The organism is Marinobacter sp. DUT-3 (assembly GCF_050379435.1).
Taxonomy (GTDB): domain Bacteria; phylum Pseudomonadota; class Gammaproteobacteria; order Pseudomonadales; family Oleiphilaceae; genus Marinobacter.
The window spans coordinates 460507-518177 of the sequence record NZ_JBNRMG010000001.1 but is presented as its reverse complement, the minus strand read 5'-3'; the positions used below and the strand labels follow the sequence as shown (position 1 = coordinate 518177).

The 57671-nt window shown below is 59.3% G+C and carries 46 protein-coding genes (2 of these 46 only partly in view); 17 read left to right on the top strand and 29 right to left on the bottom strand.

Annotated features, from left to right (window positions below):
• Positions 1-512 carry the 5' portion of a YebC/PmpR family DNA-binding transcriptional regulator gene (locus tag ACQUWM_RS02335; RefSeq protein WP_407000322.1) on the bottom strand. 232 nt of this gene lie to the left of the window's left edge, so 512 of the gene's 744 nt are visible here — the first part of the coding sequence; it begins with the start codon at positions 510-512; its stop codon lies off the left edge, out of view.
• A gap of 64 nt (positions 513-576) precedes the next feature.
• Positions 577-2382: an aspartate--tRNA ligase gene (gene aspS, locus ACQUWM_RS02330; protein ID WP_428921048.1), complete on the bottom strand. Its 1806-nt coding sequence runs from the start codon at positions 2380-2382 to the stop codon at positions 577-579.
• A 186-nt stretch (positions 2383-2568) separates the two neighbouring features.
• Here aspS and fabR point away from each other — a divergent pair, with 186 nt between their 5' ends.
• A complete protein-coding gene (gene fabR, locus ACQUWM_RS02325; protein WP_406985073.1) occupies positions 2569-3198 on the top strand; it encodes an HTH-type transcriptional repressor FabR in 630 nt (209 codons plus the stop codon).
• Positions 3199-3343: 145 nt separating this feature from the next.
• On the opposite strand, the gene ACQUWM_RS02320 is transcribed toward fabR, so the two are convergent.
• The 10 genes from ACQUWM_RS02320 to ACQUWM_RS02275 all read right to left on the bottom strand — a co-directional run bounded on the left by ACQUWM_RS02320 (position 3344) and on the right by ACQUWM_RS02275 (position 23110).
• Positions 3344-3847, bottom strand: a complete 504-nt coding sequence (locus ACQUWM_RS02320; RefSeq protein WP_407000320.1) for a hypothetical protein — start codon at positions 3845-3847, stop codon at positions 3344-3346.
• A gap of 203 nt (positions 3848-4050) precedes the next feature.
• Positions 4051-4476, bottom strand: coding sequence for an HIT domain-containing protein (locus ACQUWM_RS02315; RefSeq protein WP_428921047.1), 426 nt, complete (start codon positions 4474-4476; stop codon positions 4051-4053).
• Position 4477: 1 nt separating this feature from the next.
• On the bottom strand, positions 4478-5821 hold the full coding sequence (locus tag ACQUWM_RS02310; RefSeq protein WP_428921046.1) for a UDP-glucose dehydrogenase family protein: 1344 nt from the start codon (positions 5819-5821) through the stop codon (positions 4478-4480).
• 41 nt (positions 5822-5862) lie between these two features.
• Positions 5863-6849: a UDP-glucose 4-epimerase GalE gene (gene galE, locus ACQUWM_RS02305; protein WP_428921045.1), complete on the bottom strand. Its 987-nt coding sequence runs from the start codon at positions 6847-6849 to the stop codon at positions 5863-5865.
• A complete protein-coding gene (gene tadA, locus ACQUWM_RS02300) occupies positions 6846-7370 on the bottom strand; it encodes a tRNA adenosine(34) deaminase TadA (protein ID WP_428921044.1) in 525 nt (174 codons plus the stop codon). Before tadA ends, galE begins: the two co-directional genes overlap by 4 nt.
• Positions 7371-7653: 283 nt before the next feature.
• Positions 7654-9003, bottom strand: coding sequence for a TolC family protein (locus ACQUWM_RS02295; protein WP_428921043.1), 1350 nt, complete (start codon positions 9001-9003; stop codon positions 7654-7656).
• Positions 9000-9392, bottom strand: a complete 393-nt coding sequence (locus ACQUWM_RS02290) for a hypothetical protein (RefSeq protein ID WP_428921042.1) — start codon at positions 9390-9392, stop codon at positions 9000-9002. Before ACQUWM_RS02290 ends, ACQUWM_RS02295 begins: the two co-directional genes overlap by 4 nt.
• A 110-nt stretch (positions 9393-9502) precedes the next feature.
• Positions 9503-10678 (bottom strand): HlyD family efflux transporter periplasmic adaptor subunit, encoded by a 1176-nt coding sequence (locus ACQUWM_RS02285; RefSeq protein ID WP_428921041.1) that lies wholly within the window; start codon positions 10676-10678, stop codon positions 9503-9505.
• Positions 10675-12819 carry a type I secretion system permease/ATPase gene (locus tag ACQUWM_RS02280; RefSeq protein WP_428921040.1) on the bottom strand — a complete coding sequence of 715 codons (2145 nt, stop codon included), beginning with the start codon at positions 12817-12819 and terminating at the stop codon, positions 10675-10677. The genes ACQUWM_RS02285 and ACQUWM_RS02280 overlap by 4 nt, the downstream gene beginning before the upstream one ends.
• Positions 12812-23110, bottom strand: a complete 10299-nt coding sequence (locus ACQUWM_RS02275; protein ID WP_428921039.1) for a VCBS domain-containing protein — start codon at positions 23108-23110, stop codon at positions 12812-12814. The genes ACQUWM_RS02280 and ACQUWM_RS02275 overlap by 8 nt, the downstream gene beginning before the upstream one ends.
• Before the next feature lie 371 nt (positions 23111-23481).
• Between ACQUWM_RS02275 and ACQUWM_RS02270 the strand changes: the two genes are divergently transcribed.
• A complete protein-coding gene (locus ACQUWM_RS02270) occupies positions 23482-25206 on the top strand; it encodes a tetratricopeptide repeat protein (protein ID WP_428921038.1) in 1725 nt (574 codons plus the stop codon).
• A gap of 138 nt (positions 25207-25344) precedes the next feature.
• On the opposite strand, the gene guaA is transcribed toward ACQUWM_RS02270, so the two are convergent.
• Both guaA and guaB read right to left on the bottom strand, forming a co-directional pair.
• Positions 25345-26922, bottom strand: a complete 1578-nt coding sequence (gene guaA, locus ACQUWM_RS02265; protein ID WP_407000309.1) for a glutamine-hydrolyzing GMP synthase — start codon at positions 26920-26922, stop codon at positions 25345-25347.
• Between the two features lie 64 nt (positions 26923-26986).
• Complete coding sequence (gene guaB / locus ACQUWM_RS02260; RefSeq protein ID WP_407000308.1) at positions 26987-28450, bottom strand: IMP dehydrogenase; 1464 nt, start codon at positions 28448-28450, stop codon at positions 26987-26989.
• A 214-nt stretch (positions 28451-28664) separates the two neighbouring features.
• On the opposite strand from guaB, the gene xseA reads away from it, so the two are divergent.
• The 3 genes from xseA to ACQUWM_RS02245 all read left to right on the top strand — a co-directional run bounded on the left by xseA (position 28665) and on the right by ACQUWM_RS02245 (position 32520).
• Positions 28665-30032 (top strand): exodeoxyribonuclease VII large subunit, encoded by a 1368-nt coding sequence (xseA, locus tag ACQUWM_RS02255; RefSeq protein ID WP_407000307.1) that lies wholly within the window; start codon positions 28665-28667, stop codon positions 30030-30032.
• 42 nt (positions 30033-30074) lie between these two features.
• Positions 30075-31994: a propionyl-CoA synthetase gene (locus ACQUWM_RS02250; protein ID WP_407000306.1), complete on the top strand. Its 1920-nt coding sequence runs from the start codon at positions 30075-30077 to the stop codon at positions 31992-31994.
• Positions 31995-32310: 316 nt separating this feature from the next.
• The gene (locus ACQUWM_RS02245; RefSeq protein ID WP_008169155.1) at positions 32311-32520 is read left to right on the top strand and encodes a cold-shock protein; all 210 of its coding nucleotides are present in this window, start codon (positions 32311-32313) and stop codon (positions 32518-32520) included.
• Positions 32521-32622: 102 nt separating this feature from the next.
• Here the strand turns inward: ACQUWM_RS02245 and leuA are convergent, their stop codons facing one another.
• A complete protein-coding gene (leuA, locus tag ACQUWM_RS02240; protein WP_428921037.1) occupies positions 32623-34320 on the bottom strand; it encodes a 2-isopropylmalate synthase in 1698 nt (565 codons plus the stop codon).
• 146 nt (positions 34321-34466) lie between these two features.
• On the opposite strand from leuA, the gene ACQUWM_RS02235 reads away from it, so the two are divergent.
• Positions 34467-34964 carry an Lrp/AsnC family transcriptional regulator gene (locus ACQUWM_RS02235; RefSeq protein ID WP_407000304.1) on the top strand — a complete coding sequence of 166 codons (498 nt, stop codon included), beginning with the start codon at positions 34467-34469 and terminating at the stop codon, positions 34962-34964.
• 13 nt (positions 34965-34977) lie between these two features.
• Here the strand turns inward: ACQUWM_RS02235 and ACQUWM_RS02230 are convergent, their stop codons facing one another.
• Positions 34978-35604 carry a TetR/AcrR family transcriptional regulator gene (locus tag ACQUWM_RS02230; protein WP_407000303.1) on the bottom strand — a complete coding sequence of 209 codons (627 nt, stop codon included), beginning with the start codon at positions 35602-35604 and terminating at the stop codon, positions 34978-34980.
• 136 nt (positions 35605-35740) lie between these two features.
• Here ACQUWM_RS02230 and ACQUWM_RS02225 point away from each other — a divergent pair, with 136 nt between their 5' ends.
• Positions 35741-37474, top strand: coding sequence for a proline--tRNA ligase (locus ACQUWM_RS02225; protein ID WP_428921036.1), 1734 nt, complete (start codon positions 35741-35743; stop codon positions 37472-37474).
• A 27-nt stretch (positions 37475-37501) separates the two neighbouring features.
• On the opposite strand, the gene murB is transcribed toward ACQUWM_RS02225, so the two are convergent.
• The 9 genes from murB to ACQUWM_RS02180 form a co-directional block, all read right to left on the bottom strand.
• Positions 37502-38548, bottom strand: a complete 1047-nt coding sequence (gene murB, locus ACQUWM_RS02220; protein ID WP_407000301.1) for a UDP-N-acetylmuramate dehydrogenase — start codon at positions 38546-38548, stop codon at positions 37502-37504.
• Entirely contained in the window at positions 38545-39030 is a 486-nt protein-coding gene (locus tag ACQUWM_RS02215; RefSeq protein ID WP_428921035.1) for a low molecular weight protein-tyrosine-phosphatase, read from the bottom strand. Before ACQUWM_RS02215 ends, murB begins: the two co-directional genes overlap by 4 nt.
• Complete coding sequence (gene kdsB, locus ACQUWM_RS02210; RefSeq protein WP_407000299.1) at positions 39027-39815, bottom strand: 3-deoxy-manno-octulosonate cytidylyltransferase; 789 nt, start codon at positions 39813-39815, stop codon at positions 39027-39029. The genes ACQUWM_RS02215 and kdsB overlap by 4 nt, the downstream gene beginning before the upstream one ends.
• Positions 39816-39827: 12 nt before the next feature.
• On the bottom strand, positions 39828-40016 hold the full coding sequence (locus ACQUWM_RS02205; RefSeq protein WP_406985052.1) for a Trm112 family protein: 189 nt from the start codon (positions 40014-40016) through the stop codon (positions 39828-39830).
• A gap of 1 nt (position 40017) precedes the next feature.
• Entirely contained in the window at positions 40018-41037 is a 1020-nt protein-coding gene (lpxK, locus tag ACQUWM_RS02200) for a tetraacyldisaccharide 4'-kinase (RefSeq protein ID WP_428921034.1), read from the bottom strand.
• Positions 41034-42809: a lipid A export permease/ATP-binding protein MsbA gene (gene msbA, locus ACQUWM_RS02195; protein WP_428921033.1), complete on the bottom strand. Its 1776-nt coding sequence runs from the start codon at positions 42807-42809 to the stop codon at positions 41034-41036. Before msbA ends, lpxK begins: the two co-directional genes overlap by 4 nt.
• Positions 42806-43231, bottom strand: coding sequence for an ExbD/TolR family protein (locus ACQUWM_RS02190; RefSeq protein ID WP_407000295.1), 426 nt, complete (start codon positions 43229-43231; stop codon positions 42806-42808). Before ACQUWM_RS02190 ends, msbA begins: the two co-directional genes overlap by 4 nt.
• Positions 43232-43236: 5 nt before the next feature.
• Positions 43237-43863 carry a MotA/TolQ/ExbB proton channel family protein gene (locus ACQUWM_RS02185; protein ID WP_127332786.1) on the bottom strand — a complete coding sequence of 209 codons (627 nt, stop codon included), beginning with the start codon at positions 43861-43863 and terminating at the stop codon, positions 43237-43239.
• 82 nt (positions 43864-43945) lie between these two features.
• Positions 43946-46339: a DNA internalization-related competence protein ComEC/Rec2 gene (locus ACQUWM_RS02180; protein WP_428921032.1), complete on the bottom strand. Its 2394-nt coding sequence runs from the start codon at positions 46337-46339 to the stop codon at positions 43946-43948.
• 80 nt (positions 46340-46419) lie between these two features.
• Here ACQUWM_RS02180 and ACQUWM_RS02175 point away from each other — a divergent pair, with 80 nt between their 5' ends.
• Positions 46420-46944, top strand: a complete 525-nt coding sequence (locus tag ACQUWM_RS02175) for a DUF2062 domain-containing protein (protein ID WP_406985046.1) — start codon at positions 46420-46422, stop codon at positions 46942-46944.
• A 1-nt stretch (position 46945) separates the two neighbouring features.
• On the opposite strand, the gene ACQUWM_RS02170 is transcribed toward ACQUWM_RS02175, so the two are convergent.
• Both ACQUWM_RS02170 and ACQUWM_RS02165 read right to left on the bottom strand, forming a co-directional pair.
• Positions 46946-47665, bottom strand: coding sequence for an ABC transporter ATP-binding protein (locus ACQUWM_RS02170; protein WP_407000289.1), 720 nt, complete (start codon positions 47663-47665; stop codon positions 46946-46948).
• A complete protein-coding gene (locus ACQUWM_RS02165; protein ID WP_428921031.1) occupies positions 47658-48899 on the bottom strand; it encodes a lipoprotein-releasing ABC transporter permease subunit in 1242 nt (413 codons plus the stop codon). The genes ACQUWM_RS02170 and ACQUWM_RS02165 overlap by 8 nt, the downstream gene beginning before the upstream one ends.
• A 111-nt stretch (positions 48900-49010) precedes the next feature.
• Here ACQUWM_RS02165 and ACQUWM_RS02160 point away from each other — a divergent pair, with 111 nt between their 5' ends.
• From ACQUWM_RS02160 to infA, 9 genes are all read left to right on the top strand, one after another.
• Positions 49011-49610, top strand: coding sequence for a PilZ domain-containing protein (locus tag ACQUWM_RS02160; protein WP_428921030.1), 600 nt, complete (start codon positions 49011-49013; stop codon positions 49608-49610).
• Between the two features lie 113 nt (positions 49611-49723).
• Entirely contained in the window at positions 49724-50029 is a 306-nt protein-coding gene (locus ACQUWM_RS02155; RefSeq protein WP_407000283.1) for a hypothetical protein, read from the top strand.
• Between the two features lie 66 nt (positions 50030-50095).
• A complete protein-coding gene (locus tag ACQUWM_RS02150) occupies positions 50096-51148 on the top strand; it encodes an agmatine deiminase family protein (RefSeq protein WP_407000281.1) in 1053 nt (350 codons plus the stop codon).
• Complete coding sequence (locus ACQUWM_RS02145) at positions 51145-52065, top strand: carbon-nitrogen hydrolase (protein ID WP_428921029.1); 921 nt, start codon at positions 51145-51147, stop codon at positions 52063-52065. The genes ACQUWM_RS02150 and ACQUWM_RS02145 overlap by 4 nt, the downstream gene beginning before the upstream one ends.
• 7 nt (positions 52066-52072) lie before the next feature.
• Complete coding sequence (locus ACQUWM_RS02140; RefSeq protein WP_407000277.1) at positions 52073-52984, top strand: AAA family ATPase; 912 nt, start codon at positions 52073-52075, stop codon at positions 52982-52984.
• Positions 52985-53126: 142 nt separating this feature from the next.
• Positions 53127-54077 (top strand): thioredoxin-disulfide reductase, encoded by a 951-nt coding sequence (trxB, locus tag ACQUWM_RS02135; protein ID WP_428921028.1) that lies wholly within the window; start codon positions 53127-53129, stop codon positions 54075-54077.
• A 191-nt stretch (positions 54078-54268) separates the two neighbouring features.
• Positions 54269-54994: a leucyl/phenylalanyl-tRNA--protein transferase gene (gene aat, locus ACQUWM_RS02130; protein ID WP_406985027.1), complete on the top strand. Its 726-nt coding sequence runs from the start codon at positions 54269-54271 to the stop codon at positions 54992-54994.
• Positions 54987-55700 (top strand): arginyltransferase, encoded by a 714-nt coding sequence (locus ACQUWM_RS02125; RefSeq protein WP_407000272.1) that lies wholly within the window; start codon positions 54987-54989, stop codon positions 55698-55700. The genes aat and ACQUWM_RS02125 overlap by 8 nt, the downstream gene beginning before the upstream one ends.
• A gap of 80 nt (positions 55701-55780) precedes the next feature.
• A complete protein-coding gene (infA, locus tag ACQUWM_RS02120) occupies positions 55781-55999 on the top strand; it encodes a translation initiation factor IF-1 (protein ID WP_008938619.1) in 219 nt (72 codons plus the stop codon).
• Positions 56000-56063: 64 nt separating this feature from the next.
• Here infA and ACQUWM_RS02115 read toward each other — a convergent pair whose 3' ends face one another.
• Together ACQUWM_RS02115 and clpA are read right to left on the bottom strand one after the other, a co-directional pair.
• On the bottom strand, positions 56064-57095 hold the full coding sequence (locus ACQUWM_RS02115; protein WP_428921027.1) for a putative solute-binding protein: 1032 nt from the start codon (positions 57093-57095) through the stop codon (positions 56064-56066).
• Positions 57096-57309: 214 nt separating this feature from the next.
• Positions 57310-57671, bottom strand: the final stretch of a protein-coding gene (gene clpA / locus ACQUWM_RS02110; RefSeq protein WP_428921026.1) for an ATP-dependent Clp protease ATP-binding subunit ClpA. 1909 nt of this gene lie beyond the right edge of the window; 362 of the gene's 2271 nt are visible here — the last part of the coding sequence; its start codon lies off the right edge, out of view; the stop codon is at positions 57310-57312.

Below are 57671 nucleotides of genomic sequence, written 5' to 3'. Positions count from 1 at the left end.
TAGGAGTCGTCGTCCTGCTCGGCAAGGTCGTCCGCGCCTGCCACCAGGGCCGCCTCCATCAGTTTGTCCTCTTCCACCTCGGGACTGTAACTGATGATGCCCTGCTTGCTGAAAAGGTAGGCCACGGAACCGTCAGTTCCGAGATTGCCGCCCATCTTGTTGAAGGCGTGCCGGATTTCCGCCACCGTGCGGTTCCGGTTGTCGGTCATGGCCTCTATGAAAATAGCGACGCCACCCGGACCATAGCCTTCGTAGGTCAGCTCTTCATAATTGTTGTCGTCGCCACCACCGGCGCCGCGCTCTACCGCGCGCTCAATGGTGTCTTTCTTCATATTGGCAGTGAGCGCCTTGTCGATCACCGCCCGCAAGCGGGGATTGTCGTCCGGGTTGCCGCCACCCTGACGGGCAGCGACGGTCAGCTCACGGATGATTTTGGTGAAGATCTTGCCCCGCCTGGCATCCTGAGCCGCCTTGCGATGCTTGATGTTGGCCCATTTACTATGACCAGCCATACTCTACTCCATCAATCTTCCGGGCTTCCCGATCCGCAACCGGGAAGCCCAACCAGGGTGTTGCTTACTCGTTATTGGCTTCTGCCTTGTTGCCTTCAGCTGCCTTGGCCGCTGGCTTGCGCAGGCGGATGTGCAGCTCACGCAGCTGTTTTTCGTCCACTTCGCCCGGCGCCTGGGTCATCAGACAGGTAGCGCTCTGGGTTTTCGGGAAGGCAATTACGTCACGGATGGACGAGGCGCCGGTCATCAGCATCACCAGGCGATCCAGACCAAAGGCCAGGCCACCGTGGGGAGGACAACCGAACTTCAACGCATCCAGCAGGAAGCCGAACTTGGCGCGGGCTTCTTCCTCGCCGATACCCAGGATACGGAACACCGCTTCCTGCATATCCTCGTTGTGGATACGGATGGAACCGCCGCCCAGCTCGGTACCGTTAAGCACCATGTCGTAGGCCCGTGACAGAGCCGTTGCCGGGTTGGCCGCCAGTTCTTCAGCCGAACAGGAAGGCGCGGTGAACGGGTGGTGAATAGCCGTCAGGCTGCCGTCCGGAGTTTCCTCAAACATCGGGAAATCCACAACCCACAGCGGCGCCCACTCGGAGGTGAGCATATCGAGGTCATGGCCGACCTTGATGCGCAGCGCGCCCAGGGCTTCGTTCACCACGTTGGCTTTGTCCGAACCAAAGAAAACGATGTCGCCGTCTTCCGCGCCAACACGCTCAATGATCGCCATGGCCACGTCATCGCCGAGGAACTTGATGATCGGTGACTGCAGGCCTTCAACACCCTTGGCCAACTCGTTCACCTTGATGTAGGCCAGACCCTTGGCGCCATAGATACCGACGAACTTGGTGTATTCATCAATCTGCTTACGGGTCAGTTCACCGCCCTTGGGCACACGCAGTGCGGCAACGCGACCTTTCGGATCCTTCGCCGGGCCGGCAAAGACCTTGAAGTCCACGCCTTCAACCAGGTCGCCTACGTCCAGTAGCTCCAGCGGAATCCGCAGGTCCGGCTTGTCACTGCCATAACGCTGCATCGCCTCTGCGTAAGGCATGCGCGGGAATTCCGGCAGCTCGACGCTCAGAACATCCTTGAACAGGGAGCGAATCATGCCCTCGTTCAGGGACATCAGGCTTTCTTCATCAACAAACGACGCCTCGACATCCACCTGGGTAAATTCCGGCTGACGATCGGCCCGCAGGTCTTCATCGCGGAAACACTTGGCAATCTGGTAATAACGGTCAACGCCGGACACCATCAGCAACTGCTTGAACAGCTGCGGCGATTGCGGCAAGGCGAAGAACGAACCGTCATGGGTCCGGCTCGGCACCAGGTAGTCCCGCGCACCTTCCGGTGTGGCACGGGTCAGGATTGGGGTTTCCACGTCCATGAAACCGTTGCCGTCGAGGTAATTACGGATATAGCTGGTCACGCGGGAGCGGAAACGCAGCCGGTTCAGCATTTCCGGGCGACGCAGGTCGACAAAACGGTACTTGAGGCGGACATCCTCGCCCACGTCGACGTGCTCATCCAGCGGGAACGGCGGCGTGGCAGCGGCGTTCAGGATACTCACTTCCTTGCCCAGCAACTCAACCTGGCCGGTCGGCATATTGTTGTTCTCGGTGCCGGCCGGACGGCGACGAACGCGCCCGGTCACCTTGACGACAAATTCACTGCGTACCTTTTCCGCCAGGGCAAAACTCTCAGGGGTATCCGGATCAACCACGACCTGGGATATGCCATCCCGGTCCCGCAGGTCGAGGAAGATAACCCCGCCGTGGTCGCGGCGACGGTGGACCCAACCGCAGAGTGTTACTTCCTGATCAATGTGAGATTCGTTGATACCACCGCAATAATGACTGCGCATACCGGTTCCCGTTGTTTCAGATGTGTGCATAAATGTGTGCGAAATATGGATTCGGCGGACACTACTGGAAAAGCCGCCCATTATAAACACAATGCGCGTGAAAATCAGGCTTCAATCACGGTGGGTGACGCCCTCTGCGCAGACCGATAGAATGTAGCGCCCTATTCAGCAATCGGAGCCCTTGTATTGTCGTCCCGAGCCGAACAAAAACTTAAAACACGCCGCGCCCTGATGGACGCTGCCCTCGCCCAGCTCAGCGCGGATCGCGGCTTTGGCAGTCTCAGCCTGAGGGAAGTCGCCCGGGAAGCCGGCATTGCGCCGACCTCGTTTTACCGACACTTTGCTGAACTGGACGAACTGGGACTGGCGCTGGTGGACGAAGGCGGGGTGGCCCTGCGTCAGCTTATGCGCCACGCACGCAAACGGATCGCAAGGGACGGCAGTGCCATCAGCACGTCCATTGAGACGTTCATGGAGTACCTGGGTAACAACGCCAACCTGTTCCGGCTCATGCTGCGGGAACGCACTGGCGTCTCAAAACCTTTCCGTACCGCCATCAAGGCGGAGATCGACCACTTTGTTACGGAACTGGCAGACGATCTCCGGCGCTTTGCGGATGAACAGAACAAGCCCCTGTCTGACGCCCGGCTCGTCGCCGAATCCATGGTGACCCTGGTATTCAATCAGGGTGCGGAAGCACTGGATGCCACGCCGAAGCAGAGAGAGGAACTGAAACTGAAGCTGAAAACGGAACTGCGGATGATTCTGATGGGTTCCCAGGCCCTGGCGAAACACGCCCGAAGGGCGCGAACCTGAATACCTGAGATAAATTCTATTTTTTTGGGAACCTTAACGGCTCAACGTTCGTCAGCTAATTGGGATAGAGCCTATCCTATTGTTGAGTCGTTGCCTCCACGAGGCGACTTGAGCCCGCCACTTGGCGGGCTTTTTTCTGCCTTCTTCAAACGGCGTACTTCATTCTGCCGCCGACCTGATATCCCTCCGGAACCTCGTAAGCAGAGGAGGCCATGCGTGCAGCATCAGCATGGTGCCGGTCCAGGTAATTTTCTATCTCGATGGCCCGACGGCGAAAAGTATCTTCGATGTCGTGGTGGCCGGCGTACTCCAACTTGATTCCAACCCTGACCCCATTGCCAATATCGCTGACATAGCGAACATTACCGGGCACAAAACTGATGGCAAGCTCTTCCCTGGCATTCCGGGCCACATGCTTGCGCGCCAGGGAAAGACGCACTCTCTGGTCCGGCCTGACCTGCTCTTCGGGAAGAATCAACGCCACGCCGTCACGGTCAAAATCGAGCACTGCACATTCACTGATAAGTTCGGCGGTGTCTTCCGAATACACCCTCGCAGATAGCAACCCGAGGGCGAGGTATCGATAGTTAACGACCTCATCGTGGGACGCTTGTGGCAGATTTACATGAGCAAAGGAATGACTCTCCATGGGTACGCTCTCTTTTTTTCATTCGTTTTTGAGATCTACGTCACATTCTTATTATTCACACGCATATATAGCATCCCTGGTTCACAGAGATTCCCGGATAGGCTCATGGAGAAGGCCTTTGGCCCAATAAGTCAGACGCCCATGGCAGAACGGGCCACAGTAAAAGCCGGTGACGACCCCTGAAAGGTCGGCCGCCACTCGGGTCAGGCGAGAGAGGAAATAACGGGGTTAAGCTTTTTACGAACCGATTCCAGTTCGGGCTCGCTATAGGGTACCGGGGCCTGCTTACCCCACACCGGGCCTGGCCATGCCGGATCACCCTCGAAGCGCACAATGTGGTGCAAGTGCAACTGCGGCACCATATTTCCCAGCGCAGCGACATTCATCTTGTCACCGCCAAACAGGGTCATCATGTCTTTACTCAGGGCCGAGGACTCTGTCAGCAGTCGTTGCTGATCGCTCACCTCGAGCTGATAGATTTCGCGGACCCCGGGCACGGCCGGCACCAGGATAACCCAGGGCCAGGTGCGGTCATTCATCAACCGCACCTGGCACAACCGGGTTCGTCCCAGGCTGACGGTATCAGCGGCGAGGCGCTGGTGGAGCTGAAAGTCGCTGGTTGCCGGCATATCAGTCAAACTGGAACTGGTTACGGCCACGACCGATGGCGTAATAAATGAGGCCGTTGCGGTCCAGCATCTCCGGCTCATAAAGGTTTCGGCCATCAAACACCGCCGGCTCCCTCAGCGCCGCAGCTATGGCTGCGAAATCCGGAGAACGGAATTCCTTCCACTCGGTGCAGATAGCCAGAACGTCAGCACCTTTCAGGGCCTGCTCCTTGGTTCCGCACAGGGTGAGCCCGGCATGATCTCCATAAATGCGTTGTGTTTCCTCCATGGCTTCCGGATCAAAGGCCTGCACCTTGGCACCAGACTTCCACAGATCTTCCATCAGGGTGCGTGCTGACGCTTCGCGCATATCGTCGGTATTGGGCTTGAATGCCAGCCCCCACAGCGCCACAACCTTGCCCTGAAGGTCGCCGTTAAAGTAATGGCTGATCTTATCGAACAGCACATGCTTCTGAGCAGAGTTCACCGCTTCCACCGCATTGAGCAAGCGCGCATCATAGTCACAGTCCCGCGCTGTCCGGGCCAGAGCCTGGACATCTTTCGGGAAGCAGGAGCCACCGTAACCACAACCCGGGTAGATAAAGTGATAACCGATACGCGGATCGGAACCGATGCCACGGCGCACTGCTTCGATATCAGCGCCCAAACGCTCAGCAAGATTGGACATCTCGTTCATGAAGCTGATCTTGGTGGCAAGCATCGAGTTGGCTGCGTACTTGGTCAGTTCCGCTGAACGGATATCCATAAAGATCATCCGGTCGTGACTGCGATTGAAGGGATAATAAACCTCCTTCAGCAGGTCAGCGGCCTTGTCGCTGTCGGTGCCGACCACAATACGGTCAGGCTTCATGAAGTCATTGATGGCGGCCCCTTCCTTGAGGAATTCCGGGTTGGAAACCACGTCAAATTCCAGTTCCAGCCCGCGGCGATCAAGCTCGGCACGCACCGCTGCCCTGACCTTGTCGCCGGTACCCACTGGCACGGTGGACTTGTCGACGACCACCTTGTAATCATCCATGTGCTCACCGATGGAGCGGGCAACCGCTGTCACGTATTGCAGGTCCGCGGAGCCGTCTTCATCCGGCGGCGTACCAACAGCGATGAACTGGAGCACACCGTGCTTTACGGCCTTCGCGGTATCCGTGGTGAACGACAACCGGCCTGCGTCAACTGTGTGCCTGACGATGCTGTCCAGACCCGGCTCGTATATCGGGATCTGGCCATTTTCCAGCTTTTCGATCTTGCCGCGATCCACATCCATGCACAGCACGTCGTGCCCTACGTCCGCCAGGCAGGCACCTGTCACCAGCCCCACGTATCCGGTACCAAAAATGGTGATTTTCATCCGTCAATCCTGATAGTTATAAGGTTGCAAATTGAGTTGGGTCAGGCGATCTGCCGGTCTTGCCAGATTTTTTCCCAGGCCAGAGCGGTGCCCACGATGGTTTCCAGGTCATCGTAATCCGGCTGCCAGCCCAGAACCTCCCGAATGCGCGTATTGTCCGCCATCAGGGCGGCAGGATCCCCTGCCCGGCGGGCGGTTTCCTGTACCGGGAAATCCGCGCCGGATTGGCGTTTGACCACATCGATCACTTCCCGCACGGTAAACCCGCGCCCGTACCCACAATTCAGTACCCGCGATTCTCCACCATCCGCCATGTAGTCCAGGGCCATCACGTGGGCCTTGGCCAGATCCTCCACATGGATGTAATCGCGGATGCAGGTGCCGTCACGGGTATCGTAATCCGTACCAAAGACGCTCATGCCCTCGCGCTTTCCCGTCACACATTCGCTGGCAACCTTGATCAGGTGCGTGGCCTCCGGAGTCGCCTGACCCAGCAATCCGTCAGGGTTGGCGCCGGCCACATTGAAGTAACGGAGTATGACGTAATTCAGCGAACAGGATGCTGCCAGATCCATGATCATGCGTTCGCTCATCATCTTTGAGGCGCCGTAAGGGTTGATCGGCGCCAGCGGCAGGTCTTCGGTCAGCACGGTCTGTTCCGGCATGCCATAGACGGCAGCGGTAGAAGAAAACACCATGTAGGGGACGCGATGCTGCTCAACGGCCCGCAGCAGGTTCAGCGTATTGCGGGTGTTATTGCTGTAATACTTGAGGGGATTCTCAACCGATTCAGGCACCACAATGTTGGCGGCGAAATGCAGGACGGCATCAAACCGGTGCTGCGCAAACACATCGGCAATGGCCGCTTCGTCTGCCAGGTCTCCCACCACCAGTTCACCGCAGGTCACTGCCCAGCGGTAGCCGGTGGAGAGATTATCGAAAACCACTATGTCATGACCTGCCGCGCCAAGCTGACGGACCACATGACTGCCAATATACCCGGCTCCGCCGGTCACCAGTACTTTCATGGTTTGCCCTGCTCCTTCCCTGAATCCTGTTTTTGTTGCTGGCGCTGGCGACGGATCTCCGCTCGCCGGCGACTGAAAAACTGACTGATCACTGCACCGCAACGCTCGGCAAGCACGCCACCACTGGCTTCTACCTGCCAGTTGAAGTGTTCGTCTTCCAGCGTGTTGCGCGCCGATTCCACCGCGCCCGCCTTGGGTTCAGCGGCTCCGTAGACCAGCCGGCTGATGCGACTGTGAACAATCGCCCCTACACACATAGTACAGGGCTCAAGCGTGACATACAGGGTAGCGCCGGATAACCGGTAATTACCAACCCGCCGCGCCGCATCCCTCAGCGCCCTGATCTCGGCATGGGCAGTGGGATCACAACCGCTGATCGGTGCGTTAAAACCCGCCCCGATTTCCCGGCCGTCGAGAACGACCACCGCCCCTACCGGCACCTCTCCCCTGGCACCGGCTTGTTCCGCCAACGCCAGGGCGCGGGTCATCCACTGCTCATCCGCCTCAGCGCCAGTATTCATGAACGGTTTTGCCCCGTTTTCCACACAATCATCGACGAGGATTCTAGCCCATTGAAGTTAAGGGGGGTATAAACAGGCTGATTTTGGCTTTTACCGTCAGAATTGCCAATTTTTTGCTTCCGCTGGTAATGCAGCGGTTTTTCTGGCGACGGTATCTTAGACACCATAATCAACCGCTTGCATATTACCAGAGTTGATCATGCCGGCGCGACTGCTTGACTCTCCGTTCACCAACGAACCTGGCCCACCATCACGTACAAAGCTTACCGCGTGAAAAACGCACTCAGATCCGTTCCGATGTCAGGGGGAATCCGTAAATCTTACTGTTTTCCAGCTTCAATTTGTGCCGCAGCACACGGTGTCTCACCGCACAATCGAGTCGGTCTGCCGCAAGCTCAGAGCGTAGCTCAGCAAGTTCGGCCTGGCGGCCATAATATTCCTCTTCGTTATCGAGCAGTTCCGAGAGCTGTCGCGTTCCCAAATCAAAATATTGGCTCCGATAGAGTTCGCGCGTTCTCGACAGAAGATCGATCTGCTGCCGCAACAGCCCGGCCTTTCGATTCCCGGAGGCGAGTGAACGAAGCAATCCACGCTCTTCAAGGCTGTCCTCAAGCCTGACATTCTCCAACTCGGCCTTTGCTGCCGCAAACCTGTTGCGCTCCGCATTCGCCCTGGCGCTGAGAGCGCCGCCTTGCAGAAAATCGGATTGAATACCCAGATTGAGCCCGACCGGCAGCTCGCCGGTTCCCAGTTCGCCCCGCACCACCGGATTAAGCTCTACCCGGGGAATACGTGCGTTCTCAGCTTGTTCCAGCACAAGCTTCGCACGCGCTATTTCCAGCCGCGCTATAAGTAGTTCATCGGTTTCGCCGCGCACTTTGCAGCTCGAAGGGGATATCCGGACAGTCCCGCCATGCGACTGACCACTCAACAGGATCAACCGGTCCCGGGCCTCGGCCAGCGCCAATTTCGTATCATTGACCAGGAACGCCGCAGACTGCAGACGTTTTCGGGCTTCCAGAGCGTCGGTGGTTGATACTGCCCCCCTTTCGACACGCGCCGTTACGAGCGCCTCCAGCTCGCTCAACGCGTTGAGCTGTCGCCTGTAAATATGGAGCAGCTCACGTTGCCTCTGCACGTCGTCATAGGCTTTGAGAAGCTCAAGTAAAGCATCATCCACCGCTTTCTGGAAGTCGATATAACTAATCTGCAGGTCAAAATCCGCCACCTTGATCGCGCGCTGACTGTTACCGCCATCAAACAGCAACTGCGACCCCGTCAACTCAACGGCGGGATCGCCGCTTCCGGCGTCCCCCCTACCGGCTCCCAGGAAAAGGCTCAGTTCGGGAAACAACGCCGCGCGCTGCACCCGAACTTCATCAGCGCTGGCCGATATCTGGCTGGCGGCTTCACGCACGGAGGGGCTGCGCAGCAGGCCGTTTCGGGCCACACTCTTCACATCACCCTCACCGGACGGGGTTAATGTGGTGAGGCCCTCGGCACTCTCGATTACCGCTGCCTCGAACCCATCCGGCTCGGGCAGCCCGGCGCAACCCGCAAGCAGGATACAGGTGATCAGCGCGACGCTTCCGGGCCAACGGCATCTGTCCAGGGGTAATTGGCCGCGGATCATTGCGGCTGTTCGAGGACCAGATCAGCGCATTGCGGGCGACGCCAGACCGCGCTCGCCACCTTGTCCCGGTCGTCGAAGAACACGCGATACTGGCAAATCAGCCGATCCTGCCGGGTCAGCGGCAGGGACAGGTGATACTCATAAGAACCGTCATCATGCTCAACCGCAGAGCTGCCAAGCGCGGCCTGAAGCTCGTCCTGCGACTGTCCAACGGCGATACGGCGTACCTGGGTGATCTCGCGCAGGACGCCCTCCCGGGCATAGCGAGCATCCATATCGGCATAATTCCGCTCAGCGGATGAGAACTCCACCTCGGGGGCTACCCGGTTGAGCCTGTCGTCATTTTGCGCCTCGGCGGCACCAAAGGGCACGAGAACGAAAAGGAGCATTACCAAAGGGACGCCGCGCCCGCTAAACCATCGTGTCATATCAGGAACCTCTTTTCGGTATGAAAAATCGTATAAAAGACTGCTGGTCATTAGCATCATGCGCCATGGCGTCATCGTTCACGCAGCGCCTCCTGCGCCCGGTTGAACGGTTTGACCAGATATTGCCAGACGGTTTTTTCGCCGGTCCGGATGTCGACCGTCGAGATCATGCCCGGAACAATCGGAAATCGGGTTCCGGCCTTATTGACGAGGTACTCCTCGCGAGTCCGGATATACACCCGGTAATAGACCTGTTCCGGGTCCACTTCATCGCGCACGGTATTGGGCGAAATCGTCACCACCTCGCCGGACAGGCCGCCGAAAATCGCATAGTCGTAGGCCGAGACCTTGACCAGCGCCTCCTGCCCCGGATGAATGTAAGCGATATCCCGGGGCGAAATACGCGCCTCGATCAGCAACTGGTCATCCATCGGAACAATGGTCATGAGTTGTCCGCCGGGTGGAACAACACCACCGATGGTCGTCACGGCAATGTCCTTGACGATACCGCGCATTGGTGCCCGGAAAACCAGGCGTTCGAGCTGTTCAGAACGCCCGCGCATAATCGACGCCTGCACCTCCGCCTCCGCGTTGACCTTCTGCAGCTCCTCCCTGGCCTGAACCTGTGAATCCGCACGTAAGCGGGCAATCTCCAGCCTTGTCTGAGCCGCTTCCCGACGTAGACGGATGACCTCAACCCGGCTCGCCGCGCCACTGCTTTGCAGCCTTTCGGCAATGTCCAGCTCCTGCCGGGCTAGCTCCAGACCCTCAGTCAGTCCCGCCAGCGCATCGCGCTGGCTGGTGCGGCGCGATTGGAACAGTGCCTGTTCATTGGTCCGCAACTGGGCGAATTCAGCACCGGACAACTCATCGGGGAAGGTGACCGTCTCACGGTCCGCCAGCTCGGCCCGCAGCCGTGCCGCCGCGGCAATGGCGGCATGATATTTTGCCGCCGCCTCTCCAACGCTGGAGGCGGTGCGGGTGGGATCGAGCCGCGCGATGACCTCGCCCTGCTCCACCAGATCGCCTTCCCTGACGGAAATCGAGGCGACGATGCCGCCTTCCAGTGACTGGATCACCTGTTCCCGGGAACTGGGCACCACTGTGCCCTGCCCGCTGGATACCTCCACCAGGGGAAAAAACCACGCCCAGCCGAGGAACAGCGCCAGCATCACAACTACCAGCCAGACCAGGCGACGCTCAGGCTTCGCGGTCGCGCGCTCTTCCATCACCAGCAAGACGCTCATGCCGCCGCCTTCGCGGAGCGCAGCTGCGCCAGTACCTGATCTTTCGGCCCGTCCATGGCAATTGCGCCGTTGTTGACCACAATCAGTCGGTCCACGAGCTTAAGCACTTCCGGGCGGTGGGTCGCGACGATGACGGACACACTGCGTCCGAGACGCCCAAGCACGTCAATCACTGCGGCTTCGGACACCTCGTCCAGGGAAGCGGTGGGTTCGTCGAGCAGCAATACATTCGGGTTACGTAGCAGCAGCCGGGCCAGAAGCAACCCCTGTTTCTGACCACCCGACAGCCCCAGCCCGCCTTCCAGCACCATGTGGTCCAGGCCCTCGGGCAGCCGGTGGACAAAGTCCACCAGCCCCATCTGGCCAAGCGTTTCCAGGATGGCCTCGTCCGTTGCCCTGGGCGCACCAAGGGTCAGGTTCTCACGCAGGGTACCGTGGAACAGCCGCGCATCCTGCCCCATCAGGCCGATATCGCGCCGGAGGTCGGTCGGGTCGATCAGCCCCATCACCACGTCGTCAACGCGAACCTCTCCCGCCAACGGCTCCAGCAGACCGGCCAAACCGGACAACAACGTGGACTTGCCCGCCCCGTTGCGCCCGATAATGGCGATACGCTCGCCCCGGTTGATGGTCATCTGCCCGACCTTCAGCACCGGGGCCTGGGAATCATGACCGAATACGGCACCTTTAAGCCGAAGGTCGCCGTGAATCAATGGCTTGTGAATGCGTTGCTCTTGCGCCGCTGTATCCACCGGCAGGGCCATCAGACCATCCAGCGCCTCCCGTGCGACCTGCGCCTGCTGCCAGCGATTCAGAATCTGAGTCACCGAGGCCAGCGGCGCCAGCATCCGCGAAGACAGTATCGAGGCGGCGACGAGCACGCCTGTACTCATGTCCCCCGCCATTACCATGGGCGCACCAAAGAAGACTACCAGGGCAAAGACTCCACCTTGCACCGTCTGGGCCCAGGAGGAGAGCCGGTTCATCAGGTCGCGCAGTTCCATCGACGATCCGGCGGTGGTTTCGTTGTAATGGTTCCAAAGGTTCTGGAACCGTGTCTCGGCCTGCAGGGATTTAATATCGTCCAGGCCCTGGATCGCCTCAACCAGCATCGCGCTACGCAACGCGCTTTCACGGGTGTTCGCCTCGGCCAGGCGGCGCAGGCGCTTCTGCGCCAGCAGGCCGGGCACAATCAACAGGACCACTGCCGCCAGAGGAATCCAGACCAGCGAGCCGGCGATGTAGAAGAACAGCGCACAGAACAACAGGAAGAACGGCAGATCGGCAATCGCCGCGACCGTACTGGAAGTCAGCATCTCGCGCACATGTTCCAGCTCGCGAATCTGCGAGATGAAGGTACCGGTTGAACGCGGGCGGGCAGTGTTACGGACCCGGAGTGCGTGGCCGAACACCCGGTCGGAAATCCGCAGGTCCGCCGCCTTGCCCGCCGCGTCGGCAATCCGGCCACGCGCGACGCGCATCATCAAGCCAAAGAAGGTGGCTACCAGGACGCCTATAAACAGTACCCAGAGCGTGTTCATCGACTGCGCCGGTATCACCCGGTCATAGACCTGCATGGAAAAGATCACGCCCGCCAGTGCCAACACGTTGGTCACCAGTGATGCGACGGTAACGGCGCGATAGGGCGCCATGTCGGCCAGGGCGATGCTGCGCAGCCAGTCCGGTCGCCAGGGCGCAATATATTCATCCACCCGGCGGTCGGCCCGGTTGGCCAGTGGACGCAATACAAACAGGCGGCGAATCCGTCCGGTCAGTTCCTCCCGCGTGAAGGGGGTTTCCAGCCCCTCATCACCCGTCAGGACGATGCCGAAGCCATCGGTGGTTTCGCGCTCGATAATCCCGATCTCACCGCCATCGAACTCGGCCACGAGTGGCAGGCGAAGGCCCGTTAAATCATTCGGCATCACACCGGTTTCGCGGATGGAAAGCCCTGCGGAGCGCGCCAGCGTGGCGAGCTGATCCCCCTCGGCAATCCAGGCCAGGTCGAGCCGAACCCGTTCGGGCGAAACGGCGATGCGGTAATGCGAAGCAACCCGCAATACCACATCCTGCCAGTCCCGGTGGTCGGTTGCGGCACCCGTGCCGAACGCGCCTGTCTCTGTTGTCACCGCTCTAGACATCGTAGAGCACACCGGACTGGAGCTCGTCTTCCAGCGTCGACCCAGGCATCGGCCTGCCCGGATCGGAGGTGCTGGCATCATCGGTCGGAGCCGCATCACCGGTATCCTCTTCCGGCAGCCCCGCAGTCAGATCCTCACCGCCCGACTCGGCGGACAATACCTCGTCCATTGTAATAACCATCTCGGCTTCGGGTTCGTCCGCCTCCGGCGCCTCTTGTGTGTTGAGCGAGGCAAGACCGAAGCTTTCCGTATCACCGGAGGACATCACCATGGACGATGCGGCGAACCCACTGACCGGCGGCGTAACCGTCACATCCTCGACCGTCAGGGTGACATCGCCCCCGCCGGAGGACGTGGTGCCGGTGTAGCTGCCGTCGCCGTTGTCGCTCCAGTCCCCGGAAAGGGACACCTCGTCCTCTCCCGATCCACGGATCGTCAGGAGGCTGTCGCCATCGGTCATGGCCTCGACCTGCTCCGGGGTCAGATCATCGATCGAGTTGCTGCCGTCGATCCCCAGCTCGAGCGTCTCAATGTTACTCAGTTGCGTGGCCAGCTCGGCGCCTGTCAGGCTTTCACCCTCGCGAAACTCAATGGTATCCGAACCGCCAAGGCCGTCGATGGATTCTCCGGTCCAGATCAGGCTGTCGTCACTGGTCGAGGGCAATTGCTCGCTGAGGTCGATCGTCGCGGTGCCTGCGACATCGTCCGACACGTCGGTTCCGTCCGACGTTCGCGCCGTTACGTTGATCTGCAGACCCGATGTACCGCCGTCCATGTCGGTCAGGGCACTGGTCGCCTGGCGAAAGCCCAGGCCGTCCAGATCGGTCTGGCTCAGCCCGGTCAGGGTATAGGTATCGGTTCCCGCCTCGTAGCTCACTCCGGAGGTCACGATCTCCTCTCCTATATAGAACGAGGCGTGCTCGCCCAGCCCCTGAAGTTCCAGTGTCGTCGTTTCGACACTGTCATCCGGCGCCGCCGTCACCGAGGCGTCTTCAGAATCGGCCATGGACGCATTCAGGTTCAGCGATACGATACCGCCTTCAGCGCCGAAGGATTTGGTGGGTGTCAGTTCGATGCCGTTGGCGACCGGGTTCACCGTCACATTGCCAACCTCGAAGCTCTCGACAAGCGATTCCGACAGGGCGGTTTCCCCCGAGGTCACGGTCAGGGACAGATCCTCCAGCGTCCCGCTCCAGTTCTTCGGCGGCAGGATACCAATGTAGTTCGGCAGGCTCCCTTCGGACAGCACCCAGGTGTTGGTGCCGTCGAGACCACCTGCGTTGGTCGTCATCTCGGCCAGGGTGGCATCACTTTCGCTGGGCCCGGTATAGAGCAGGAAGCCTTCCGGCAGGTTCGAGAGCAGTACCGTGGCGATCTCCTCGGAGCCGTCAGCGTCGTTCAGGGCCAGGTCCAGATCCAACTCGGTCAGGGATTCCTTGTCCGAATTCGCCGCTTCGCTCCCGGTGGTGGGATCGGACGACAGGGAGACGCCCTCGTTGACGATGGCGACCGGCAAGGTGGCCGAGCCCTCCGACGTTGTCGCCGTGGCGCCGGTTTCCCGGTTCCGCACCCAGGCATCCACTGTAATCTCGCCCTCAGACATGGTATCGGGGGTGAAAACCAGTCCCTCCAGCGGCGCGCCCATGGTGACACCGTCAATGACGTAGTAGTCCCCATCGGCGATACCGTCGACGCCGGTGACCGACTCGGCCGTGTAGGTCACGCCATCCAGTGTCAGCGTGCCCTCGCCCAGCCCGTTGGTACCGTCAATCTGCAGATAGAGTTCTCCGCCCTCAACGGTTCCGTGCTCGCCGTCCTCCGAATTGGTTACCGTCACCGTGAGCGGGATGTCACTGTCGGCTTCCGTTCGTTCACCGTCGGTGGTGATCGAGATTCCCGCCTCGTCGGTCACCGGGTCCACCGGAATCGTCGGCGCGACCGTTTGTTCCTCCGAACGCCCACCGGCAACTGCCGAGGTCAGCGTGGCGTTGAACGAGAGCTCGTCCGCAGCATTGTTCTCGTTCGCGTTATCCGCAGGGTCAATGACGATGCTGCTCATCAGGCCGTCAAGCTTGGCCTGCACAGCGGCGGGATCGTCGCCCGGATCGGTCGTCACCGAGGCCGTCCAGACCTCCTGCCCATCCACCGTGGTACGCACCATTCCGGTTACCTCGGTGCCAGCAGGCAGATCGGTGAGCGTGACCGTCAGGAGGTTGGATTCCGTACTCTGTGCCGTGACCTGTGCATCGAGCATGTCCGACAACAGGAAGCTCGTGTCCTCCGTGGCGGTGGCCTCGTTGTACTCCCAGGTATCAATGGTGGGCGGGGCAGTGGAGTCGCCAGAACCTTCGAAATCCGCCGTCAGGTTCCAACCAAGACTGTCGGCCAGGACCTCGGTCCCGGCCCCCGGCTCATTGCCGCGATCCTGGGTCTGCACGGTCACAGTGATCGGCGCATCGGCAATGCCCGCCGCCTCATCGCCCACGGTGAAGGTCACGGGCACTACCAGGCCGCCCGCGTCATTCACCGACAATGCATCGGCCTCGTCGTAGATCAGGAGCCAGCTTCCGCCAGAGGTCATCTCGCCGCCCTCGACGGTCACGCCATCAGGCACGTCGTCGATGAGCACGCGAATCAGGTGCTCGCTGCCGTCGCTGTCGGGCGTGGAGACATTCAGGTCGAGGGTCACCGGCTCTCCCGCGCTGGTCACGGTGACATCGTTGCCGGACACGGATCCTGAGCCGCTTCCAAGCGTGGTACTGTCAATCGCCAGATTCGGCTGATCGGTCACTGCTGCTGCGCCCAGGTCGAAATGGCCGTTCTGCCAATCGCTGGTCACGTCCGCAAGGCCGTCATTCCCCGGATCGGTGATCCGATAGATCAGATCAAATCCATCCAGGTCCCCGTCGAGGTGCTCGCTGCCCTGGGCCGTCAGATTGCCCGCCTGTGCAGCGGTCAGCTCGTAATAGTCAACGCCGCCCACATTGATGATATCCAGGCCGGCATCCGCCAGGGCATCGCTCCCGAGATAGAGCGTGAAATCCGCACCCACGGTATCGGACACCTTGATGCCGACAGCCTCGAGCGCCTCATCGGTGTCGCCGCCCTGATGAACGATGCCCAGATTGATCGGTTGCCGCGCATCCTCATTCAGCCCTGCCCCGGTGGTGATATCCGCTTCGGGCGAAGGCGTCACCGTGAAGTTGACCGTCTGCTCGGTACCGGTCAGCGAGTCACCGTCACTCTCCGTGGTCACCGGAACCGCACTGAACGACACCTCGCCGTTGAAGTTATCCGGCACCGTGATCTCGGCGGTGGCAAGCTGTGCTTCGCTCAGGACCCAGACCCGGTCCTCGCCAACCGCGGTGCCCAGCGAGGTGCCCTGAGTCAGGCCGAACCCTTCTGGCAGATCCGAGATCCGAACCGTGAGGGTTTCAGAACCGTCGCTATCCTGCTTATCCACAGACAGCAGGTCTGCCAACGTTACGCTGTCGACGCCGCTGTCCAGGTTGGTTTCAGCGTATTCCTGCGGGGTCACGGAAACATCGGCCTGATCGGCGACACCCTGGATCTCAACATCCATATCCAGGCTGATCGGGTCCGAACTGTCTGAGTAGGTTGTCCCGTCAACTTCCAACTCGTCGACGGACTGGGCCGTGACGTTCAGCGTGAGGTCGTCATTGCTGTGTTCCGGCGGCCGCAGAGTGAGCGGAGCCGAAGAATCAAAGTTTTCGATGGTGACACTGCCCCCCGCCACGGTCAGCGGGTTGCCATCATAGGTCAGCACCGCACCATCAGGAATATCGGCAATGGTGACGGTGAAAACCTCGGACGGGTCGGAGCTGGTGGGACGGATATTCAGCGGGATGTCCTCGTCCTCACTGCCCTGCGTTCGCGAAGCGAGCGACAGGGTCACATCGTCGGCGACGGGGGTAATCAGAACGTTGGTCAGGGTCGCCTCGCCGCTGACCGCCTCTGAACTGTTCGTACCACCGTCATCGTCGGCATCGACGGTAAAGGCCTGCACCTTGATATCGAACTGACCCGAGAAATCGTCGGCGGCACGGAATTCCAGTGTGTCCAGCGCGCTTGCGGGCACATCGATCGGCGTGCCGTTGTATACGGCCTCCTTCTGAACTCCATCTTCCATCCACCGGAACTGTGATCCGGTGGCATCGGACAGGCCACCATCACCGGCAATCAGCTCGGGCGTCAGTCGCGCGAAGGTTTCTTCGCCACTGTCCTGGTTGAGCCAGCCTGCGCTCAGGTCAAAACCGTCACTGTTCAGGTCGAACCACTGGTCTTCCTGCGCCGAGCTGGAGTAGGAAAAATCCGGTGCCATGGTCAGATCATCGTTGGTGTCGCCGTCGGTATCGGTCCCGACTTCCTCGGCCACCGGGTTCACCGTTATGGTCAGGTCGTGTTCCCTTTCCAGGGCGGTATCCGTCTCGGTCGAGCCGTTGACAGAACTTTCATCCTCGCTCGACACCCGGAGCGTGATGTTCGCGTCGCTGCTGTCATGGGCAGGCGGGGTGATGGTGAAGCCGTCCAGATATTCTTCACGCTCCGCTTCAGTCCCGCCCGTAAAGGTGATCGTATAGGTGCCCCCCGAAAGCCCGGCGGACGCACCCGCCGAGGCCCCGTTTGACACCGTTGAGTCCGCCACTTCCCAGCCTGCGGGAACCTCGAAGGACACTTCGGTGATTACTTCACTGCCGCCAGCGCTGACATCGGTACTGCCATCAGTCAGCCGGACCCCCGAGAGGAAGGCAATGGCGCTGTCCTCATCGCCTTCAGCACCATCGACCTGCACGTCGTCGGCCACTGGTGTGACGTGCAGGTTCAGCGTGACGCTGTTGTCACTCTCATCCGCCTCGGCGACGCCGTCGGCCGGGCCCGGCACCTCCGCGCCGTCCCAGTAGCCGTCAGCATCCCGGTCCTGGGCATTGAGCGTTACCGTAATGCCTTCAAGGTCGCCACTGAAATCGTCCGCGCCGCCGATGTTGATGGCGGGCAGACCTTCGGTATCGCCGCTCAGGCCAGGGGCGGCCACGGTCACGTCATCGCCGCTCGCAATCGTTTCCCCGTTGACAACGATATCGGCCCCGGTGTTGTTGCTGATGGTGATCGAACGCAGTTCGCTGCCGTCCAGGTCGTCGAAGCTGGTCGAGAGGATTTCGGACAGGTCGACCGTGGTGTCTTCTTTGAGGGTTACATCGGCCTGGGTGTTACCACCATCGCCCCCATAGCTGATGGCATCGGCGTTATCCACGGTGCTGTCATCAACCGAGCTGTCGAAGACCAGCGCCGCCGGGTCGGTCACCGCCTGGACATGGACCGTGACACTGTCGCTGCTGGTGGTCCCATCCACACCGGCCAGGACCGTGCCGCTACCGTCGACCTCATAGCTGGTGACCGTGTAATTCACCTCGAAATTCTCTGAGGCGTGCTCCGGCGGCAGCACCTCAAGCGCCTCGAGCTCAGCACTGGTCATGGTCAGGTCCGCGCTGGTGCCCGTTACCGTCAGCCCCGGATCACTCAGCGTAATGGTCACGCTGCCACTGGCGTCGACCGTTGTGGTGCCAAACGGCCCTTGAAGCACCGCCCCTTCGGGAAGACCCGAGAGGGTGATCTCGCCAATTCGTTCGGGGGTGGTGTTGTTGCCGGTACCCCCGCCGTCATCGGTGATGGTCGGCGCCACCAGCCCCAGGGCCACCGCCGTGTCTTCAAGCGTGTTGATATCGCTGGTATCGACAGACACCCCCGGGGCATCCGCCACCGGGGCAACATTTGCCGTGACGGTCGTGGTGGCATTCGTGCCGTCATCACTCGTGGTGACCTCGAACGTCTCCGTACCGCTGTAGTTCGTGTCGGGCACGTAGGTCACCTCGCCATCCGCGCTGATGGTCACGGTGCCATGCCCGATCTTGTATTCCATGCCGCCGCCCGGCGTCGACGTGCCGGTCAGGGAGGTACCGTCCTGCGTCAGGCTGGTGTTGTCCGACGTCGCGTCCGCCGAAATGTTGAAGGAAAAACCGCTGCTGTCTTCGTCGATGTCTCGCTCGATTTCCGCCAGCGGCGCGTTATCCACCACTTCGACGATGAAACCGGCCGTATCAGTGTCGCCATCGCTGTCGGTGACCTCGACACCGAAGGCCAGATCCTGACTCTCCGCACCGTTATGGTCGATCGCCTGCAGCAACTCGAAGGTATACCCGGCCGAGGCCGATGTCGGATCGGTCAGTGTGACAACGAAGACGGCCTCAGTCCCCGCGCCCTTGTAGGCGGTCAGGCTGTGCCCGTCGGCGGACAGCTCATAGCGCAGATCCTCGCCGCTGGACTGGAGCCCCGCGGGCGCGCTGTCGGTGGTCAGCGTCACATTGACGCTGTCCTGCCCCGGCGTCAGATCGAGCGATCCGCTTACCTCACGCTGAGCAGGGTCGGGATTACTCCCGGTCGGCAGATGTTCTTCGTCGATGATGGCATGGTCCGGCGTGCCGAGCTCGGGAACCGAATCGGTCACTGTGACTGGTTGCATTGCCGCTTCCGCGGACACATCACCATCGCCGTCGATGGTGGTGTAGCTGAAGTCGTCGCTCAGTTCGGTATCGTTGTCCGGCTTGGCGTGATCCGCGCTTGCCAGTGGCGTATAGGACCAGGAGCCATCGCTGCCAACGGTCAACTCACCATACTGGGTCTCGACCGTCTCGGAACCACCATCGGGGATAACCGCTGAAGCGCTTGTACCTGACCTGTCGGTATAGGTGATCTCATGGACCCGACCACCATCGGCCCCGAGTGTGTCGTTGGCCAGCAGGTTCGCCCCGCCAACGGTCGAGCCTCCCTCGGCAACCGACATCGGGGTGTCATCCACCGGCGCCGCCACATCATCAACAACGGCGGCAGTGAGTTCGCCTACCCGGATATCGCCATCGTTTTCAACAGCGGCCACCTGGATCGTCTCGCGGACAATGTCATTGAGCGCGCCGGCGCTGTGGTCTTCCGTATTACCGTCCAGCGTGTAGGTGTAGCTGACAGCGCCGGTCCCGGCATCAAAGCCGGTAATGGTAAGCGTGCCGTATTGGGTTGATACGTCCACCGGCGTGGTGGCGGCATCTTGCAGCTGGGCAAGCGTCACCGTGTCGCCACCGCTCAGTGTGCCGCCCGCCACCGTGCCACCGATCACGATTTCGGAAAGCTCGGAGACATCGGCGGCCAGCGCGAAGGTGGAACTGACCGCGTCCGCCCCGCTTCCCTCTTGCGAACCGCCCGTCAAGGCAGACTCCGAGACCACGATATCCTCGGGTTCGCCCGCCACCTCGTCGGTGACAGTAAGCCCGGTCACGGTACGGTCGGCACTGTTGGTGTTGCCGTAGTCATCCACCGCCTGGGCCGAAATTTCGGTATTTTCAGTCCCCAATGGGTCAGGCAGTGTCACGCTCCAGGCGCCGTCGGACTGGACCGTTGCAGAGTAGGTCTCGCCATCGACGTCGAGCGTGATGGCCGCACCGGGTTCGCCGGTGCCGGTGATGGTTGGCGCTTCGCCTTCCACCACCAGCACCGGGTCGATGGCCACCGGGGTGGCGGTATCCTTGAGAATCGTGTCAGTGCTCGTGGCCGGGTTGCCCTCCGCGTCCTCCACGTCGGCGGTTACGGTCAGTGTGCCATCATCCAGCCCACTGAGGTCGGCCGTCACCGAATAGGAACCGTCAGGCTGCACGGTTATACCCGCCGCCGGGACGTCCACACTGTTGGTGCCGTCGGAGATAGTCAGTGACGTCACGGTTCCGCCCACCGCCGCCTGGCCGGTGATGGACACCTGGCCCAGGTCATCCACCGAGGAGAGCACGTCGTCCGGTACATCGGCGCCAGCCGGGCTGGCGTCGTCGCTGATGGTCACACCAGCGATATCGATAACCCAATTCGCCGTCGCGGTAGCATCGCCCGCGCCACTGCCGTCGTCGACCGTATAGGGCAGCACAAGTTGCTCCGGCGCATTGGGCCCGGGCACAAAGGTCAGTTCCCCATTGCCATTGAGCGAGACCGTCCCGCGGTCACCACTCAAGGTGATGCTGCCGCCCGGGGCGATGGCCTGGCCGTCCACCTGGGTCACCGTCAACGTGGCGGTTTCACCCGCGTCGACGTCTGTGTCGTTGGCCAGAACGTCCAGCACTGCACTATCGCCCGGAGCAATCAGTGTGGTGTCGTCTTCCGGTTCGGGCCGGTCGTTGGCTCCATTGATCGTGACCTCTACGGTTACTGTGTCGCTCGCACCCTGCGAGTCCTCCACCGTCACCTGATACTCCTGGGTCAGCACTTCACCTGCGCTCAGTACATCCAGATCGGCGTCATCGACGGTAAAGGTCCAATCGAGCTCCCCTGTTTCGGGGTCGATCGTACCGGGGGTAAAGGTACCGAGATAGCCTGTGCCCTGAGGGACCGAATCAACCGAGTGAGTATCGGTAGTATCGAGGTCGGACACCTCAATCGTTCCTGTCTGGCTATGTTCGAGCGTGTTCTCGTCGGTATCGCCATCGGTCAGTTCCGTGACCATGGCCGTGGTGTCCGAACCGGCCGAGATGTCCGGGGTGTCGTTGCTGCCGGTGATGGTGACAGTCACCACCTGCTCGTCGTAGCCACCGTCGTTGTCTGTGACGCGTACGGTGATTTCGTCGGTCAGGGTCTCGCCTTCGGCCAGGGCCTGGACGCGAGCGTCATCGTTGTCCAGGGTGTAGGTCCACTCGCCGGTGCTGGTATCGACCGTCAGCTCGCCATACTCACCCGTGCTGCCTTCGACGCTCCAGCCGTGGGTGTTGCTGGTGTCGATATCGTCCACCGCCAACTGGCCGCTGGTGGACAGCACACCGTCTTCGGCCACATCTCCCGTGGCCTCGCCGGAAATGTCAGGCAGGTCGTTGGTACCGGTGATGGTCACCGTGATCGTGCCGGTGTCAGTGCCGTCGGCGGATATCACGGTCCAGCTTTCGGTCATCGTCTCGCCCAGGACAAGCGACTGTACCTCGGCCAGGGTATTGTCGACACGGTAGGTCCAACTGCCATCGCTCTCGACGCTCAGATTGCCCAGAGCCGGGCCTCCGTGACTGGCGCTTTCAAAGGCGAGGCTGGGAGCGTCTAACCGGTTTTCCCCGGCATCGACATCGTCAATCGCAACCTGACCGCTCGTGCTCAGCAGGCCAGCCTCCACATCGGAGTCCTCGGTCACCTGGCCACTGTCATCCGTGACCACCGCCACATCATTGGTGCCAGTGATGGTCACAGCGATGGTTTCGTTCGCCGTGCCGTCCAGGCTGGACACCGCCAGTTTGTCAGTCACGATTTCGCCATCGGTCAGGGCCTGGGTCGCCGCGCGTCCATCCTCCAGCGTATAGGTCCACGCCCCGGTCGCCGAGTCGAAGGTGAACGTGCCGTAGGTGCCCTCAAGACTCGCAGGGGTTTCGAAGACGGCCTCGCCCTCGTCGGCGTCCGACACGGTAAGCGAGCCACTGGCACTCAGGCTTCCCGGAGTACCGTTATCAACACCACCAGCCTCGACCGCTGCTCCCTCCGTTTCTCCGGAGATCGTCGCCGGTTCGTTCCCCGGGGTTACCATGACCGGCACCGTCACGATATCGGTGCCGCCGTTACCGTCGTCTACGGTCACCTCGAAGCTGTCAGGGCCATCGTAATCTTCGTCGGGGGTGTATTCGTAGTTGCCGTCCGGGTTAACCGTCACCGTGCCGTGCTCGGGATCGCCACTCAGCTCGAACGTCAGTTGATCACCATCAGGGTCTGTGCCCCTCACTAACCCCCTGACCGGTGTATCGCCCGGCGTTGTCACCGGATCGGCAGAGGCCGCGGGCGCAACGTTGGACGGCGCATCGGATGAAGAGCCGGAACCGTGCTCCGCCAGGGCCGCACCGCCGGCCAAAAGCCCCAGACCCGCCAGCGGCGCCGCCCAGGGGAACGGTGTGGCAGCGACATTGTCGTTGATCTCGGCGATATCAAATCCGTTCCAGACGTCACCGTACTGCGCCCACCAGGTGATACCGTTCCCGTCCTCGAATACGAGGTCACTTCGTTCGTCTGCGGTCTCAACGAAAAAATTCTCGATAACAAAAACCGTGCCGTCCTCGAGGACCAGTACCAGGTCGCTTCCATCCCGCTCGAATCGGGCAACTTGTTCCGGCCCAATCTGTAACTGAACCACACCCGGGGCCTCCAGGGTGACGCGATCTCCGTCAAACGTTCGGGAGGACCCATTCCGGGACTTGGGAAACACCGCTGACTTCATATTTGACTCCTGTTTAGCATCCTGGCCTTATCGCCCCTGGCTCCAATAAATGCATTCTCTCGCCAGCCCAAGCATAAAGCTCTTGACCGGCTATAGAAGTCACAGTGGACGCAGTAACCGTCACACCCTTGGAAACAGTGGGCTGGAAACCACCGATACACCTTGATGTGACACCTGTCGTCACAATAAGATTGGGTAGTTTTTCGCACAAATGGACGACATCAAGCGTAAGGAGACGGTAATGAAGCGTTTTTGCGGTGAGCGATTTTGGGCGTACAGCCCTACTCTTAAACGGTTGTGCCAAGCCAAAAAGAAAGCATGGCGATGCCACACAGAATCAATGTGGCTGACACTCAACCTGATTAACGACCATGAATAATAGCTTATCTCGCGAAGACCACATCCTGATAAAGGATGAACTGGATAACATCCTTAACTCAAAATCATTCGCTCATGCTCCTGCCGTTCGAGCCTTTCTGGAATTTGTCATCAACGAAGTCATTGCCGGACGCGGTGACCGAATCAATGCTTACGCCATCGCATCGGAGGTTTTTGACAGGGGTGCTCAGTTTGACCCGTCGAACGATACCATTGTGCGCACAACAGCAGGTCGGATCAGAAAAGCGCTTCAGGCTTACTATAGCGACTGCGAGCAGAACGTCCGGGTTGTAATCAGCTTACCGAAGGGAAGGTATGTGCCCTCATTCGAGTTCCGGGATGCGCCTGCACCGCCGCAACCGGACTCATCCATAGAGGATTCCGTTAGCCGATCACCACTTTCACGCCCAGCCCTGTTAATGGCCACCTGCCTGTTGGCAGTGTTCGCTTTGGGCTTGTCAGCGTATTTTTGGTGGCAGAGCGAGCCAGAATCCTTACCTACCCATATCGTTATTGATCTGCACCCGGTTCAGCATCCCGGCCAGGAGACAAAATCGCTGGCAAGAGCCATTGATATCCGTCTCGCTCCCGCTCTGTCACACATCGGGCTGGCCAGGATCACCCCGCCAGGCATAGTGCCAATTGCGACAAAAGAAAAACCGACAAAAAAGGCTTCCGGTTTTAATAACATCGCGTTTACCTTGCGGCCAACGCTCACCAATGATGCGAACCCCGAGCTGCTCTGGCAGTTGATCGATAACGAAACCGGCTATTTGTTGTGGGCCGCCAAGGAACAATTATCAGGAACAGATTCCGCCTCAATCAACAGAGCCGTTAACAAGGTTTCGTTCCAGATCCTAGGCGAAGGCGGCGCGATACCTCTGATCCTCGACAGATACTACAGCGAAGTCTTCTCAAAGCAGGCCTGCCTCTCACGAGCACAACTCATCCGAGCGGTCGAAAACGCCAGCGTGTATCCCGAAATGCGCGAATGCCTCGAACGCGTTGTCGCCAGATTCCCCAACGATGCGTCGGCGTGGGCCACCCTGAGCATTTTCAACACAGTACGATCCCGCTACTACACATCCGGCGGTCCGGAGGAGTTGTCCAAACTCATCGAAATCGCCAGACACGCCGGGCAGAAAGCAGAGAACCTTGCTCCAGAGGCCTATCTCACCAAGGTCGCTCTCATGCATCTGGCGCTTCGCCAGCGGAATATCGGGGAATTCGACACATTTCAAAGGCAAATCCGGGCGAGCTATCCGGGAGACATCTATCTCAAACTGCGTATTGCGTCCCGCATCGCTCGACTGGGACGTGGCCGGGAGGCACTGGAAATTTACCGGGAGGCCCGGGAGAGCTGGGGATTGAACCTTAGTTCGAGATCGGCCGAGTTAGCGCTGGCCTATTTCGTCGAGGGTGAGTACGAGCGCGCATATCATCACATCGCGCGAAACACATCCGGCCAGCGCTACGTACTGACTCTCAAGGCCGCCGTTCTGGGCAAACTGGGCCTGGTAGAAAAAGCGCAACCAGTGATTGATGAACTTGTGGCGAGCAACCCCGACATCAGAGAGACCTTTTATCCCTGGCTCGCCGAACTGAGCTGGACACATCCATTGCTGACCGACATCGCCGACGGTCTCGCCAAAGCGGGGCTAACTGTCAGCATCACTGACAGTAATCGCGTCACAGGAATATCGGATCAATTCCAGTGAAATCAATCCGTTAACATCACATGAAGCTACCCATCGCTCAACTATGCTCACTCCTGTAGCACAGTTGAATAACCCAAGCCTATAGTTCTGTCCCGCCTTGCCGCTGACAGGCGCCGATCGTCCCTGAAAGGCGTATTTTCACTCCCACTCAATGGTGGCCGGCGGCTTGGACGACACATCGTAGGTCACCCGGGACACACCGGTGATTTCATTGATGATCCGGTTGGAGACCGTCTCCAACAGATCATAAGGCAGGTGTGCCCAGCGCGCTGTCATGAAGTCGATGGTTTCTACCGCACGTAACGCAATCACGTACTCGTAGCGGCGCGCATCCCCGACCACGCCCACGGACTTCACCGGCAGGAAGACCGCAAACGCCTGGCTGGTTTTGTGGTAGAAATCCGCCCGGTGCAGTTCTTCCAGGAAGATAGCGTCGGCGCGACGGAGGATGTCGGCGTACTCTTTCTTTACTTCGCCCAGAATACGAACACCCAGCCCCGGCCCCGGGAACGGGTGGCGATACACCATGTCATAGGGCAGCCCCAGCTCCAGGCCGATGCGACGAACCTCGTCCTTGAAGAGCTCACGCAGTGGCTCTACCAGCTTCAGCTTCATGGTCTCCGGCAGGCCACCCACATTGTGGTGGGACTTGATGACATGGGCTTTACCGGTCTTGGATGCCGCGGACTCAATGACGTCCGGGTAAATGGTGCCCTGGGCCAGCCAGTTCACATCGCGGATACTGGTGGCTTCTTCGTCGAACACATCGATAAATGTGTTACCGATAATCTTGCGCTTCTTCTCCGGGTCCGCCTCGCCCTTGAGCTTGGACAGGAACAGTTCCTCTGCGTCCACACGGATCACTTTCACGCCCATGTTGCTGGCGAACATGTCCATAACCTGATCGCCTTCATTCAGGCGCAGCAGGCCGTTGTCCACGAACACGCAGGTCAGCTGATCACCGATGGCCTTATGCAGCAGCGCGGCGGTTACGGACGAGTCCACGCCCCCGGAAAGGCCGAGCAATACTTTGTCGTTGCCGACCTGATCACGGATCTGCTGTACGGCGTCATCAACAATCTTGGCGGGGGTCCACAGCGCCTCACAGCCAGAGATGTTCAGCACGAAATGTTCAAGGATGCGTTTGCCCTGGAGCGTGTGAGTGACCTCCGGGTGGAACTGAACGCCGTACAGGTTGCGACTCAGGTCCTGCATGGCGGAAATCGGGGCGCTCTCGGTGGAGGCCAGCAGCTCAAAGCCGTCCGGCATGACCACAACTTTGTCACCGTGACTCATCCACACGTCCAGCAGGGACTCACCGGTGGCTGTCAGGTGATCGGTAATGTCCTGCAACAGCGGCCCGGCGGCCCGAACCTTGACCTGCGAATACCCGAATTCACGTTTCTCGGAACTGGCGACACGGCCACCAAGCTGCTCGGCCATGGTCTGCATGCCATAGCAGATACCAAGAATCGGGATACCACGATCAAACAGGCCATCCGGAGCACGGGGACCACCAAGCTGGGTGACAGATTCAGGACCGCCGGCAAGGATGATGCCTTTGGGATTAAACGCTTCAAGCTCGTCGTCGGTGATGTCGAACGCCTTGATTTCACAGTAAACCCCGATTTCCCGCACGCGACGCGCGATGAGCTGGGTGTACTGGGAACCAAAATCGAGAATCAGAATGCGGTGGTCGTGGATGTTCTGGGCCATGGAGTCCTCGGATCAGAAATAATAAGCGCGGCTCAGCCCCTGAGCCGCGCCCGGAACGGCATGATTAGCCGACACGGTAGTTGGGTGCTTCCTTGGTGATGGTCACGTCATGAACGTGGCTCTCACGCATACCCGCGTTGGTGATACGTACGAATTGTGGCCGGGTACGCATCTCTTCCATGGTGGCGCTACCGGTGTAGCCCATGGAGGCCCGCAAACCACCCATCAACTGATGCACGATGTTGCGCATTGGCCCCTTGCAGGCGACCCGGCCCTCAATGCCTTCCGGTACCAGTTTTTCAATACCCTTGGTGGCATCCTGGAAATAACGGTCACTGGACCCCTGCCCCATGGCGCCAATAGAGCCCATGCCCCGGTAGGCCTTGTAGCTGCGCCCCTGGAACAGCTCAACCTCACCCGGAGCCTCATCGGTACCCGCAAGCAGGCTGCCGATCATGACGCTGTGAGCGCCAGCAGCAATCGCCTTGGCAATGTCACCGGAGAAACGCACACCGCCATCAGCAATCAGCGGCACACCGCGTTCCTTCAGGGCAGCGGCAACGTTGGAAACCGCGGAAATCTGTGGAACGCCGATGCCAGCAACAATACGCGTGGTGCAGATGGAGCCGGGGCCGATGCCTACTTTCACGGCATCCGCGCCAGCATCCGCCAGCGCAATAGCCGCGTCGGCGGTGGCGATGTTACCACCGACAACCTGAACCTCGGGGAACTTCTCCTTGACCCAGCGCACGCGATCAATCACGCCCTTGGAGTGACCGTGGGCAGTATCAACCACAATCACATCCACGCCCGCTTCCGCCAGCGCCGTGATACGTGCCTCGGTATCACCACCAGTGCTCACGGCAGCCCCGACACGCAGACGTCCCTGCTCATCCTTGCACGCCAACGGGTAATCCTTGGCTTTCTGGATATCCTTGACGGTAATCAGACCCTTGAGCTGGAAGTCATCATTCACCACCAGTACCTTCTCAATGCGATGGCGATGCAGCAATTCCTTGACGTCATCAAGGCTTGCCCCTTCCTTGACGGTCACCAGCTTCTCCTTCGGCGTCATGATGTCTGACACCGGCGTGTCCATGCGGCTCTCAAACCGGATATCCCGGCCGGTGACAATGCCGACCAGGTCACGACCGTCAACCACCGGCAGACCGGAAATGTTATTGGCCGTGGTGATATCCACCAACTCACGCACGGTGGTTCCCGGAGTCACGGTGATAGGGTCTTTCACCACACCACTTTCAAATTTCTTGACCTTGCGAACGGCGGCCGCCTGTTGCTCGACGGTCATGTTTTTGTGCATGATGCCGATGCCGCCTTCCTGAGCCATGGCGATGGCCAGCTCGGCCTCGGTCACCGTATCCATTGCTGACGACACCAATGGAACATTCAGGGTAATGCCTTTGGTCAGCTGGGTCTTCAGGCTGACCTCGTGGGGAAGAACTTCCGAAAATCCTGGGATCAGCAGAACATCGTCAAATGTGAGGGCTTCTTCGGCAATTCGCAGCATTGGGATCCGCCTTTTGAACATGCTAAGTTGGGAATTCACCTGCCGCGCCCGGCATGGCGTGACAAAGCAAATACCTTAATCGGACTATTATAAATGGGCGTGGGTGGACAGTAAACCAGCGCAGTTTGAACCTTCGATTGCATCTTTTTGAAATTCCGCTATTTTTGCCCTTCACTTTTCGGCTATTGCGTATATTGAAGCAGGGAGTCACACATTGAACAGCCCCTTTCAGGATTCCCGTCCCCGGGCATTGAGTGTCAGCGAACTGAACCACCAGGCCAAACACCTGCTGGAAACCAGCTTTATGCAGGTCTGGGTGGAAGGCGAATTGTCGGGATTTTCACGCCCGTCGTCCGGGCACTGGTATTTTTCCCTGAAGGATCGCAAATGCCAGGTCCGCTGCGCCATGTTCAGAGGCTCCAACCAGCGTATCCGCGAGTTACCGAAAGAAGGTGACCAGATACGAATCCGCGGCAAGGTGACCCTGTACGAAAACCGGGGCGACTTCCAGATCATCGTCGAACATCTTGAGCCAGCCGGCCTCGGAGCACTGCAGCAGGCCTTCGAGGAACTGAAGAGAAAGCTGCAACTGGAAGGGCTGTTTGATGCCACCCGCAAGAAACCCATACCTGCGGTCCCGCGTCACATTGGCGTTGTCACCTCGCCCACCGGCGCGGCTATTCATGACATTCTGACGGTTCTGGCGCGGCGATGCCCGGCTATCCCCGTCACGCTCTACCCCACAGCCGTTCAGGGCAAGGCGGCCACAGCCGATATTGTCCGCGCCATCCAACAGGCCCAGGCCCATGGCGTGGCCGATGTGCTGGTCATCGGTCGCGGCGGCGGGTCGCTTGAGGACCTGTGGTGCTTCAATGAAGAATCCGTTGCCCGGGCAATCGCGGACTGCAGCATCCCGACGGTCAGCGCGGTCGGCCATGAGGTCGACGTCACCATTGCGGATTTCGTGGCGGATCTCAGGGCGCCCACGCCCTCCGCCGCCGCAGAGAAAATCTCGCCGGACCAGCGGGAGTGGAGCCGGCGGGTGGATGAGACACAGGCCCGACTCGCCAACGCCATCCGGCGGTCACTGCAACGCCTGGACACCCAGATGACGCATCTGACCGCCCGGCTTCGCGACCCCCGGCGAGAGCTGATGGATAAAGCCCAGCGCATGGACGAACTGGACATGCGCCTGGGCAAGGCCATGGCAGGGATACTCGGGCAGCAGGAGCTGCGAATGAATCATCTGAAGCAGCGGCTACTGATGCAATCCCCGAGTCGTCACCTGGACCATGGCCGGGACCGCCTGGAGCGGATGCGGGACAAGCTCCACGACGCCATCCGCCAGCGCCTCGATCGTCATCACGACAAGCTGAGCCACACCAGCCAGACCCTGCACGTGGTCAGCCCCCTGGCCACGCTGGGGCGCGGCTATGCCATTACCCGCCGTGAACGCGACGGCGCCATTATCCGGGATGCCAGCGAGGTCGCTAAAGGCGAATCCATCACCACCCGCCTGGCCAAAGGTGACCTCACCGCAACCGTGACCGAGGTCCACTCGCCCAATGAACCGGCTGACTAAGCCTATGGTCTAGTAGTCCTTCCCCTCAAAGCGCCTACAGTTGTGGTTAGTATCCAAAAACAACAACAGGATCATGAGGTAGATGGTATGGACTATAACTCTGAATTCAGGCGCTCGATCGACAAGCCTGAAGAGTTCTGGCGAGAACAGGCCGCAAACATCGACTGGTTCAAGTCACCCAACACCATCTGGCAGGCAACCGACAATGGTCATGGCGAGTGGTTTCCCGATGGTGAACTCAACACCAGCGATGTTGCCCTGGATGCCAACATCCGTGCCGGCCGCGGGGATCAGACCGCGCTCATTTACGACTCCCCCGTCACCAACACCCGGAAATCCTACACCTACCAGGAACTCACCGACGAAGTTGCCAGGTTTGCCGGCGCCCTGAAAGACCGCGGCATCGTTAAGGGCGACCGGGTTATCATCTACATGCCGATGATTCCGGAAGCGGTTATCGCCATGCTCGGCTGCGCACGTATCGGCGCCATTCACTCCGTGGTGTTTGGCGGATTTGCCGCCCATGAACTGGCCGTTCGCATCGACGACGCCCATCCCAAGGCGATCATTACAGCCTCCTGCGGCATTGAAATCTCCAGGGTGATCGAATACAAACCGCTGGTGGACAAGGCCATCAACCAGGCCAGCCACAAACCGGAATTCTGCATCCTGTACCAGCGCCCCCAGGCAAAAGCGTCCCTCGAGGCGGGACGGGATTACGACTGGAACGATCTGATGGCCAGCGCCCAGGCGGTCTCCCCCGTTGCCGTCAGGTCTACGGACCCGCTTTACATTCTCTATACCTCCGGCACCACCGGCAAACCCAAGGGGGTGGTGAGGGACAATGGCGGGCACGCCGTGGCACTGCGCTACAGTATGAAGCTGGTGTACGACGCGAAACCCGGCGATGTGTACTGGGCCGCATCGGACGTAGGTTGGGTGGTCGGCCACAGCTACATTGTCTACGGCCCCCTGTTTGCCGGCTGCACCACCATTCTCTACGAGGGCAAGCCGGTCAGGACGCCGGATGCCGGCGCGTTCTGGCGAGTGGTCCAGGACCATAAAGTGAACATGCTGTTTACCGCGCCAACCGCCTTTCGCGCCGTACGCAAGGAGGATCCCGAAGCCGATCAGCTGTCACGATACGACATCAGCTCATTGAAACGGCTGTTCCTCGCTGGCGAGCGCCTGGATCCCGCCACTTACGAGTGGCTGCGTGAACAGACCGGCTTGCCGGTGCTGGACCACTGGTGGCAGACCGAAACCGGCTGGGCTATTTGCTGCAATCCCGTCGGCATCGAAATGATGGCCACCAAGCCCGGCTCCGCCACGGTCCCCTCCCCCGGCTTCAATGTCCAGGTGGTGGATATGGAGGGCAATCAGGTTCCTGCGGAAGAGCAGGGACAGATCGCCGTCAAGCTACCACTGCCCCCAGGCTGCATGATGACTGTCTGGGGTGACGACGCCCGCTTCCGTAAAACCTACCTTGAGCCGATCAAGGGTTTTTACAGCTCCGGGGACGGCGGCTTCGTCGACGACGACGGCTATGTGTTTATCATGGGGCGGACCGATGATGTCATCAATGTGGCAGGTCACCGCCTGTCGACCGGGGAAATGGAGGAAGTGGTCGCCTCTCACCCCGCCGTTGCCGAATGCTGCGTGGTCGGCGCCCAGGACGAAATGAAAGGGCAGGTTCCCGTCGGCCTGGTTCTGGTCAAGGATGGCGCCACCATTGACCACGATGAACTGGAAGAGGAACTGGTGGAAATGGTGCGAGAGAAGATTGGCGCCATTGCCTGTTTCCGTCGGGCGCTGGTCGTTGAACGCCTGCCCAAAACCCGGTCCGGCAAGATACTCCGGCGGGTGATCCGACAGATTGCGGATGGGAAAGAGTACTCCGTGCCCAGCACCATTGACGATCCAGCCATTCTTGAAGAAATCAGCCAGCACTTCCGCGGCTGACCGAAACCCTGCCCGCAACGAACACCCTGGTCGGTTTCCGGCCGGGGCATTCGGTGACGATTTAATGACAAGCCGTTGTTTTTGCTGCCTTAAAAACCTTAATAAAAGTCATCAAAAAGCGTTGACGACCCCGAAAGTCGGTCTATACTGAAATTGCTGTGAAAATACAGTGGTATTTGGTGAATGCGCTCCAACGTCCTGCCGCAGTGCTCTTCGTTGTCCTTTCTTCAGTACGCTCGGATTTCTCAGCACCGGTTTCATCCCAGAAAACCGAAGGTCCCGTGAGGGCAAAATTTCAGGAATACAGGAAAGATCAATGTCTGATACAAAAACCGGCCACGTTAAGTGGTTTAACGAGTCCAAGGGCTTTGGCTTTATCGCTCAGGACGGTGGCAGTGACGTGTTTGTTCACTACAGTGCAATCAATGCCAGCGGTTTCCGTACCCTGACCGAAGGTCAGCAGGTACAGTTCACCGTGACACAGGGCCCGAAAGGTCCCCAGGCGGAAAACGTAACCCCGGTCTGAGGTTGCGGATCCGCCCCTTGCCCCTCACGGGCAATGGCAACAACCAGGCGTAAAAAAGAGCCGGCACATGCCGGCTTTTTTTATTGGGCGCCAGGGGTTTGGTCAGGCCCCGGCGGACTCCACCGCCTCTGCCGCTGCGGTATCAGCCGGGACACCAACAACCTGGGCCACCGCCGAGAACAGCGCCTGAAGGGTGGCCGAAGTGGTATCCTCCGCCAGTGCCGCCGCACTGCAATGGGCGCCGTTGGCGGTCAACCGGATGCAGGCCAGGGCATTGGCATTGGTCCCTTCGCCCAGGGCAAATTCATCGTATGCCTCAACAGCTATGCTCACTCCGTACCGCCCCTCCAGGGCCGCTGACACCGCTTCCACTGCGCCGAGACCACGACCTTCCAGCCGAACCGGGTGACTGCCCTCCCCCATGTTAACGACAGCCATCACACCGTCTTCGTCGCGGTGCAGGTCGTAAGAAGTCAAGGCCCAGGACTGATGCACCTTAAGGTATCGCTCTTCAAACAGGCGGTGAATGGTCACGGAGTCAATTTCACCGCCATTGACCTCGGCTTCCCCCTGAACCACTTTACTGAATTCAATCTGCAACCAGCGTGGCAGGGTGATCTTATAATCACGCTCCAACACATAGGCGACACCACCTTTACCGGACTGGCTGTTGATACGAACCACTTCCTCATAGCGGCGACCCAGATCCCGGGGATCAATGGGCAGGTAGGCAACGTTCCAGACATCGCCATCCTTGCGCCTGGAGAGACATTTACGAATGGCGTCCTGATGGCTGCCGGAAAACGCCGTAAAGACCAACTCACCTGCGTAGGGATGGCGCGGATGGGTCGAAATCTCGGTACAGGCCTCAACAACCTCGGTAATCTCCGCCATGCCGGACAGATCCAGTGTCGGATCAATGCCCTGGGAATACAGGTTCATGGCCATGGTGACCAGATCCATATTACCGGTGCGCTCACCGTTCCCCATCAGCGTGCCTTCCACCCGGTCAGCACCGGCCATGACCGCCAATTCGGCGGCCGCTACTCCGCAGCCACGGTCATTGTGGGTGTGGACGCTGATGCTGATGTGCTCGCGGTAACGGACCCGATCACAAATCCACTCTATCTGGTCGGCAAACACGTTGGGTGTTGCCATTTCCACCGTAGCAGGCAGGTTGATAATTACCGGCTGACCCTGATCCGGACGCCATACATCATTGACGGCATCAACCACTTCGGCAGCAAAGTCCAGCTCGGTGCCAGTGAAGCTTTCCGGCGAGTACTGGAAGGTCCAGTCGGTTTCCGGATGGCGTGCGGCAATGTCCTTCACCACGCGGGCGCCATTCACAGCAATATCCCGAATGCCGTCACGGTCAAGACCGAACACCTGTTCACGCTGTACCGTGGATGTGGAGTTGTAGACGTGGACAATGGCCTGCTTCGCGCCCTGCAGGGCCTCGTAGGTGCGTTCGATGAGCTCCGGGCGGGCCTGCGTCAACACCTGAATCTTCACATCCGACGGGATGCGATCCTCTTCAATCAACTTGCGGCAAAAATCAAAATCCGGCTGGCTGGCCGCCGGAAAACCGATTTCGATTTCCTTGAATCCCAGCTTCACCAACAAATCGAACAGACGCTGCTTCTGGGCAACCGACATGGGCTTAACCAGAGCCTGATTGCCATCACGAAGATCCACCGCACACCAGGTGGGTGCTTTTTCAATCACACGATCCGGCCAGCGACGGTCTTTCTTGGCAACCGGCGTGAAAGCAACATACTTGCGATGATCAAATGCCATGACGTCTATTCCTTGCGCTGTTCTGGGGACAATCTATGTATGGTGTACAGACTAACCGGAAATCCGGGACAAATGATTGCTTTTTTTCACATCTGATCTACTATTTTAATCGTTTCTGCCCACATAAATAGATATGACGCAATATTATGCCGAGCTCAACCGAATCTCTCGTTAAAATCGACAAAACTGATCGCAGAATCCTGGAACAGTTGCAGCAGGACGGCTCCCTCACTAACCAGGAACTTGCGGACAAGGTGGGGCTGTCACCCTCCCCCTGTTTGCGGCGGGTGAGGGCCATGGAAGACGCTGGCATCATTGTGCGTAAAGTGACCGTTCTGGATCACAAAAAACTGGGACTGTCGCTGACCGCCATCATCCTGATTGGCATGGATCGCCACACTCCGGAGCGATTCGCGGCTTTTGAAGAGCAGGTGGCGGAGTACCCGGAAGTTCAGGAATGCTATCTGATTACCGGCCAGGATGCCGACTATATGCTGAAAGTCGTGGTGCCCGATATGGACCACTATCACCACTTTCTTCTCAACCGCATCACCCGTATTCAGGGGGTCAGCGGTGTTCACTCCAGTTTCGTTCTGCGCCGGGTGATCGACAGCACAGCGCTCCCGCTGGGCTACTTATCCTGATACCGGGCAAGGATTAACACACGAGCTCCCGCAAATAAGCCCCCACCATACACTTGAGCTCATCAACCATAGGCCGCGCCTGGTCCTCCGGCAATGTGGCTGCAAGCCGCAAAACGGAGCCGGCGGACCTGGGCACCACCAGGCAGGCATTCCAGCGCCGATCGTCGGGAATGTGGGGGTACTCCTCGCTCAACCGGGCATCCAGGTCCCCGGCATTACTATACAGCTCCCGGAGATCCAGCTCGCGCAATTCCGGCATGGCCTCCACGCCACTCCAGATCGCCGAGTAAGCGGGCTCGGTCCTGTAAAACTCATAAAAGAGATCAATCAATACATCCGCCGCATCCACCAGATTGACCATGCCCAGTCGCTCCCGCAGTGCGGTTTCCATTTTCTCGACATGACGCTCCGCAATCGCCTTTACAATCGCGGCCTTGTTCGGAAAATAACGATACAGGGAGGCCAGCGACATACCGGATTGCCGTGCGATGGCCGACATGCTGGTGCTGTCCACACCCATCTCATGGAAAATCGCGGCGGCGTGCTCAAGGATGGTATTAACGCGTTCACGACTCCGGGCCTGGACCGGTTTCCGGCGCGGGGTGACACTAACGGATACGGCTGTGTTGTCTGCAGTCATATGGCCACTCGATCTGTACCTTGTGTGACAGGCTCCGTACAATAACCACCACTTTACGACAAATAAAGGTCCAGACGTGCCATATCTGGCCTGTCCATTAGTCTAAGAACCTTCACAACCTCAGACGGAAGACACAATGCGAGCAAGCCGTTTCCTGATTGCTACCCTGAAAGAAACACCCGCGGACGCCGAAGTTATCAGCCACCAGTTGATGCTCCGGGCCGGTATGATCCGCAAACTTGCCTCGGGCCTCTATACCTGGCTGCCGATGGGCCTGCGTACTCTGCGCAAAGTTGAGCGTATCGTGCGGGAGGAAATGGACAAGAGTGGTGCCCAGGAAGTGTTAATGCCAGCTGTGCAACCGGCGGAGTTGTGGCAGGAGTCAGGCCGCTGGGAGCAGTACGGCGGTGAGCTGCTGCGGATGAATGATCGCCACGGGCGAGACTTTTGCTATGGCCCGACCCATGAGGAGGTCATTACCGACCTGATCCGGAACGAGCTGAAGAGCTATAAGGAACTGCCGTCCAACTTCTATCAGATCCAGACCAAGTTCCGGGATGAGCGCCGTCCGCGCTTCGGTGTGATGCGGGCCCGGGAGTTCATCATGAAGGATGCCTATTCCTTCCATCTGAATGCCGAATCCCTGAACGAAACCTATCAGGTCATGCACCGCACCTATTGTGCCATTTTTGACCGCCTCGGCCTGGACTACCGTCCGGTACAGGCGGACTCCGGCGCCATTGGCGGCAGTGCCTCCCACGAGTTTCACGTGCTGGCATCGTCGGGCGAAGACGACATTGTCTTCAGCACCGACAGTGATTACGCCGCGAACATCGAGAAAGCCGAAGCTGTCGCACCTGCCGGTGATCGCCCTGCCCCGTCGGAAGAGCTGAAAGAAGTCTCAACGCCGGGCCAGCGTACGATCGACATGCTTGCGCAATTCCTTGGCGTTGACGCCTCCCGTACCGTGAAAACCCTGCTGGTCAAAGGCGAGGAAGACGAGAACGGCGAGTCTGGCCCCGTCGCGCTGATCCTCCGTGGCGATCACACGCTGAACGAGATCAAGGCGGAGAACCTGGCCGGCATTGCCGAGCCCCTGACCATGGCCACCGACGAGGAAATCGAGAAAGCGGTTGGCTGCAAGCCCGGCTCCATTGGGCCGGTCAAGCTGCCAGTGCCGGTCATCGTTGACCGCAGTGCCGCGCACCTGGCGGACTTTGTCTGCGGCGCTAACAAGGAAGATTTCCATCTGACCGGCGTGAACTGGGGCCGCGACGCGGAACTCTCCCGTGTTGAAGACCTCAGGAACGTGGTGGAAGGCGATGCAAGTCCTGACGGCAAAGGCACCCTGGAAATCCGTCGCGGCATCGAAGTGGGTCATATTTTCAAGCTGGGCAACAAATACAGCACGGCCATGAACGCCACGGTACTGGATGAAAACGGCAAGCACGTGATTGTGGAGATGGGCTGCTATGGTATCGGTGTTTCCAGGATTGTGGCCGCTTCCATCGAGCAAAACCACGATGACAGGGGTATTATCTGGCCCGAAGCGATCGCGCCCTTTGAGGTCGCCGTGGTCACACTGAATGCCCATAAATCGCCGACAGTAGCGGAAGCCGGGGAAAAGCTGTATGACCAGCTCCGCCAGGCCGGGTTTGATGTTCTTCTGGATGACCGCAAAGAACGCCCGGGCGTCAAGTTCGCTGATATGGAACTGATTGGCATCCCCCACCGCTTCGTGGTCTCTGACCGCGGCCTGGAGGCAGGCACGCTGGAGTACAAGGGGCGTCGCGATGCCGACAAACTGGACGTCGCCCTGGACGAGGCCCTGCCATTCCTGATCAGCGCTTCGCCACGCAACGGGCTCTGAGACAGGTATCAGGCCGGCGCGCTGGGGTCACTGCCCCAGTGCGCACTCCGGCGGAATGACGCCGGGCTCCATTTCCAGTGTTACACCAAACCGAGCCAGGACATCCTCTCGGATACGGTCCGCCAGCGCGAGTACATCCGATCCGCACCCCCCGGAATGGTTGATCAGCACCAGTGCCTGACGATTATGGACCCCGACCCGACCATTACGGAATCCTTTCCAGCCACATTGATCAATGAGCCAGGCCGCCGCCAGTTTTGCGCTGCCGTTACCCGGGTAGCCAGGAATGTCTGGATACGCCGCCTTTAACGCTTCCCAGACACTCATCTCCACCACCGGGTTTTTGAAAAAACTGCCGGCATTGGGGATCTGCTCGGGATCGGGAAGTTTGCGACGCCTGACCGCCATCACCGCCTCGGCCACGTCAAGCGGACTCAGGGTTGAAGCATCCTCGTCGTCAAAATAATTGGCCAGGTCGGCATACTCCAGGGAAAGAGGCCTAGAGCGGGAGAGCCTGAGACGCAGCTCAGTGATGACATAGCGCCCGGGGCGATGCTTGAACAGGCTATCCCGGTAGCCAAATTCGCATTCTTCGTTGGCCAGCACCACCCACTCACCAGTATCCCGATCAAGGGCGGTAACACTGACCAGGGTGTCTTTCAGTTCCACGCCGTAGGCACCGATGTTCTGCACTGGCGCTGCGCCAGCCGTGCCGGGTATCAATGCCAGATTCTCTATGCCACAGTATCCTGCCGATGCGGCATAAAGCACCGACTCATGCCAGTTTTCGCCGGCCCCCAGCACCAGGACAGCCGAATCGTCTTCAACCTGCTCCCAATGACGACCGGCAATCGACATGCGCAACACCAGGCCGTCAAAATCACCAGCGAACACCAGGTTACTGCCACCGCCGAGAATCAGCGTGGCCAGATTTCTCCGGGCAGCCTCGTCCAGCAGAGACCTGAGTTCCTCGCCGGATCTGGCTTCCGCGAACCAGCGGGCGCTGGCCTGCACCGCCAGGCTGTTCATGGCCGCCAGGCTGACGTTTTCATCAAGCTCCGGTGAAAGGCTCAAGCCTGGTGCCTCCGTATCGCGTCCAGAAGCCCCTCGCTGGCGTCTTCGATCAGATCCAGCACAATTTCAAAACCTTGGTCCCCGCCATAATAGGGGTCGGGTACTTCGTCATGGTCACTACGGCCATAGCTCAGGAACAGCTCGGGTTCGGTGCCGCCATTCTGACGCCATATATCCCGCACATCCGCGAGGTTCTGCCGATCCATCACCAGAATGTAATCGAAACGCTCAAGATCGCTGGCATGGAACTGGCGGGCACGCAGACAGGAAATATCGATACCGCGCTGAAGGGCTTTTTGCCGGGCACGGCCATCCGGCGCGTTGCCGACATGCCAGTCCCCGGTGCCACAGGAATCAATATGAATCATGTCTTCCAGGCCCGCATTGCGGACAACGTGGCGGAATACGCCCTCGGCGCTGGGAGAGCGACAGATATTGCCAAGGCAGACAAACAGAACATTGACCGGTTTCTGCTCACTCATGCGCCTCTTGCCTCCGTTTCCATCCAACGCCTCAGCCGTTCGAGATCCGCGTCAGTATCCACCCCCGCCGGAGGCACCTGGCACGCTTCTTCAACATGAATGCGGGCGCCGTTATACAAAGCTCTCAGTTGCTCCAGCGATTCGGTCATCTCCGTAGGAGCAGGCGCCCATCGAACAAAGTCAGTCAATAACTGAACCCGGTAGCCGTAGATGCCAATATGACGGTAGTAATCCACATCCTCCGGAAGGTCAGCGTCTCCCAATGGCAAGCTTCCGTCACGCCAGGCATCCCGGGCCCAGGGTATGGGCGCACGGCTGAAATAGTGAGCCATGCCCTGATGGTCCGCCACCACCTTCACCACGTTCGGGTTCAAAACACTGGAGATATCGGTAATTTTTTCGCACAGGGTGGCGATGGCTGCGCGAGGAAAGCGCTCCAGGTTATTCGCAACCTGATTGATCAGGGCCGGCGGAATCAGCGGTTCGTCGCCTTGTACGTTAACCACCCGTTCATCGGGCGCAAAACCAAGCACACGAGCTACTTCCTCCAACCGGTCGGTACCACTGGCATGGTCGAGCGACGTCATCACCACTTCCGCCCCGAAACCAAGGCACACGGACTCGATACGCTCGTCGTCAGTGGCAATGACCACTCGGCCGGCTTCGCTTTCCCCGGCACGTTCGTAGACATGCTGGATCATCGGCTTGCCTGCAATATCAGCCAATGGTTTTCCAGGCAGACGTGTAGAGGCATAACGGGCGGGGATCACCACAGTAAAAGACATGAAACTTACCTATCAGCGCTTATCAAGGCGCTCGTCAGTGGACAGCGTTCGGGCTTCCGTTGCCAGCATGACCGGGATACCTTCGCGGATCGGAAACGCCATGGCGTCCTGATAGCAGACCAGTTCGGTTTTCTCCTGGTTCAGCTTCAGATCACCTTTACAAACCGGGCAAGCCAGCATGGCCAGCAATTTCTTATCCATTTTACGTTCTCACAGATTCATGAATAGTCAGGGAGCCGCTGCATTCCCGCACACGGGCCAGAAACGCATCGATAAATGCCTCAGGCAATTGTGCCTTTACCGACAACACCCAGGTATTGTCCGGTGCAAACTCCCGGCATTTTACCGCATCTTTGGCGGTCATCAGCAGCCAGGCATTATCATCGACCGGAAGATCCGACGCGCGGAACTTGTGGTGGTCGGCAAAGGCTGTCGCTGAAACCCGGGCCCCGAGTGACTCCAGTGTAGCGAAAAAACGCCGGGGATTACCGATACCCGCAATGGCATGCACCGGTTTGTCCCGCAGGCTGTCCAGCGGAGCCGTTTCGCCGGAACTGAGATTGCGCAAGGCTGCCGGCTCCAGCGTCATGGGAAATTGGGCAGGATGCTCGATCTCCTCCAGCATACCGCCGTTGGTCACCACAAAGTCGACACCCGACAGCCGATCCAGAGGTTCCCTCAGGGGGCCTACGGGAATTCCGGCCCCGTTACCGATGCCTCTTTCGGCATCGAAAACCGCCAACTCGATATCACGTGGCAACCGGTAATGCTGCAGGCCATCGTCACAAATCAGGATATCGCCAAGCTGCTGCTCAAGGGCCCACAGGGCACCGCGCTTTCTCTCGGGATCGACAACCACGGGGCAACCGGTTTCCAGCGCCAGCATGACCGGCTCATCGCCCGCCACCTCGGCGCGGGTCGTCTGATCAACTTGCAGGGGATAATGACCGGAGCGGCCACCGTATCCCCGGCTCAGGATCACCGGTCGCCAGCCATGTTCTTTCAGCAGTGAGACAAGCCGGGCCGTCAGCGGGGATTTACCGGTACCACCGGCCGTGATGTTGCCGACGACCACAACCGGCGCCGGCAACACCTCATCTTTCGCCTGCCAGGCTTTTCGCCGCCGGCTCTCGGCGACCATGCGATACAACCATGCCAACGGGTATAACGGCCACAATGGTCGGCCACGGCCATACCAGAGCCTGTCCGTCAGCGTGGTCATGCCTGCTCGCTGAACTGCATCTGGTGCAACTGGGCATAGGCTCCGCCGATGGCCAGCAGTTCGTCGTGGCGACCGGACTCAACGATCTGCCCTGCTTCCATGACCAGAATCCGGTCCGCTTTCTCAATCGTTGACAGTCGATGGGCAATGACCAGCGTGGTCCTGCCCTGCATCACGGTTTCCAGTGCTTCCTGGATGTGACGTTCGGATTCCGTGTCCAGGGCCGATGTCGCCTCATCCAGGATCAGGATCGGGGCGTTTTTCAGCAACGCCCTGGCAATCGCGAGGCGCTGCCGCTGCCCTCCGGAAAGCATCACACCGTTGTCGCCGATCATGGTGTCCAGGCCTGCCGGCATACGGTCAATGAATTCCAGGGCGTGAGCCTTGGCGGCAGCGTCCCGGATTTCCTCACGGGTGCAATGGCGCAGGGCTCCATAGGCAATATTGGCGGCGATGGTGTCGTTGAACAACACCACGTTCTGCGTGACCAGAGCGATCTGGGCACGCAGCGCCTGCAGGCTGAATTCCTTGAGGGAATGGCCATCTATGCGGATATCGCCGCCGGTGTATTCGTAGAACCTGGGTAACAGGCTGACCATGGTGGACTTGCCACTGCCCGAGCGGCCTACCAGCGCCACGCTCTGTCCTGCGGGAATGTCCACGGAGATGCCGCGGAGCACATCATCCAATTGGTCCCGGTAGCGGAAGGAGACGTCGTCAAAGGTGATATCACCGTTCACCCGTGTCGGGCTGTAGGTGCCGTCGTCCTGCTCGGGCTCTTCATCCATGGTGCCAAACACGTCGTGGGCCGCAGCCACCCCTTTCTGGATCTTGGCGTGGACAGACGTCACCTGGCGAATCGGCTTGGCCATGGTAGTGGCAGCGGTGATAAAGGCGATGAGCTCACCGGTGCTCATCTCACCACGAATTTCCGGCGCCAGCATGGTCCACACCAGCGCGGCAATAGCCACCGCCACCAGTACCTGAATAACCGGTATGCTGATGGCCTGGGTGGACGCCATTTTCAGGCTCTGCTTCAGGTTGCGCTCACTGACGTCGCGGAAACGCTCACGTTCGAAGTCTTCCCCGCCAAAGGTCCGTACCACGCGATATCCGGAGATGGATTCGGACGCCACATGGGTAATATCCCCCATGGACCCCTGAATCCGTTTACTGATCTTGCGGAAGCGCTTGCTCGCGTAACTGACCACCAGCCCGATGATAGGTCCGACCGCCAGGAACACCACGGTCAGTTTCCAGTTGGTGTACAGCATGAAACCGAGCAGGCCCAGTATGGTGAGCCCCTCACGCAGGGTGATCGTCACCGCATTGGTAGTTGCTTCCGCCACCTGCTCGACATTAAAGGTCAGCTTGGATACCAGACGGCCGGAGGCGTTGTCGTCAAAATAACGGGATGGCAGGGTCATCAGCCGGTCGAATACCTGGTTCCTCAGGGCATTGATGACCTGACGGCCAACGTAGCTGATGAAATACTGGCTCAGGAATGTCCCCATGCCCCGAAAGGCAAACACGCCAACGATCAGCAGCGTGAGCAGGATCCGGTTCTGTTCCGTGGGATTCTCAATGGCCAGGATCACGTATTCCATGGCAGCCGCCATGCCCGTGGAGGCGGCGGCATAGATCACGTTCCCCAGCACGGCCAGCGAGAACGCCAGCCAGAAGGGTTTGACGTAGGCCAGCAAGCGCTTGTAGGTCGCCCAGTTGGACGCTTCCTGTGGCTCGCTGGCGTCAGTGTTGGCGGTTTCACTCACTGCCCGTCAGCCTCCCGCTCAGTGGTAATGCTCAGCTTGGCAAATCCCAGGCGGCCAGCCACGTCCATTGCCCTGACGACAAACTCATGGGGTGTCCGGGCATCGGCCGTAATCACGTAAGGCAACGAGTTATCACCTTCCGAGAGTTCCCGCACGGCCCGTTCCAGGGTTTCCCGACGATTGTTGACGAGCGTTCGGTCATTAAGGATGTACTGCCCCTCGGCATTGATCACCACGTCGATTTCCCGCACCTCAGTTTCTGCGCGGGCATCGGCACTGGCCGAAGGCAATTCCACCTCAAGGTGGCTTTCGCGAGTAAAGGTGGTGGAAACCATAAAGAAGATCAGCAGCAGGAACACCACGTCAATCAATGGCGTCAGGTCTACTCCGACCTCCTGACTTCTCTGGCGCTTGAACTTCACGGCGTTCAGGCTCCTTCCACATCGATTTCACGGTCGCCATGGACCACTTCCACCAACTTGATGGCTTCCTGTTCCATGCCCACCACCAGTTCATCAACACGGCGGATGAAATAGCGGTGGCCAATCAACGCCGGAATAGCCACACTCAGCCCCGCAGCAGTGGTAATCAGAGCCTCTGAGATGCCGCCCGCAAGATTGCCCGCGTTACCAACGCCGGCCAGCTGGATCTCTGCAAACACCTTGATCATGCCGATCACGGTACCCAATAGCCCCAGCAACGGCGTAATGGTAGCAACAGTGCCCAGAGGATTGAGGAAACGTTCCAGATCATGAATGACCTGACTGGCCTCATGCTCAATGCTTTCCTTCATGATTTCGCGGCCATGCTTGGCGTTCATCAGCCCGCCCGCGAGAATCCGGCCAAGCGGAGAGGAACCCTGCAACGCCTTGAGCTTGCGGCCATTCAGCTCTTTTTTCTTGATCCAGCGCCAGAGTTCGTTAATGGTCTGGGGAGGCGCTACCCTTGAGGGTCGCAACGTCCAGAAACGTTCAAGGATTATGGCAAGTGCCAGAATGGAACAGGCTACAATTGGCACCATCAGAATGCCACCGGCTTTCAACAGCTCGAACACGCTTGGTCTCCCTGATTGTTAACAAGCCGCGCTACTTTAGCATAGCTGCCGCCGCAGGCCACACCCGTTGTGTCACGGTATTTTACAATGCCCACCAATCCGTTACGGGCCGGCGAATCCAGAACGGGGCCGACTGTCGTTGCTCATCTACTTTCAGGCTGCTGCCGCCCATCCTCAAACGTATTGCGCCAGAGTACGCGGTATTCAGTGTCTGACTACCAGCCGCCCGGTAACGCTCTATAACCGAAGGATGCGGATGCCCGAATCGGTGCCGGTACCCCGCACTGAAGATCACCAGATCCGGGTCAAGCCACCGCACCCACTGGCCAGACGAAGAAGTTTTGCTGCCATGGTGCGGTGCCAGCACAACCCGGTAGGCCTCCGGGTCGGTCAGCCTGGCGAAGTGAGGCTGACCCGGCATGCCAGATTCCACTGTTCTGGTGATATCACCTGGCATCAACATCTGGAAAGAGCGGTCCGCAGTGGTGATGGTAACGACGCAGGACGTATCGTTCGCGTCTGTGGCCGTCGTTACTTCCGGCTGTTGCCAAAAATCCAGGGTGAGCTCACCGACAGTCCGGCTCAGACCCCGGGAGCAGACCAGTGGCACAGGTCCGCCCCCACCCGAACGTTCGGCCACCCGGCCCGGCTCCCCGGTAATGGTTTCCGACACCGGGACGGAATCAAACAACAGAGGCAAGCCGCCGGCGTGGTCACTGTCGCCGTGACTGATCACCAGGGTATTGATGACGCCGACGCCCAGATTCGACAGATTGGGAATCAAGACCGACTCAACGGCGGAGAAAACACCGGGAATGGAAGGCCCGGTATCGTAGAGCAGCACCTGGTCCTGATGACGAACAAGCACCGACAATCCCTGACCAACGTCCCATACCCAGACCTCCGGCACCTCCACCCAACGGTTGCCGTTGCGCCCCTCAAACTGGGACAACAGCAGCCAGGGCGCCATCGCCAGAACAACCAACAGGCGGATTCGCAATGACGGGACTACCAGGGCAAGGATGGCCAGCGCCGCAACCCCCAGGGTGGCGGGAACACCGGGGTTGCCAGCCGGCAGGTCCAGGGTGGACAACCACTCCAACACGCTCCACAACACCCCTAGCACCAGGTCAAAGCAGCCCAGCACCCACGACTGACTCACCGGCAGCAGCGATATCAGCGCTGCGCCAGCCATCAACACCGGCATGACGACAACCGACACCCAGGGAATGGCGAACACATTGGCCAGCAGACCCGAGACAGGCTGCCCCTGCCCCAGCGCGGACAATACCGGCCACAGGCCGGCAAACACAGCTACCTGCGCAAGCGTCAGGGCCCCGGCCCAGCCCGGGGAGGACAAACGCCGGGAAAACACCACCACCAGCACCGTAACGGCACCAAAGGATAACCAGAATCCCTGATCAAGCGGAGAAAACGGATCTGCCAGCAGCACCAGGAAAAGAGCGAGCACCAATCCCCGCCAGGGCGACACCTGGCGGCCATGAATCACCACCCAGCCAGCAACCAGCACCATAACCAGTGCCCGGCGTGTGGGCACCGTAAAACCGGCGGCCAGGCTGTAGGCCATGCTGGCCAGGGCAACGGAGATATAGACCAGATACCGCCCGTAACGTGGCGTAAGCGCCGGCCCCGGCAACCAGAGCAGCAATCGGCGGACCAGAAACCCCGCGCCGAGGGCGATCAAGCCAAGGTGAAGACCGGAGATGGCCACCAGATGAATCGTACCGGTAGCCTTCAAAACCTCCCAATGGCCAGGCGTCATTTCGCCCCGATACCCGATCAAGAGGGAGGCCACCAACGGGTAGTGCCTGGCCTCACCCATATTGGCGTCCACGGTATCGGCCAACTGTTGACGCCACGCCATATAGCGGCAATGCAGGCCGCATGGCACCGAGGGATCGGAATCAACGCCCCGTATTGTCCCTGTCGCGCGGAAGCCTTTGCGGTACAGCCAGGTTTCATACCGGAATCCGGCGGGGTTGATCGCCCCATGCGGCTGCTTGAGCACAACCTTCAGGCGAAGCCGGTGTCCCGGAAGGGATTGCTCCTCGCGACCATACCATGCCAGCCTTACCTTGGCGGGCAACGTGGTGTCGTTTCCCCTGAATTCTTCTGGAAGACGCCAGCGGGTCACACAAAAACTGAACCTGAGACTGTTAAAACTTCCTTCCGTGGGAATTTCACACACGTAGCCCGAAACGTCGACGACCTCGCCTTCCAGCTCAGTCGGGAGAGTAAGTTGCAGGCGGTCTGATGCATGCCAGGATGACCAGGCCAGACCAGCCAGCAGCCAGACGAAGAACATGAGCACGGTGGACACCCGCCGCGAGGTCGACGCAAAACGCCCATAAAGTACTGACAACAGGGCAACAATCAGCCACTTCAGAGGTGGCACGACCGGGAGGGTATAAAGTAAGATAACGCCGCAGGCAAACGCGACAAGACTTCCGGACAATCCATGTCCTCCTGATTATTCCAAAGCACCGGATACTCACTGTATCCCGGGCTGTCATTCTTAGCAGGCAGAACTTCCAGATGCCAAAGAAGTTCATGAAACGATACCTACCAACGCCCGATCGAGTCAGGGCGATGGAGTCGCTGCGATTTCTCGGCGACATCCTTCATGAACCCAACCTCTGGCACATTAACCGTCACAGTGTTTCCCGCGCCTTCCTGGTGGGGATTTTCCTGTGCTTTATTCCGATGCCGTTCCAGATGCTGGCCGCTGCTTTTTTCGCCATCTGGTTCAACGCCAACCTGCCCCTGTCCGTGGTGCTGGTCTGGATCAGCAACCCACTGACCATGCCACCGATGTTCTACTTCAGTTACAAAATCGGCGCCTGGATCCTGGACCGGCCGGTACTGAATTTTGAATTCCAGGCTTCCTGGTCGTGGATCAGTGAACGCATCCTGGATATCGGCATTCCGCTTTACCTGGGCTCACTGATCGTCGCCACCCTGTCAGCCTGTCTGGCCTACCTGTCCATACAGTTCCTGTGGCGCCGGAAGGTGCGGTCCGACTGGCAGGAGCGGCGCTTCCTGCGCCGCCGCAAGCGCTAGATCATCCGACCTCGCGCTCAACCAGTAACCGCCCCTGCTCCAGACGCAACACCCGCCCGAGACTCCGGGCCATGCTCATGTCATGGGTAACCATCACGAACGCAATTCCCAACTGGTCCCGCAGGGACTCGATCAATTGCCGCACGCCCTCGCCGGTATGCTCATCCAGGTTCCCCGTGGGCTCGTCCATCAACACACATTCGGGTTCATTCACCAGCGCCCTAGCAATCGCTACCCTCTGACGCTCACCGCCGGAGAGCTCCCCCGGCTTATGCCCCAGACGTTCGCTCAAGCCTACTTTCCCGAGCACGGCCCGGGCCTTCTCCCGGGCTGCAGCGACTCCCATACCACCAAGCGCACAGGGCATCATCACATTCTCAAGAGCCGTGAACTCAGGAAGCAAGTGGTGGAATTGATAGACGAACCCCAGGTGCCGGTTGCGGAAACGCGCCCGCCCTGCCTCGCTCATCCGGTGAATATCCTGGTCGCAAATGGCGATATGGCCGGATGACGGGCGATCGAGCCCGCCGAGCAGGTTCAGGAGTGTGGTTTTACCCGCACCACTGCTGCCAACAATGGCCACCGTTTCACCGGCGGCTACCTGCAGCGAAATATCAGAGAAGATGGTGAGTTTTTCCGGGCCTTCGTTGTACGTGCGCGTCACCTTCTCGCAATCGATAACCAGTGATGCTCCGGCCGCTGAAGTATTCACATCATTCATATCGCAGGGCCTCCGCCGGATCGATTCTCGATGCCCGCCAGGCGGGATAAATAGTGGCCAGCAGGCTCAGGCCCAGGCCAGCGCCACTGATAATGGCCACATCCTGCCACTGCAATTGCGACGGCAGGTAACTGATGAAATACACATCCGCGCTCAGGAACTGATGCCCAAGGGCCGCTTCGAGCCACGAAATGAAAGCGCTGATATTCAGCGCACCGACAACCCCGAGCGCGGTACCGACCAGCGTGCCGAAAATGCCAATGACGCCGCCCTGAATGATAAAGATCCGCATGATACGACCCGGAGTGGCCCCCATGGTTCGCAGTATGGCGATATCCGCGGTCTTGTCGGTCACCACCATTACCAGGGTCGATACGATATTGAAGGCGGCCACCGCCACGATAAACATCAGCAGTAGCCCGATCATGGTCTTCTCCATGCGAATGGCCTGAAACAGGTTGCCATGGGTGCGGGTCCAGTCAGAAATATAGTAACGGCCATCCAGCCCCCGGGCCGCCTGCTCTGCGACTTTCGGAGCCGCGAACAGATCATCCACCAGCAGCCTCACACCCTGGGCCTCGCCGCCGGTTCGCATCAGCTTTGACGCATCGTCCATGTGAATCAGCGTGTAGTTGCCATCCAGCTCGGCGCCTACCTTGAAGATCCCCTTGACCGTGAACCGCTTGAGCCTGGGTAGCACACCAGCCGGCGTGACAGAGGCCTCCGGCAGCACCACCGTGACCTTGTCGCCAACCTGCAATCGCAGGCTGGAGGCCATCAACCGACCGATAATAATGCCGAACTCACCGGATTTCAGGTCATCCAGGCTGCCTTCAAGCATGTGATTCTCGATGATCGAAACAGAACGCTCCTGCTCCGGAAGCACACCGTTAAGCATCACGCCGCGGACATCACCGCCCCCGGTGACCATGCCCTGCCCCTGGATAAAAGGCGCTGCGGCGAGCACCCTGGGATGCTCCTCAACCTTTGCATCCACGGATTCCCAGTCCCGCAACTGGTCCGCCCCCTCGATCACGGCATGGGGCACCATGCCAAGGATGCGCTGCTTCAGCTCACGGTCGAAACCGTTCATCACCGAGAGGACAATAATCAGCACCGCAACACCGAGCATCAGCCCGATCATCGAAGTGAGGGAGATAAAAGAAATGAAGTGGTTGCGCCGCTTCGCCGCGGTGTACCGCAAACCAATGTACAACGATAAAGGTCTGAACATGAGAGGTGCCTGTTGCTACCTTCGGGTCATTCGGATTCCCGGCCACACGACTGGCTGGAAACTGCTAAACTTTTCAACATAAACAAAAAATACGGTGCTTACGGAGCCGCGATGCCCTCACGAACACGCAACACTCCCCTGTCCGCCTCCACATCGGAGACGGCCTCGGATCGCCGGGACTGTTTCCGGATTGAAGACCGGATTGGCCTGGAAATCCGCAAGGTTCCGGATAACGCCGGGGACGGGCACAGCCCGTTCAACGGTGATCACCTGGACAACCTGCGCGCCGACCTGAGACGGCTGGACCAGGATGTCCGGTCCCAGCTTGCAAATCTCGCGGAGCGGGACCGATTGCTGACGTCCCTGATCAAGTCCCTGAACGGTAAGCTGGATACGCTGGCGCGCATTATGGCCTTTGAGCAAAATCCGTTGCAACCGGAGGACTGGCAGGATGTCACTCTCAGCGAGGGCGGACTTGCCTTTCACAGCGCCGCTGGCGCCTGGTCACAAGGCGATCAGCTGGCCTTGCGCATGACCCTGCCTCCCGAACTGTTTCAACCCCAGGCCATTGCCCGGGTCCTCCACACCACCCCGGATGATACCGGCGGCACAAGGGTTCATACCGAATTCACCCGCATTCACGACAGTGACCGCCAACAAATTGCGCGGCATGTGATGCGCTGGCAAATCCGGCAACGCCAAAACGTGTAGACTGACGAAACTGTGTGACTTTTGCTAACGTTTTTCGGATATTACGCTTTATCCATGTCTTTCAGATGTCTGATGTTCAGCTGAACATCAAGTTCCCAGGGAGTAATGAACCGATGAAAAAGCCTGTAACCCGCCTGCTCAGCGCTGTAACAACCGTGGCAGCCCTTGGTCTGTCACCCGTGAGTCCTATCCTGGCCGATGAAGTGAAGATCCCTGTCGGATCGCAGGCTGAACGGTCGCAGGCGGATCTGCCCCGCACCGGGATGACGCAGGGGAACGTACGTAAAGCCTGGGGCGACCCGCAACAAACCAGGGGCCCCGTGGGCGAACCACCCATTTCCCAGTGGCATTACGATGGATTTGTCGTCTATTTCGAGGACGACCGCGTTATCCATGCGGTATTGAAACGAAATCGTTAAAACACATCCTGACGCAACGTCATCCTTTGGTTAGAATGACGACTTTTTGCAATAGGTGGCTATCAAGTGACTTCCAGACGCGTGTTGCCCGCAGAGTGGGCGTCCCAAAGTGCGGTCATGCTGACATGGCCGCATCCCGGCACTGACTGGTTCGACATTCTTGAAGACGTCGAACCGGTGTTTATGGCGATTGCCAAAGCAGTCCTGAAACGCGAACACCTGGTGATCAGCTGTGAGCATGTGGTGCGTTTACAGGAACTGGAACAGCAACTGACCGCCTATGCCAGTGACAATGACCTGCCCGGTCGTGTTATTACGGTGCCCGCACCGGCGAACGACACCTGGGCCAGGGACCACGGCCCCATCTCCGTGGACACAGCGGACGGAAAGACGATTCTGGATTTCCGGTTCAATGCCTGGGGCGGCAAGTTTCCCTGGGAAAAAGACAACGCCCTGAACCAGCATCTTTCCAATGCCGGCACCTTCGGAACGACGCCGATGATGTCCGTGGATTTTGTCCTGGAGGGTGGCTCCATCGAATCCGACGGGCTGGGCACCATCCTGACCACCAGCGAATGCATGCTGACCCCCACCCGCAACCCGGAGCTGGATCGTACAGACATCGAAACCCTGCTCTCTGAAACACTCGGGGCTGACCGCATTCTCTGGCTCAACCACGGCTACCTGTCGGGTGACGACACGGACAGCCACATCGACACCCTCGCCCGCTTCTGCGCGCCGGACCATATCTGCTACGTCGCCTGCCCGGATACAACGGATGAGCATTTCGGCGCCCTGGCGGCCATGGGAGAGGAATTGCGGCAATTCCGCCAGGCGGACGGTACCCCATACAAGCTGACCCCGCTGCCCTGGCCCGATGCCATCTTCGACGATGAAGGCCAGCGCCTGCCGGCCACCTACGCCAACTTCCTGATCATCAACGGAGCCGTACTGCTGCCGGTTTACAACGTGCCCCAGGACGACGAGGCCATTGCCGTCATGCAGGGCCTGTTCCCCGAAAGGGAGATCGTACCCATCAATTGTCGGCCCCTGATTCAACAACACGGCAGCCTGCACTGTGTCACCATGCAGCTGCCCGCAGGAGTGGTAACCCCATGACCAGCGCGAATCGCGCCGCACTGAAAACAGCAGCCATCCAGCAAGCCTCCAGCCCGGACAAGACCGCCAGTCTCGCCACCAGTGAAAAACTGGTCAGACAGGCTGCCTCGGAGGGAGCACAACTGGTAGTGCTGCAGGAACTGCATGCCACCCTGTATTTCTGCCAGACCGAAGACACCTCGGTATTTGAACTGGCGGAGCCGATCCCCGGCCCCACCAGCAATCACCTGTCTGCACTGGCCGCCGAACTGGGCATCGTACTGGTGGGCTCAATCTTCGAGCGCCGCATGAACGGCGTCTATCACAACACCGCCGTGGTCTTCGAGCAGGATGGCAGCATTGCGGGCCTTTACCGCAAGATGCACATCCCGGATGACCCCGGGTTCTATGAAAAATTCTACTTCACCCCCGGTGACGCAAGCTTCAATGACGGTCGCAGCGGCTTCACCCCGATTGAAACGTCCGTTGGCAAGCTCGGCGTCCTGGTGTGCTGGGACCAGTGGTATCCGGAAGCGGCACGGTTGATGGCCCTGGCCGGCGCGGAAGTTCTCATCTACCCCACCGCGATTGGCTGGGACACAACAGACGAGCCAGAAGAACAGGCGCGGCAACTGGATGCCTGGGTCACCGTCCAGCGCGGCCACGCCGTCGCCAACAACCTGCCCGTCATCGCGCCCAACCGGGTCGGCACCGAGCCTGACCCGTCCGGCCACTCCGCCGGCATTCGTTTTTGGGGCAACAGTTTCATCTGTGGCCCCCAGGGCGAATTCCTGGCCCGGGCGGACGAACAGTCAGAATCCGTCCTGCATGCCACCATCGACCGCAACCGCAGCGAATCGATACGCCGGATATGGCCGTATCTGAGAGATCGACGCATAGACGCCTACAGCGACATTCTCAAAAGGGTACGGGACTGAATCCGGCATGAAAAAAATGATTGATACCGCCGTCAACGAGCTAAACACCATATTGCTGGGCAAGGAGCAACAGGTACGCCTGGCCATCTGCGGGCTCCTGGCCCGTGGCCACCTGTTGATAGAAGACATCCCGGGCATGGGCAAAACCACCCTGTCCCACGCCCTGGCCCGGATCATGGGGCTGAGTTACCAGCGCATCCAGTTCACCAACGACCTGCTGCCTGCGGATGTGCTGGGGTATTCCATGTACGACAAGGAAGCCGGGACACTGGTCTTCCACAAGGGCCCCATTTTCGCCCAGGTCGTACTCGCTGACGAAATCAACCGCGCCTCGCCCCGCACCCAGAGTGCGCTGCTTGAAGCCATGGAAGAACGGCAGGTCTCCATCGAAGGGGAAACCCGGTCACTGCCCCACCCGTTTTTCGTCATCGCTACCCAGAACCCGATTGAACAGGGCGGCACCTATCCCCTGCCGGAGTCCCAGCTGGACCGCTTCCTCATGCGCCTGCGCCTGGGGTATCCGGACCCCAAAGCCGAGCGGGAACTGCTTGAGGGTGAGGATCGCCGCATCCTTACGGACAAGCTGGGCACCCTGCTGAACCAGTCCGACCTGACGACCCTGCAGGAAGCCGTTGGCCGCGTAACAGCCAGCCCGGCACTGCTGGATTACGTTCAGCGCCTGCTGGAACACAGCCGGCGCATGCCCGGCCTGCTCTACGGCCTGTCTCCCCGCGCCGGCCTTGGCCTGGTCCGCGCCGCCAAAGCCTGGGCCCTGATGGACGGCCGGCACCATGTGCTGCCCGACGACATCCAGGCAGTATTTCCCGCAGTTGCGGAACACCGGCTGGAACAGGGAGAATCGGGAAAAAGCACGGAACGGGTCAGGCAACTTCTTGCCTCCACATCTGTCATTGGTTAAAGAGCGTCACTGATAACCAGCGCCATTCAGTGAATAGCATCATTCAATGACAGAAATTGGCCAAAACAACTGGCACAACGCCCCGTTCATGTTAGCCTTCAGCACTTTCCAGTAGACTTTCAGTTTTGACGAGAGACCCACAATGAGCGAAACCAAGCATTCCCGACTGATCATCCTTGGCTCCGGCCCTGCCGGCTACACCGCTGCCGTCTACGCAGCCCGCGCAAACCTCAAGCCAACCCTGATCACCGGCATTGAAGTGGGTGGCCAGCTCACAACCACCACCGACGTAGACAACTGGCCGGGCGACAACGACGGCGTACAGGGCCCGGAACTGATGCAGCGCATGCTCAAGCACGCCGAGCGCTTCGAAACCAACGTCGTTTACGACACCATCAACGAAGCCGACCTGCGCAACCGCCCCTTCCGCCTGAAAGGCGACAGCGGCGAATACACCTGCGACGCCCTGATCATCTCCACCGGCGCCTCCGCCATGTACCTGGGGCTGGATTCCGAAGAAAAGTTCAAGGGCCAGGGCGTCTCCGCCTGCGCCACGTGTGATGGTTTCTTCTACAAGAAACAGAAAGTCGCCGTCATTGGCGGCGGCAACACCGCCGTGGAAGAAGCGTTGTACCTCTCCAACATCGCCGACGAAGTCACCCTGGTACACCGCCGCGACAGCCTGCGCGCCGAAAAGATCCTCCAGGACAAACTGTTCGAAAAGGCCAAGAACGGCAACGTCAACATCGTCTGGGACCACACTCTGGATGAAGTCCTGGGCGACGGCACCGGCGTCACCGGCATGCGCATCAAAAGCACCAAGGACGACTCCACCCGGGAACTCGACCTGGCGGGCGTCTTCATCGCCATCGGCCACAAACCGAACACCGACCTGTTCGACGGCCAGCTGGACATGGAAAACGGCTACATCAAAATCCGCTCCGGCCTGGAAGGCATGGCCACCCAGAGCAGCATCCCCGGCGTCTTCGCCGCCGGCGACGTAGCTGACCACGTCTATCGCCAGGCAGTAACCTCCGCCGGTTTCGGCTGCATGGCCGCACTGGATGCTGAGAAGTTCCTGGACCAGGACTAAGATAAAAAAGTAGGCGATTCAAAAGCAGGCAACGCCAAGGCCTGATAAGGCGGGTGGGAAGGGCGTTCTGAAACTGTGCGGAGCCATGGATGGCGGAGCCCAAGCGTACAGGGATGTATTCACAGCGTGTTTCAGAACGCCCTTCCCACCCGCCGGCACCCCCGAATTTCCAGCATATAAGCCGGACGTGGATGACCTCATTACCCTGGATAGACCCCGACCAACTCTGGTTCCCTCCCGCCGAGGAAGCCCTGGATGAACCCGATGGCCTGCTGGCACTGGGCGGCGACCTCTCCACCGACCGCCTGATACTCGCCTACCGCAACGGCATCTTCCCCTGGTTCAGCGACGACCAGCCCATCCTCTGGTGGTCTCCCGACCCCCGCTGCGTCCTGTTCCCGGACGAAATACACGTATCCCGCAGCCTCCGCCGCACCCTCAACCGCGGACACTTTTCCATCACCGCAGACAGGGACTTCAACAACGTCATCCGCCTGTGCGCGGAAACCCGGAAAAAAGAAGGCACCTGGATCACCGAAGATATGATCCACAGCTACACCCGGCTTCACCAGCTCGGTATAGCCCACTCCATCGAAGCCTGGAACCCCTCCGGAAAACTCGTTGGCGGCATGTACGGCCTGGCCCTGGGACAATGCTTTTTCGGCGAATCCATGTTCTCACTGGAAACCAACGCATCAAAAGTACTGATGGTGCATCTGGCCAACCAGCTGTCAGAATGGGGATACAGGATTATGGATTGCCAGGTGGAGAACGACCACCTACTGAAAATGGGTGCGCGATGTATTCCCCGCCACGAGTTTTTAACTATACTCAGGGCAAGTGTTGACCACTCTGCAAAGCAGAGATCCTGGCAAATTCAGTGGCAATGGCCCGGGCCCGGAGGTGTGAATGAGTAACCTCAGAACACTGGTATTCTTCGCCACGCCCCCGCACGACTGCAGCTACCTGCCGGAGCGTGACGCGACCACCATGTTTGTGGATCCTCGTGCGCACATTGACAAAAAGCTGTACAGCCAGCTTACCGCCCTGGGATTCCGCCGCAGCGGCTCCCATTACTACCGCCCGCATTGCGAAAACTGCAACGCCTGCGTACCGGTGCGGCTGAAAGTCGATGAATTCAAACCCGATCGTAATCAGCGCCGCGTGCTTGAAAAAAACCGCGACCTGACCTGTGAACTGGTACCGGCCAGCTTTACCGAACGCTATTACCAGCTCTACGCCCACTACATCGAGGAGCGCCATGCGGACGGCGACATGTACCCGCCTTCACGGGAACAGTTCACCTCCTTCCTGGTTGAAGGGGCCACGGATTCCTGGTTCCTGGAGATCCGCCTGGAAGACCAGCTGATTGGCCTTGCAGCGGTGGACATGCTGGATGACGGCCTCTCGGCCATCTATACCGTTTTCGACCCCGCCCATGAAAGCCGCAGCCTCGGCACCTTCGCCATTCTCTGGCAGATTGAGGCCGCGAAATCCTGGGAGTTGCCCCATCTTTACCTGGGCTACTGGATCAGGGAATGCCGTAAAATGAACTACAAAACCCGCTTCACTCCCATCGAGGCATTGCGGGATGGCCACTGGCAGGTACTGAAACGCAACTGATTTTGCTAAATGGCGACAAATCAGGCAGAATTGCGCAATTTGAAATTGAGCCAAATTAATTCCACAGAGGTTTGTACTGAATGGCGAAATCAGATGTCATTGAAATGGAAGGCGTTATTGTTGATACGCTTCCGAATACCATGTTCCGCGTTGAGCTGAGCAACGGCCATGTTGTGACTGCTCACATCTCCGGCAAGATGCGCAAGAATTACATTCGCATCCTGACCGGCGACAAGGTGAAAGTTGAGCTGACCCCATACGATCTGAGCAAGGGTCGTATTGTTTACCGCGCTCGTTAATCGCCAGAGTGACATCTGAAAAAGCCCCGGAAACGGGGCTTTTTTTGTTACCGCTGCCCGAACCCTACTCGCGATCCTCCGCACTGCACTCCATGGCTCCGGGATTGGTATAACACCGCACTTTCCTGAGGATGGTCATCATATTGTCGTCATAGACACCAGCCGCCTGTATTCCCGAGGAATCGCTCGCTCCCTGCATATCGATTCGCACGCTACGTAACATCTCCTGATAACCAACCATCGCTTCCCGGGAAATGTCCACCCAGCGCTCCTCCGGAATGGAATTTTCATACTGCCGTACGATCCGGATTGCTTCCGGGTACAAACGCGACATGATCTTGCGGGATCGTCTCACAAAGCGGTCGTCAAACTCCCCCTCCCGCGCAACCAGCTGGATCGACACCTGGCCAACCGGATACTTCACAATGCCACCCTTGTCCCCCATGCCCTTGGACATCTCCAGAACTTCGTAGGCCGCCGCGGGTGCGTAGCTGATATCTGCCTGACCTGTGTTGAACAGGCGCGCAAAATTGGAGATCCTCGCGTCCACCGGCACTGCGCCAATGTATTCGACCATGTGCCGGGCGTCGTGGTGCCCTTCAAATACCGTGATGCGCTTACCCTTCAAGGCGTCTACGTGGTTGATACTACGGTCATTAACGAACAGGTACGCCGCACCCATCGGGGCTGCGCCAAGAACCAGATAGCCATCCTGGGACATATGCTCGTCCACTCTCGGACTGGAGAGAATGTGCATCAGGACCCGCAGGTCTTCATAATAAGGCACCGCGCCGATCGCACTGATTGAGCCGGTGAAATCATTGAAGTGGCGGACCCCCATATCGGTAACAGCCACTATGTCGCATTTACCCGCCCTGAAATCCGCGACCGCCTCGTCTTCATCGGTATAGGGTTGCATGGCCAACTGGACGCCGGAGGCCACCGCCTTGCGCTGGTACTCCTGAAGTGTCCGATAGACAAACCCTCCAGCGCCGGCGACATCAAACACACAGAATTCTTTCCGCTCAGTGGCGGATAACGGGGTCCAGGCAGACAGACACATCACGCCTGCCAGCAGTGCAGCACGTACCTTCATTCGTCCTGATTCCTTGTCATTATTGTTTATTAGAGGTTTCACCGCCGACATTCCGTAACGGTCGGCGGAGTCTCCATAAACTGACAGAGATCAGCATGGATTGAATTGACGACAATGGCAGCCAAGCGGTTAAAAGACGGTCAACCGCCGAAAGCAGACATAAAAAAACCGCGCCGGTTACAGCGCGGTTTTCAGTTGGCTGAGCGAGAGCCTGTCAGACCGCTTCGGCAGGCTCGTCCTCGTACTCAAAGACCAACTCATCATCGCGAAGATGAATGTACACGTCACCGCCTTTTTCGGACAGGCGTCCAAACAGGATCTGTTCGGCCAGCGGCCGCTTGATCTTGTCCTGGATCAGGCGGGACATCGGCCGCGCACCCATGGTGACGTCATAGCCCTTGTCCGCCAGCCAGAGCTTGGCGGCTTCATCCACATGCAGTACCACGTGCTTCTCATCCAGCTGTGCCTGCAACTCGGTGAGGAACTTGTCCACCACATGAGTGATGGTGTCCTTCTGCAGATCCGCGAACTGAATGATGCCATCAAGACGGTTGCGGAATTCCGGCGTGAACGTCT

Excerpts from the sequence above, each read along its gene's own strand:
- ACQUWM_RS02285 (WP_428921041.1), bottom strand. The coding sequence starts at position 10,678 with ATGAGCGTCTTGCTGGTGATGGAAGAGCGCGCGACCGCGAAGCCTGAG.
- ACQUWM_RS02155 (WP_407000283.1), top strand. The coding sequence starts at position 49,724 with ATGAAAAAGCCTGTAACCCGCCTGCTCAGCGCTGTAACAACCGTGGCA.
- ACQUWM_RS02310 (WP_428921046.1), bottom strand. The coding sequence starts at position 5,821 with ATGAAAATCACCATTTTTGGTACCGGATACGTGGGGCTGGTGACAGGT.
- guaA (WP_407000309.1), bottom strand. The coding sequence starts at position 26,922 with ATGGCCCAGAACATCCACGACCACCGCATTCTGATTCTCGATTTTGGT.
- trxB (WP_428921028.1), top strand. The coding sequence starts at position 53,127 with ATGAGCGAAACCAAGCATTCCCGACTGATCATCCTTGGCTCCGGCCCT.
- ACQUWM_RS02225 (WP_428921036.1), top strand. The coding sequence starts at position 35,741 with ATGCGAGCAAGCCGTTTCCTGATTGCTACCCTGAAAGAAACACCCGCG.
- ACQUWM_RS02115 (WP_428921027.1), bottom strand. The coding sequence starts at position 57,095 with ATGAAGGTACGTGCTGCACTGCTGGCAGGCGTGATGTGTCTGTCTGCC.
- ACQUWM_RS02145 (WP_428921029.1), top strand. The coding sequence starts at position 51,145 with ATGACCAGCGCGAATCGCGCCGCACTGAAAACAGCAGCCATCCAGCAA.
- ACQUWM_RS02230 (WP_407000303.1), bottom strand. The coding sequence starts at position 35,604 with ATGACTGCAGACAACACAGCCGTATCCGTTAGTGTCACCCCGCGCCGG.
- aspS (WP_428921048.1), bottom strand. The coding sequence starts at position 2,382 with ATGCGCAGTCATTATTGCGGTGGTATCAACGAATCTCACATTGATCAG.
- guaB (WP_407000308.1), bottom strand. The coding sequence starts at position 28,450 with ATGCTGCGAATTGCCGAAGAAGCCCTCACATTTGACGATGTTCTGCTG.
- galE (WP_428921045.1), bottom strand. The coding sequence starts at position 6,849 with ATGAAAGTACTGGTGACCGGCGGAGCCGGGTATATTGGCAGTCATGTG.
- kdsB (WP_407000299.1), bottom strand. The coding sequence starts at position 39,815 with ATGTCTTTTACTGTGGTGATCCCCGCCCGTTATGCCTCTACACGTCTG.
- ACQUWM_RS02290 (WP_428921042.1), bottom strand. The coding sequence starts at position 9,392 with ATGCTCCTTTTCGTTCTCGTGCCCTTTGGTGCCGCCGAGGCGCAAAAT.
- leuA (WP_428921037.1), bottom strand. The coding sequence starts at position 34,320 with ATGGCATTTGATCATCGCAAGTATGTTGCTTTCACGCCGGTTGCCAAG.
- ACQUWM_RS02235 (WP_407000304.1), top strand. The coding sequence starts at position 34,467 with ATGCCGAGCTCAACCGAATCTCTCGTTAAAATCGACAAAACTGATCGC.
- ACQUWM_RS02295 (WP_428921043.1), bottom strand. The coding sequence starts at position 9,003 with ATGATCCGCGGCCAATTACCCCTGGACAGATGCCGTTGGCCCGGAAGC.
- ACQUWM_RS02270 (WP_428921038.1), top strand. The coding sequence starts at position 23,482 with ATGAATAATAGCTTATCTCGCGAAGACCACATCCTGATAAAGGATGAA.
- aat (WP_406985027.1), top strand. The coding sequence starts at position 54,269 with ATGACCTCATTACCCTGGATAGACCCCGACCAACTCTGGTTCCCTCCC.
- ACQUWM_RS02175 (WP_406985046.1), top strand. The coding sequence starts at position 46,420 with ATGCCAAAGAAGTTCATGAAACGATACCTACCAACGCCCGATCGAGTC.
- ACQUWM_RS02160 (WP_428921030.1), top strand. The coding sequence starts at position 49,011 with ATGCCCTCACGAACACGCAACACTCCCCTGTCCGCCTCCACATCGGAG.
- ACQUWM_RS02320 (WP_407000320.1), bottom strand. The coding sequence starts at position 3,847 with ATGGAGAGTCATTCCTTTGCTCATGTAAATCTGCCACAAGCGTCCCAC.
- ACQUWM_RS02125 (WP_407000272.1), top strand. The coding sequence starts at position 54,987 with ATGAGTAACCTCAGAACACTGGTATTCTTCGCCACGCCCCCGCACGAC.
- ACQUWM_RS02245 (WP_008169155.1), top strand. The coding sequence starts at position 32,311 with ATGTCTGATACAAAAACCGGCCACGTTAAGTGGTTTAACGAGTCCAAG.
- ACQUWM_RS02315 (WP_428921047.1), bottom strand. The coding sequence starts at position 4,476 with ATGCCGGCAACCAGCGACTTTCAGCTCCACCAGCGCCTCGCCGCTGAT.
- ACQUWM_RS02205 (WP_406985052.1), bottom strand. The coding sequence starts at position 40,016 with ATGGATAAGAAATTGCTGGCCATGCTGGCTTGCCCGGTTTGTAAAGGT.
- ACQUWM_RS02165 (WP_428921031.1), bottom strand. The coding sequence starts at position 48,899 with ATGTTCAGACCTTTATCGTTGTACATTGGTTTGCGGTACACCGCGGCG.
- tadA (WP_428921044.1), bottom strand. The coding sequence starts at position 7,370 with ATGAATACTGGCGCTGAGGCGGATGAGCAGTGGATGACCCGCGCCCTG.
- lpxK (WP_428921034.1), bottom strand. The coding sequence starts at position 41,037 with ATGACCACGCTGACGGACAGGCTCTGGTATGGCCGTGGCCGACCATTG.
- infA (WP_008938619.1), top strand. The coding sequence starts at position 55,781 with ATGGCGAAATCAGATGTCATTGAAATGGAAGGCGTTATTGTTGATACG.
- ACQUWM_RS02170 (WP_407000289.1), bottom strand. The coding sequence starts at position 47,665 with ATGAATGATGTGAATACTTCAGCGGCCGGAGCATCACTGGTTATCGAT.
- ACQUWM_RS02275 (WP_428921039.1), bottom strand. The coding sequence starts at position 23,110 with ATGAAGTCAGCGGTGTTTCCCAAGTCCCGGAATGGGTCCTCCCGAACG.
- ACQUWM_RS02280 (WP_428921040.1), bottom strand. The coding sequence starts at position 12,819 with ATGTCTAGAGCGGTGACAACAGAGACAGGCGCGTTCGGCACGGGTGCC.
- ACQUWM_RS02215 (WP_428921035.1), bottom strand. The coding sequence starts at position 39,030 with ATGAGTGAGCAGAAACCGGTCAATGTTCTGTTTGTCTGCCTTGGCAAT.
- ACQUWM_RS02140 (WP_407000277.1), top strand. The coding sequence starts at position 52,073 with ATGAAAAAAATGATTGATACCGCCGTCAACGAGCTAAACACCATATTG.